This is a genomic window from Ruegeria sp. G12 (assembly GCF_056533565.1).
The window spans coordinates 1-55,986 of the sequence record NZ_JBQFOO010000003.1 but is presented as its reverse complement, the minus strand read 5'-3'; the positions used below and the strand labels follow the sequence as shown (position 1 = coordinate 55,986).

General features: G+C 59.9%; 52 protein-coding genes, 1 other RNA gene and 2 riboswitches (1 of these 55 only partly in view). Of the genes, 37 read left to right on the top strand and 16 right to left on the bottom strand.

The features are described from left to right. A protein-coding gene (locus ACR0JN_RS07980) for a hypothetical protein (RefSeq protein WP_480885057.1) crosses the window boundary here: on the bottom strand, positions 1-403 show its 5' portion. It extends 86 nt beyond the left edge of the window; 403 of the gene's 489 nt are visible here — the first part of the coding sequence; it begins with the start codon at positions 401-403; its stop codon lies off the left edge, out of view. A gap of 100 nt (positions 404-503) precedes the next feature. Between ACR0JN_RS07980 and ACR0JN_RS07975 the strand changes: the two genes are divergently transcribed. Continuing rightward, the gene (locus tag ACR0JN_RS07975) at positions 504-1,025 is read left to right on the top strand and encodes a hypothetical protein (protein WP_480885056.1); all 522 of its coding nucleotides are present in this window, start codon (positions 504-506) and stop codon (positions 1,023-1,025) included. 33 nt (positions 1,026-1,058) lie between these two features. Here ACR0JN_RS07975 and recR read toward each other — a convergent pair whose 3' ends face one another. The 3 genes from recR to ACR0JN_RS07960 all read right to left on the bottom strand — a co-directional run bounded on the left by recR (position 1,059) and on the right by ACR0JN_RS07960 (position 3,921). Further along, positions 1,059-1,652: a recombination mediator RecR gene (gene recR / locus ACR0JN_RS07970; RefSeq protein ID WP_480885055.1), complete on the bottom strand. Its 594-nt coding sequence runs from the start codon at positions 1,650-1,652 to the stop codon at positions 1,059-1,061. A 61-nt stretch (positions 1,653-1,713) separates the two neighbouring features. Continuing rightward, positions 1,714-2,058 (bottom strand): YbaB/EbfC family nucleoid-associated protein, encoded by a 345-nt coding sequence (locus ACR0JN_RS07965; RefSeq protein ID WP_480815898.1) that lies wholly within the window; start codon positions 2,056-2,058, stop codon positions 1,714-1,716. Between the two features lie 105 nt (positions 2,059-2,163). Beyond that, complete coding sequence (locus ACR0JN_RS07960) at positions 2,164-3,921, bottom strand: DNA polymerase III subunit gamma/tau (protein WP_480885054.1); 1,758 nt, start codon at positions 3,919-3,921, stop codon at positions 2,164-2,166. 170 nt (positions 3,922-4,091) lie between these two features. Between ACR0JN_RS07960 and ACR0JN_RS07955 the strand changes: the two genes are divergently transcribed. Beyond that, positions 4,092-4,595 carry a protein-tyrosine phosphatase family protein gene (locus ACR0JN_RS07955; RefSeq protein ID WP_480885053.1) on the top strand — a complete coding sequence of 168 codons (504 nt, stop codon included), beginning with the start codon at positions 4,092-4,094 and terminating at the stop codon, positions 4,593-4,595. A 1-nt stretch (position 4,596) separates the two neighbouring features. On the opposite strand, the gene ACR0JN_RS07950 is transcribed toward ACR0JN_RS07955, so the two are convergent. Next, a complete protein-coding gene (locus tag ACR0JN_RS07950; RefSeq protein ID WP_480885052.1) occupies positions 4,597-5,004 on the bottom strand; it encodes a hypothetical protein in 408 nt (135 codons plus the stop codon). Between the two features lie 90 nt (positions 5,005-5,094). Then, positions 5,095-5,315, bottom strand: a riboswitch (cobalamin riboswitch). Positions 5,316-5,437: 122 nt separating this feature from the next. Between ACR0JN_RS07950 and ACR0JN_RS07945 the strand changes: the two genes are divergently transcribed. Next, entirely contained in the window at positions 5,438-6,331 is an 894-nt protein-coding gene (locus tag ACR0JN_RS07945; protein WP_480885051.1) for an alpha/beta hydrolase family protein, read from the top strand. Positions 6,332-6,363: 32 nt separating this feature from the next. Here ACR0JN_RS07945 and rsgA read toward each other — a convergent pair whose 3' ends face one another. The 3 genes from rsgA to ACR0JN_RS07930 all read right to left on the bottom strand — a co-directional run bounded on the left by rsgA (position 6,364) and on the right by ACR0JN_RS07930 (position 9,559). After that, positions 6,364-7,389 (bottom strand): ribosome small subunit-dependent GTPase A, encoded by a 1,026-nt coding sequence (rsgA, locus tag ACR0JN_RS07940; RefSeq protein WP_480885050.1) that lies wholly within the window; start codon positions 7,387-7,389, stop codon positions 6,364-6,366. Between the two features lie 157 nt (positions 7,390-7,546). Further along, positions 7,547-7,645: signal recognition particle sRNA small type (gene ffs, locus ACR0JN_RS07935), an RNA gene on the bottom strand. Between the two features lie 39 nt (positions 7,646-7,684). Next, the gene (locus ACR0JN_RS07930) at positions 7,685-9,559 is read right to left on the bottom strand and encodes a bifunctional 2',3'-cyclic-nucleotide 2'-phosphodiesterase/3'-nucleotidase (protein WP_480885049.1); all 1,875 of its coding nucleotides are present in this window, start codon (positions 9,557-9,559) and stop codon (positions 7,685-7,687) included. Positions 9,560-9,736: 177 nt separating this feature from the next. Here ACR0JN_RS07930 and nudC point away from each other — a divergent pair, with 177 nt between their 5' ends. The 3 genes from nudC to ACR0JN_RS07915 are packed head-to-tail and all read left to right on the top strand — an operon-like array spanning position 9,737 to position 11,824. After that, complete coding sequence (gene nudC / locus ACR0JN_RS07925) at positions 9,737-10,720, top strand: NAD(+) diphosphatase (protein ID WP_480885047.1); 984 nt, start codon at positions 9,737-9,739, stop codon at positions 10,718-10,720. Positions 10,721-10,759: 39 nt separating this feature from the next. Then, positions 10,760-11,227 (top strand): SRPBCC family protein, encoded by a 468-nt coding sequence (locus ACR0JN_RS07920; protein WP_480885046.1) that lies wholly within the window; start codon positions 10,760-10,762, stop codon positions 11,225-11,227. Positions 11,228-11,281: 54 nt separating this feature from the next. Further along, complete coding sequence (locus tag ACR0JN_RS07915) at positions 11,282-11,824, top strand: chloramphenicol phosphotransferase CPT family protein (RefSeq protein WP_480885045.1); 543 nt, start codon at positions 11,282-11,284, stop codon at positions 11,822-11,824. Here ACR0JN_RS07915 and ACR0JN_RS07910 read toward each other — a convergent pair. Further along, on the bottom strand, positions 11,821-12,654 hold the full coding sequence (locus tag ACR0JN_RS07910) for a prephenate dehydratase (protein WP_480885044.1): 834 nt from the start codon (positions 12,652-12,654) through the stop codon (positions 11,821-11,823). The two genes, ACR0JN_RS07915 and ACR0JN_RS07910, sit on opposite strands and share 4 nt — an antisense overlap. 119 nt (positions 12,655-12,773) lie before the next feature. Between ACR0JN_RS07910 and ACR0JN_RS07905 the strand changes: the two genes are divergently transcribed. The 5 genes from ACR0JN_RS07905 (at position 12,774) to ACR0JN_RS07885 (ending at position 19,139) form a co-directional block, all read left to right on the top strand. Then, positions 12,774-13,286: a c-type cytochrome gene (locus ACR0JN_RS07905; RefSeq protein WP_480815941.1), complete on the top strand. Its 513-nt coding sequence runs from the start codon at positions 12,774-12,776 to the stop codon at positions 13,284-13,286. Positions 13,287-13,449: 163 nt separating this feature from the next. Continuing rightward, positions 13,450-15,363 (top strand): extracellular solute-binding protein, encoded by a 1,914-nt coding sequence (locus tag ACR0JN_RS07900; protein ID WP_480885043.1) that lies wholly within the window; start codon positions 13,450-13,452, stop codon positions 15,361-15,363. A gap of 9 nt (positions 15,364-15,372) precedes the next feature. After that, a complete protein-coding gene (locus tag ACR0JN_RS07895) occupies positions 15,373-16,458 on the top strand; it encodes a microcin C ABC transporter permease YejB (RefSeq protein WP_480815909.1) in 1,086 nt (361 codons plus the stop codon). Next, positions 16,459-17,565, top strand: coding sequence for an ABC transporter permease (locus tag ACR0JN_RS07890; RefSeq protein WP_480885042.1), 1,107 nt, complete (start codon positions 16,459-16,461; stop codon positions 17,563-17,565). Continuing rightward, the gene (locus tag ACR0JN_RS07885; RefSeq protein WP_480885041.1) at positions 17,562-19,139 is read left to right on the top strand and encodes an ABC transporter ATP-binding protein; all 1,578 of its coding nucleotides are present in this window, start codon (positions 17,562-17,564) and stop codon (positions 19,137-19,139) included. Before ACR0JN_RS07890 ends, ACR0JN_RS07885 begins: the two co-directional genes overlap by 4 nt. A 21-nt stretch (positions 19,140-19,160) precedes the next feature. Here ACR0JN_RS07885 and ACR0JN_RS07880 read toward each other — a convergent pair whose 3' ends face one another. Further along, on the bottom strand, positions 19,161-21,086 hold the full coding sequence (locus tag ACR0JN_RS07880) for an elongation factor G (protein ID WP_480885040.1): 1,926 nt from the start codon (positions 21,084-21,086) through the stop codon (positions 19,161-19,163). Between the two features lie 205 nt (positions 21,087-21,291). Beyond that, a complete protein-coding gene (hemN, locus tag ACR0JN_RS07875) occupies positions 21,292-22,647 on the bottom strand; it encodes an oxygen-independent coproporphyrinogen III oxidase (RefSeq protein ID WP_480885038.1) in 1,356 nt (451 codons plus the stop codon). 61 nt (positions 22,648-22,708) lie between these two features. On the opposite strand from hemN, the gene fnrL reads away from it, so the two are divergent. Together fnrL and ACR0JN_RS07865 are read left to right on the top strand one after the other, a co-directional pair. Then, complete coding sequence (gene fnrL / locus ACR0JN_RS07870; RefSeq protein WP_480885037.1) at positions 22,709-23,452, top strand: transcriptional regulator FnrL; 744 nt, start codon at positions 22,709-22,711, stop codon at positions 23,450-23,452. 73 nt (positions 23,453-23,525) lie between these two features. Beyond that, positions 23,526-23,780, top strand: a complete 255-nt coding sequence (locus tag ACR0JN_RS07865) for a GlsB/YeaQ/YmgE family stress response membrane protein (RefSeq protein ID WP_480815915.1) — start codon at positions 23,526-23,528, stop codon at positions 23,778-23,780. 49 nt (positions 23,781-23,829) lie between these two features. On the opposite strand, the gene ACR0JN_RS07860 is transcribed toward ACR0JN_RS07865, so the two are convergent. Further along, on the bottom strand, positions 23,830-24,669 hold the full coding sequence (locus ACR0JN_RS07860; RefSeq protein WP_480885036.1) for a universal stress protein: 840 nt from the start codon (positions 24,667-24,669) through the stop codon (positions 23,830-23,832). Between the two features lie 196 nt (positions 24,670-24,865). On the opposite strand from ACR0JN_RS07860, the gene ccoN reads away from it, so the two are divergent. From ccoN to ccoP, 4 genes are read left to right on the top strand one after another with little or no spacing between them, the layout of a single operon-like run. Beyond that, the gene (gene ccoN, locus ACR0JN_RS07855) at positions 24,866-26,473 is read left to right on the top strand and encodes a cytochrome-c oxidase, cbb3-type subunit I (protein WP_480815917.1); all 1,608 of its coding nucleotides are present in this window, start codon (positions 24,866-24,868) and stop codon (positions 26,471-26,473) included. Positions 26,474-26,489: 16 nt separating this feature from the next. Further along, the gene (gene ccoO, locus ACR0JN_RS07850; protein ID WP_480815918.1) at positions 26,490-27,218 is read left to right on the top strand and encodes a cytochrome-c oxidase, cbb3-type subunit II; all 729 of its coding nucleotides are present in this window, start codon (positions 26,490-26,492) and stop codon (positions 27,216-27,218) included. 10 nt (positions 27,219-27,228) lie between these two features. Further along, positions 27,229-27,441 carry a cbb3-type cytochrome c oxidase subunit 3 gene (locus ACR0JN_RS07845; protein ID WP_480815919.1) on the top strand — a complete coding sequence of 71 codons (213 nt, stop codon included), beginning with the start codon at positions 27,229-27,231 and terminating at the stop codon, positions 27,439-27,441. Further along, positions 27,438-28,301: a cytochrome-c oxidase, cbb3-type subunit III gene (ccoP, locus tag ACR0JN_RS07840; protein ID WP_480885034.1), complete on the top strand. Its 864-nt coding sequence runs from the start codon at positions 27,438-27,440 to the stop codon at positions 28,299-28,301. Before ACR0JN_RS07845 ends, ccoP begins: the two co-directional genes overlap by 4 nt. A 147-nt stretch (positions 28,302-28,448) precedes the next feature. Here ccoP and ACR0JN_RS07835 read toward each other — a convergent pair whose 3' ends face one another. Next, on the bottom strand, positions 28,449-28,607 hold the full coding sequence (locus ACR0JN_RS07835; protein ID WP_480885033.1) for a hypothetical protein: 159 nt from the start codon (positions 28,605-28,607) through the stop codon (positions 28,449-28,451). Positions 28,608-28,707: 100 nt separating this feature from the next. Between ACR0JN_RS07835 and ACR0JN_RS07830 the strand changes: the two genes are divergently transcribed. From ACR0JN_RS07830 to rplA, 10 genes are all read left to right on the top strand, one after another. Then, the gene (locus tag ACR0JN_RS07830; RefSeq protein WP_480885032.1) at positions 28,708-29,580 is read left to right on the top strand and encodes a LysR family transcriptional regulator; all 873 of its coding nucleotides are present in this window, start codon (positions 28,708-28,710) and stop codon (positions 29,578-29,580) included. Between the two features lie 102 nt (positions 29,581-29,682). Then, on the top strand, positions 29,683-31,110 hold the full coding sequence (gene ccoG, locus ACR0JN_RS07825) for a cytochrome c oxidase accessory protein CcoG (RefSeq protein ID WP_480885030.1): 1,428 nt from the start codon (positions 29,683-29,685) through the stop codon (positions 31,108-31,110). A 2-nt stretch (positions 31,111-31,112) separates the two neighbouring features. Beyond that, a complete protein-coding gene (locus ACR0JN_RS07820; RefSeq protein ID WP_480815924.1) occupies positions 31,113-31,571 on the top strand; it encodes a FixH family protein in 459 nt (152 codons plus the stop codon). Positions 31,572-31,575: 4 nt separating this feature from the next. Then, positions 31,576-33,753, top strand: a complete 2,178-nt coding sequence (locus tag ACR0JN_RS07815; protein ID WP_480885028.1) for a heavy metal translocating P-type ATPase — start codon at positions 31,576-31,578, stop codon at positions 33,751-33,753. Between the two features lie 3 nt (positions 33,754-33,756). Then, positions 33,757-33,915: a cbb3-type cytochrome oxidase assembly protein CcoS gene (gene ccoS, locus ACR0JN_RS07810; RefSeq protein ID WP_170417043.1), complete on the top strand. Its 159-nt coding sequence runs from the start codon at positions 33,757-33,759 to the stop codon at positions 33,913-33,915. A 100-nt stretch (positions 33,916-34,015) separates the two neighbouring features. Beyond that, positions 34,016-34,213: a preprotein translocase subunit SecE gene (gene secE / locus ACR0JN_RS07805; RefSeq protein WP_050605011.1), complete on the top strand. Its 198-nt coding sequence runs from the start codon at positions 34,016-34,018 to the stop codon at positions 34,211-34,213. A gap of 188 nt (positions 34,214-34,401) precedes the next feature. Further along, positions 34,402-34,935, top strand: coding sequence for a transcription termination/antitermination protein NusG (gene nusG / locus ACR0JN_RS07800; protein WP_480815942.1), 534 nt, complete (start codon positions 34,402-34,404; stop codon positions 34,933-34,935). A 170-nt stretch (positions 34,936-35,105) separates the two neighbouring features. Further along, a riboswitch (cobalamin riboswitch) is annotated at positions 35,106-35,247 on the top strand. A gap of 51 nt (positions 35,248-35,298) precedes the next feature. Next, positions 35,299-35,979: an energy-coupling factor ABC transporter permease gene (locus tag ACR0JN_RS07795; protein ID WP_480885027.1), complete on the top strand. Its 681-nt coding sequence runs from the start codon at positions 35,299-35,301 to the stop codon at positions 35,977-35,979. Positions 35,980-36,245: 266 nt separating this feature from the next. Next, positions 36,246-36,695 carry a 50S ribosomal protein L11 gene (rplK, locus tag ACR0JN_RS07790; RefSeq protein ID WP_113791694.1) on the top strand — a complete coding sequence of 150 codons (450 nt, stop codon included), beginning with the start codon at positions 36,246-36,248 and terminating at the stop codon, positions 36,693-36,695. A 1-nt stretch (position 36,696) separates the two neighbouring features. Further along, positions 36,697-37,395 carry a 50S ribosomal protein L1 gene (gene rplA, locus ACR0JN_RS07785; protein WP_480616733.1) on the top strand — a complete coding sequence of 233 codons (699 nt, stop codon included), beginning with the start codon at positions 36,697-36,699 and terminating at the stop codon, positions 37,393-37,395. A gap of 65 nt (positions 37,396-37,460) precedes the next feature. On the opposite strand, the gene ACR0JN_RS07780 is transcribed toward rplA, so the two are convergent. Then, the gene (locus tag ACR0JN_RS07780; RefSeq protein ID WP_480885026.1) at positions 37,461-38,432 is read right to left on the bottom strand and encodes a phosphotransferase; all 972 of its coding nucleotides are present in this window, start codon (positions 38,430-38,432) and stop codon (positions 37,461-37,463) included. Between the two features lie 467 nt (positions 38,433-38,899). Here ACR0JN_RS07780 and rplJ point away from each other — a divergent pair, with 467 nt between their 5' ends. From rplJ to ACR0JN_RS07755, 5 genes are all read left to right on the top strand, one after another. Beyond that, positions 38,900-39,418, top strand: coding sequence for a 50S ribosomal protein L10 (rplJ, locus tag ACR0JN_RS07775; protein WP_480815929.1), 519 nt, complete (start codon positions 38,900-38,902; stop codon positions 39,416-39,418). A 79-nt stretch (positions 39,419-39,497) separates the two neighbouring features. Beyond that, the gene (gene rplL / locus ACR0JN_RS07770; RefSeq protein WP_010441182.1) at positions 39,498-39,872 is read left to right on the top strand and encodes a 50S ribosomal protein L7/L12; all 375 of its coding nucleotides are present in this window, start codon (positions 39,498-39,500) and stop codon (positions 39,870-39,872) included. Positions 39,873-40,166: 294 nt separating this feature from the next. Then, positions 40,167-44,303, top strand: coding sequence for a DNA-directed RNA polymerase subunit beta (gene rpoB / locus ACR0JN_RS07765; protein WP_170611190.1), 4,137 nt, complete (start codon positions 40,167-40,169; stop codon positions 44,301-44,303). 81 nt (positions 44,304-44,384) lie between these two features. Further along, complete coding sequence (gene rpoC / locus ACR0JN_RS07760) at positions 44,385-48,626, top strand: DNA-directed RNA polymerase subunit beta' (protein ID WP_480885025.1); 4,242 nt, start codon at positions 44,385-44,387, stop codon at positions 48,624-48,626. 188 nt (positions 48,627-48,814) lie between these two features. Then, a complete protein-coding gene (locus tag ACR0JN_RS07755; protein ID WP_480885024.1) occupies positions 48,815-49,300 on the top strand; it encodes a RidA family protein in 486 nt (161 codons plus the stop codon). Positions 49,301-49,446: 146 nt separating this feature from the next. On the opposite strand, the gene ACR0JN_RS07750 is transcribed toward ACR0JN_RS07755, so the two are convergent. Next, positions 49,447-50,499, bottom strand: coding sequence for a TRAP transporter substrate-binding protein (locus ACR0JN_RS07750; RefSeq protein WP_480885023.1), 1,053 nt, complete (start codon positions 50,497-50,499; stop codon positions 49,447-49,449). Positions 50,500-50,784: 285 nt separating this feature from the next. Between ACR0JN_RS07750 and ACR0JN_RS07745 the strand changes: the two genes are divergently transcribed. Next, complete coding sequence (locus tag ACR0JN_RS07745; RefSeq protein WP_480885022.1) at positions 50,785-51,654, top strand: DMT family transporter; 870 nt, start codon at positions 50,785-50,787, stop codon at positions 51,652-51,654. Here ACR0JN_RS07745 and ACR0JN_RS07740 read toward each other — a convergent pair. Continuing rightward, on the bottom strand, positions 51,639-52,454 hold the full coding sequence (locus tag ACR0JN_RS07740) for a putative rhamnosyl transferase (protein ID WP_480885021.1): 816 nt from the start codon (positions 52,452-52,454) through the stop codon (positions 51,639-51,641). The two genes, ACR0JN_RS07745 and ACR0JN_RS07740, sit on opposite strands and share 16 nt — an antisense overlap. 387 nt (positions 52,455-52,841) lie before the next feature. On the opposite strand from ACR0JN_RS07740, the gene rpsL reads away from it, so the two are divergent. The 4 genes from rpsL to ACR0JN_RS07720 form a co-directional block, all read left to right on the top strand. Further along, positions 52,842-53,213, top strand: a complete 372-nt coding sequence (gene rpsL, locus ACR0JN_RS07735) for a 30S ribosomal protein S12 (RefSeq protein ID WP_005621086.1) — start codon at positions 52,842-52,844, stop codon at positions 53,211-53,213. A gap of 15 nt (positions 53,214-53,228) precedes the next feature. Beyond that, positions 53,229-53,699, top strand: a complete 471-nt coding sequence (gene rpsG, locus ACR0JN_RS07730) for a 30S ribosomal protein S7 (protein ID WP_039529242.1) — start codon at positions 53,229-53,231, stop codon at positions 53,697-53,699. A gap of 18 nt (positions 53,700-53,717) precedes the next feature. Next, positions 53,718-55,835, top strand: coding sequence for an elongation factor G (gene fusA, locus ACR0JN_RS07725; RefSeq protein WP_480885020.1), 2,118 nt, complete (start codon positions 53,718-53,720; stop codon positions 55,833-55,835). A 60-nt stretch (positions 55,836-55,895) separates the two neighbouring features. Further along, positions 55,896-55,986 (top strand): GTP-binding protein (locus tag ACR0JN_RS07720; protein ID WP_215675807.1); only part of this gene is annotated, 91 nt, incomplete at its 3' end.

The following is a 55,986-nucleotide window of genomic DNA, read 5'->3' as shown; positions in this document are numbered from 1 at the left end:
CCGGGTTGTAAACGGTCAGGGTCTTGTTTTGGGCAATCGCAGTGACGAAATTGCGGTCGGTGAAGAACACAGTCGCCCCCGGCACGTCGCGTTCATTGAACCCGATGGCGGTGGCGTCAAAGCTTTTCCCGTCCAGTTCGAACCGGATCGGATAGCTCTCGCCCTGCTTAATGTCGCCCCAGGCCTTGTTGTAGACGGCGAAATACCCGCGATTGTCCAGCGCGTCATAGCCTATGCGCACCACCGAGAGGTCCTGATATACCGTCTGGATCAGGCACCCGTTGCCAAGCGCAGGGTCCATCATGATGTTCCAGCCTTCGACAAAGCCTTTGTCGATGAGTTGTTGGGCGAGGGTGGCGGTGGCGGTTAAGGTGGCGATGGTTAGGGCGAGAAGGCGGTGCATTGAACTACTCTGAAACTAATATCGATCCATTGACGTTAGTGATCTTTTCTTGAATTACAAAGCTGTAATTTTATTGAAATATTAGGATGATAGGGAGCCAATGAAGCTACTATTCACCGCTCTGCTCGGCATTTTAGCTTACTCCGTAACTGCAATCATCCTTTTCGGAGGTGTGTTTCAGCCCATCGCTCTTCTTACGTTTTGGAACGGTCGATTGGGTGCCCCTTTTTGGCCAGTCTTCGTGTTACTTGGCGGTCTTCTTGGGTTTTTGGTCAGCGCGTTTTTGCAAAGGCTTGCATTCAAATCGCCAGTGATCTTGCCTGTGTTTGTTGTCTTGACCATGGGCCTGTCGGCTGTCTTTGTCGGCGCTTACGCAACCATCCTGCGCAACAGAGAAATCAGTGCATTTGGTGCGGAGGCAGAGTTTCGAAACTCGTTCTTTGATACACTAAGAAATGCTCCAAGGGAGTTTCAGTTCTTTTTGCATGCGGCGGCACTAAAAGAATGCGTTCCATACGCTTGGAGCTATCGCACCATGTCATTTTACAGACTACCGAACAACGTGGCCGTTAACGTTTTGCCTGGCGAATGGCTGCTACGCTGCAATATTACCAGAACCTAGATCGTGCATTAATGAAAGGAACCTCTGAAAGGTTCAGAGTTCTTTCCGCGCCCTGAGCGCCGCCGTAATCGTCCCGTCATCCAGATAGTCCAACTCGCCCCCAATCGGTACGCCTTGCGCCAGTGAGGTCAGTCGGACCTGACCTTCCAGTTGGTCGGCGATATAATGGGCGGTGGTCTGGCCATCGACGGTGGCGTTTAGGGCGAGGATGACCTCGGTGATGCCTTCGGCTGTGACCCGGTCCTTGAGGCGGGGAATGCGCAATTCGTCGGGGCCGACGCCGTCCAGCGCAGAGAGCGTGCCGCCGAGCACGTGGTAGCGGCCTTTGAATACGCCTGCGCGCTCCATCGCCCAGAGGTCGGCGACGTCTTCGACCACGCAGAGCTCGCCGGTCGCGCGGGCCTCGGCATCGCAGATGTCACATATGTCGGTGGTGCCCACATTACCGCAGTTCAGACATTCGCGGGCGGTGATGGCGACCTGCTGCATGGTGTCGGACAGGGGCGTCAGCAGCAGGGCACGTTTGCGGATCAGGTGCAGCACCGCCCGGCGGGCCGAGCGGGGGCCGAGGCCGGGCAGCTTGGCCATCAGGTCGATCAGATTGTCGATGTCGCTGTTCGAACTCACGGGCTGTCCTGTGTGACGCCGGAGGGAGCCTCCGGCGGGAGTATTTTTGAAAAGATAAAGATCAGAACGGCAGCTTGATGTCTGCAGGCAGGCCCATGCTTTCGGTCAGCTTGGCCATCTCGGCCTGCGCGCGCTCGGTGGCCTTAGTCTGGGCGTCCTTGATGGCGGCGAGGATCAGGTCTTCGACCACTTCCTTGTCGTCGCCGTTGAAGATCGATGGGTCGATGTCCAGACCCTTGAGCTCGCCCTTGGCGGTGGCGGTGGCTTTGACCAGGCCCGCACCGGATTCGCCGACAACCATCAGATTGTTCAGTTCCTCCTGCATCTCGGTCATCTTGGTTTGCAGGTCCTGCGCGGATTTCATCATCTTGGCCATATCGCCCAGACCGCCTAGTCCTTTGAGCATCGGTATTCTCCTGTAATCTCTGCTTGAGGCCTAAATACGGAGGCCAACCGTCCCGCACAAGAGGCCAGAGCCTTTACTGGGCGCGGGAGAGTTTTGGGGGTGTAGTCAATCCTCCTCGAACGGGTCCCATTCGTCTTCGACCTCGGGCAGGGCTTCGGTTTCGACCTTGGCCGCGCGTTCTTCGGGGGTTTCGATTCGGGCGATCTTTGCCTTGGGGAACTGGGCCAGCACTGCCTGCACCAGCGGATGCTGCTCGGCCTCGGCTTTCAAGGCAAGTTCGGCCTTATCTCGCACTTCGGCAATGGTTGGTGCGTCGCCGTCGGAGACGATGGAGACGGCCCAGCGGTTGCCGGTCCAGCGTTGCAGGGCAGAGCCAAGCCGAGGGGCGAGGTCCGTCGGGGCCTGCGAGGCAGGGGTGAATTCGATCCGGCCCGGCTGGTACGACACAAGACGCAGGCCGGTCTCGACCTCGACCAGCAATTTCACGTCTCGGTTGGCGCGGATCAGTTCGACCACGTGGTCAAAGGTCGGATAGCGGGCGAGGGCGGCCTGTGTCTCCTGCGCCAGCGCTGCCACTGGCGCGCTGCCCGATCCGCGCGGGGCGGGGGCGTAGGTGGCAGGCGCGGCGCTGGCCTGAACCGGCGGTGCGCCATTGTTCGACAGAGGGACACCGCCACCGGGGCCATTTGGCGGAGGCGGGGCGTCCTGCAGGCGTTTGATCAGCTCTTCGGGGCTGGGCAGGTCGGCCACATGGGTCAGGCGGATCACAGCCATCTCGGCGGCCATCATGGCGTTTGGGGCGGCCGAGACCTCGTCCAGCGCTTTCAGCAGCATCTGCCACATGCGGGTCAAGACGCGCATCGGCAGCGCCTCGGCCATTTGCTGGCCCCGGGCGCGTTCGTCGGGGGAGACCGTGGGGTCATCGGCGGCGTCGGGAGTGATTTTCACCACCGAGACCCAATGGGTGATCTCGGCCAGATCGCGCAGGACGGCCAGCGGGTCGGCCCCTTCGGCATACTGCGCGCTGAGTTCGGTCAGCGCGCCCGCCGCATCGCCGCGCAGGATCATGTCGATCAGGTCCAGCACGCGACCCCGGTCAGCCAGACCTAGCATCGCGCGCACCTGATCGGCGCTGGTCTCACCCGCGCCGTGGCTGATCGCCTGATCCAGCAGCGAGGTCGCGTCACGGGCCGAGCCCTCGGCGGCCCGGGTGATCAGCGCTAGCGCGTCCTCGGCGATCTGCGCGCCTTCGGCGTCGGCGATCTTGCGCAGCAGGCCGATCATGTCCTCGGGCTCGATCCGGCGCAGGTCGAAGCGCTGGCAGCGTGACAGGACTGTGACCGGCACCTTGCGAATCTCGGTGGTGGCGAAGATGAACTTCACATGCTCGGGCGGTTCTTCCAACGTCTTGAGCAGCGCGTTGAAGGCGCTGGTCGAGAGCATGTGGACCTCGTCGATGATGTAGATCTTGTAACGGGCCGAGGCCGCGCGATAGCGCACGCTGTCGATGATCTCGCGGATATCATTGACGCCGGTGCGGCTGGCGGCGTCCATCTCCATCACGTCGACATGGCGGCCTTCCATGATCGCTAGGCAATGCTCGCATTGGCCGCAGGGTTCGGTCGTGGGGCCGCCCTGACCATCCGGCCCGATGCAGTTCATACCCTTGGCGATGATCCGCGCGGTGGTGGTTTTGCCGGTGCCACGAATGCCTGTCATGACAAAGGCTTGGGCGATCCGATCCGCCTCGAACGCGTTTTTCAGCGTGCGCACCATGGCGTCCTGACCGACCAGATCGGCGAAGGTTTCCGGGCGGTATTTGCGGGCGAGAACCTGATAGGCAGGGCTGGGCGTGTCGGTCATGTCTGCTTTCGCGGATTCGAGGTCTGCCGCAGCGTAGAGGTCGCCGCCGCCCGCGTCCACAGCGTGTCGTCAGGATTTTTGTTTTGGAAAACGCCGGTCCTTGCGTAAACTGGTTCAGCCTATTTCAGAGACTGTATTTTTGGCGATTATTGTACGAGGGGGCTCGGTTTATGTCTCAGATGGCAATCTATGCGCTGCAGGTTGGGGGCGGTACGCTGGCGTTGACGCCGATTCCGGGCTGCAGCGGGGATTATTCCGGCGATCTGGACCTGATTTCGGATTGGAAGCCGGGGCTGGTGATTTCGATGACTACTGCGGTTGAGATGTTGCAGCACGGTGCGCAGGATTTCGGCAGCGATATTCAGGGTCGGGCCAGCCGTTGGGTGCATCTGCCGGTTGAAGATTTTGGTGCGCCGCCGCAGGCGGTCGTCGACGCGTGGCCCTCGGTCAGCGCGACGGTGCGGCAGGCGCTGTCCGGTGGCGGGCGGGTGCTAGTCCATTGCCGGGGTGGATGTGGCCGGTCGGGCATGGTTGTGCTGCGGCTTATGGTCGAAAGCGGAGAGGCCCCGGACAAGGCACTTTCACGGTTGCGGGCCATCCGGGCCTGCGCGGTCGAGACCGAGGGGCAGATGGCCTGGGCCGTCGGGACGGCGCAGGCTGTAAGTAGCGTCTAGTTCAGGGCGAAACCTGATGAACCTGCGCTGGCACTTCGCGCGAGGCAATTGCGGTGACTTCAAGCATGGCGCAGGGCGGGCTGGTGATTGCGCTTGAGGGCAATGTGTCCAAGCCTGTGCCAAAGATCATGTCGGCATAGCGGTCCAGCGCTTCCAGATCATCCTCGGCCTCCCTGCCACAAAACACACGGATCTGATCCGGGCGCGCCCGAAACCGGGCGGTGCAGCCGCCGGGGCAAAAGCTCAATTCGCTGCTGCCTTCGATTTCGAATTTATCGGTGGTTACGGGCCCGGCCTGCGCAACCGCTTGCGTCAGCGTCCGCGCCATTCGGGCCAGCGCCGGACAGGTTTTGCCGGTCCGCTGGCATACGGTTGCGGTGAATTGATGTGTCTTCGTCTTCCAGATCATCCTGCGCCCTCCGCGCGGCGGACGGGGGATGCGGATCAGGCGGGACTGCGCGAAGCTGTCAGGACCTGCCCGGACACCCCGCCCGAGTTTCGGTTTCAGTTTTTGATGGCAGGTCTCCTGACTTGCGGGTCAAAGCGTTGCCGACCTTCCCAGCCTTTCGGCCAGTGGTGTTCCGGCAGTGCTCACCGCTTACAGTTGCGGGGGCAGTCGCGGCCTTGGTTCGTTCCGGCATCGCCGGGCAGAACCGCACCGAGTTCCCTTTTCATCCCGACACCTTGTGGGGGCCGGAAACCATCACACAATCGCTAGCGGTTGGCCGGGGCCCGAGTCAAGCTGATCTTGATCCGAGTCTTGCGCTGATCGCCCGAAGCGGACGTTTGGTCATGCGGGTTAGCTGTTGACTTGCCCGCGCCGTTCAGTGCCTGATCAGAAAATGAACCGATTGGTTCAGATTGATCCCGAGGGTTCCATGTTGGACGCGCAGCAGACGGTGTTGACCGAAGATTTTCAGTTTCCCTCCGGCCCGGCGATGCTGTCGGCGCGGTTGTACCAGCCTGTGACCGAGCCGGAAACGGTTGTCGCGCTGAACAGCGCCACCGGCGTTCCGCGCGACTATTACCGGCATTTCGCGCAGTGGCTGGCATCTGAGCGGGGCATGGCCTGCCTGACCTATGACTATCGCGATTTCGGGACGTCCGCGTCGGGGTCACTGAAACACTCAAAGGTCACGATGGCGGATTGGGCTCTGACCGACATGCCCGCCGCCCGCGCCGAGATGCGGCGGCGTTTTCCCAACGCGCAGCACTGGACCATTGGCCATTCGGTCGGCGCGATGCTGGGGCCGGTGCAGCCGGATATCGACCGAATCGACCGCATGATCTGCGTGTGTTCCGGGCTGGTTACGCTGACGGATCACCCCTGGCCCTATCGGGCGCTGGCGGGGCTGTTCTGGTACGGCCACGCGCCGTTGGCGGTGCGGATGATGGGGTATCTGCCGGGCAAGGCGCTGGGATTTGGCTCGGATTTACCTGGGCCTGTGTATTGGCAGTGGCGTAGATGGTGCACGGCACCGCTGAACTACGTGCCCGAGATTGGCAAGGGGCTGCCAGAGGCCAAATGGGCAGGGTCAGGCGTACCGGTAAATCTGTTCACTTTTGAGGACGATCAGATGGTGCCGCCGCAAGCCGTTTGGCGGCTGGCCGATCTGTACGGACCCGAGGCGAAACGGCATCTGCTGTCCCCGCAGGATTTCGGACTGCGCGAGATCGGCCATATCGGCGTTTTTGCGCGGCGCAACGCAGCTGTCTGGCCGCGCCTGATTGGCTGAGAAAGGGCACCGGGTTCTCGGTGCCCCTGCACTCATAGCCCTTTGCGGGATTTCTTGTCCTGCATCACGGACCGCACCATTTTGCCAAACGCCTTGTCGCGCGCCCGCGATTGCGCCACGGTTTCCGAGTTCCTCTGATCCTCGCGCCGCAGCTTCCGCCAACGCTCCAGCCGGTCGGCATCCAGCGTGCCGCCCGCAATCGCCGCCTGTACGGCGCAACCGGGTTCACCCTGATGCTGGCAGTCCGAAAACCGGCATAAGGCGGCACGTTCGAGGATGTCCGAGAACACCTCATCCACGCCCTCATGCGCGTCCAGCAGTCGCAGGGCGCGCATGCCCGGCGTGTCGATCAGCCAACCGCCGTTTTGCATACGGTGCAGGGCCCGCGATGTCGTGGTGTGCCGCCCCCGCGCGTCGTCTTCGCGGATGCCTGCGGTGCCGTCCTGCCGCCCGGTCATTCCGTTTGCCAGCGTGGTCTTGCCGACGCCGGACGACCCGACCAGCGCGGCTGTCTGCCCCGTAGAACACCACGACAGGACTTGCTTTATGTCATCAGCCTCCCGCGCGTTCACGGTCAGAACCGTCAGGAATGGAGCCAGTGCCTGCGCCCGGACGGCGTAGTCCGACGGGTTGGCGCAGGTGTCCGCCTTGGTCAGAACAACGACCGGGTAGCAGCCGGATTGATGGGCCAGTGCCAGATACCGCTCCAGCCGGGGCAGGTTGAAATCGGCGTTGCACGAGCTGACGATGAACAGAACGTCCACATTGGCGGCGATCAGCTGTGCCTCGGCCCCGGTGCCTGCGGCGTGGCGTTGCAGTGTGCTGCGCCGGTCCAGCAAGTGGCGGATTCGGGTGTGGTTGTCGCTAAGCACCCAGTCGCCAACGGCAAATTCGCCGGTGGGACGATCAGGTGAAAGCGGCGTTTCGCCCTCCGCATTCACGCCGATCAGCCGGTCGCGGTGGACGGCGCTGATGCGATAGGGGGTGCACGACGGATTGGCCGCGTGCTGCGCGGCAAAGTAAGAGGACCATCCGAGGTCCTTAAGGGTAAAAGTCATTGGTCTGCCTGTGTTCAGGTACAGCAAAACCCACAGATGGCAGGCGCGCATCCGTCGGTCGTGGGGTCAGGCAGTCGCGTGGATTGGGTTCAGAACCGCTCTGCCCGAAGGGTCTTTGCTACATTCATAAAAGCCCTCCTGCGGCTGGGGTTTGACTAAGTGAGAGGTTGGACATCGACCCAAGCGGGGCTCGTTGTGGCTGCTTCCTTCCGGACCTGACCAGGTTGGCGAGGCGCTCGCCCGCGCCAACCTCTCAATCTCCGATATAGGCAGGTGCCGGGCAAAAGACAACCCGTCAGAGTGTCAGGCGTATCTGCTCGAACCCGTCCCCGTCGCGCCCCAGTTGTTCAGGGGCAAAGATGTCCAGCTCGTCCAAATACTTGATCGCGCCGGGACCGGTTCTGAGGATGGCAGAGGCCCCTGAAATAGGGAAAAACGAGAAAGGGTGCAGAGCATTTTCAAGCGGGTCCTGCGGCAGGTTATTGGACAGGTAAGCCCGCAGAATCTCCTTTATGTCCAACTTGGGCAGGTCAAGGAGTCGCGCATTTAACAGCGCCCGGACATTCCCGCCTCCGCTGGCGCGGTAATTGTTCAGCGCGACGACAAATTTCTGGTCCGGATCGACTGGCTTGCCTTGGAACTCAACCTCTCTGACCCGTTGGTGGGTGAGGTCCGTCAAGGCCCCCTCGGCATCGAACCGCGCGGGTTGGGACAGGTCGATCCGATAGTTGAGGCCGAATAGAACGTCAAAATTGTATCCCACGCGCCGGGAATCGATCAGATCACGGGTTTGGCCGGGGGCCTGTTGGTTGAAGACGCTCGCCGACATCTCAAGCCAGTCCTGCACCTGAGCGCCCGTCGCGATGATCCCTCGCAATTCGTTGGGAAACAAATGCAGATCCGCGATGTGGCGCAGACAGATTTCCCCGGCGGGGACGTCGCTGTACCAACGCGGGCCGGATCGCCCACCGCTTTTGCAGGGCGCTACCGCCGACAGGACCGGCAGACCGGCCAGATCAGGGCCCATCAGATGCGGGCGCAACGCTGCAGCCTGCGCCGCCGCCAGTAACGCCAGCCCCCGATCCGGTGCGCAGAGGCTGAAATTGCTGTGCAGATCATCGGCAATCCGGGCGACCGGTTCGGCGACCATGGCCCGCGTCCCCTCATGCGCTGGTGCAAAAAGCCGGACCAGATCGGGGTGTTCGGGAACGGGGTCGGTGTCGGGCAAGACCGGGTGCAAGTCCGCGTGGCTTTCTTCAACCCGCCAGATGCCCCGGTGGTCCTGAGACAGCGACAAATCGATCACTCCCAGATAAGAGCCCGCCGATCCGGCCATGACGGCGGGTTTACCATGGATGCGCCCGGCCAGAGGTTCCACATGCGCAAGCCCGTCATGCGCCGGGCCGGGCAGGGTGAGATGCGTGTGCCCTGCGATGACGGCATCGATACCGTCAATCGCGGCCAGAGGGATGGTGGCGTTTTCCAACCCGGGCGTGGCCTCTGACCCGCCGAGGCCGGAATGCGACAGGGCGATGACCAGATCGCAACCCTCAGCACGCAGCAGTTGCACCTGCTTCCGCGCTGCTTCCAGAATGTCCTCGGCGACAACCTCGTCCAGCAATAAGTGAGAGGCCCAGCGGGTGGTTTGCGGCGGCAGAACGGACACCACTCCGATCCGGATGGTTGCAGGCTTTCCGTTCAGGGATACCGTGCGCTCAAGACTTGTGCTGCCTGCCCAACCTTGCCGCGCGCCACGGCGGTGCATGTTGCTGCAGACCACCGGGCAGGGGGCCTGCGCGAGAATGTGGTCGAGTACCGGCAACCCAAACTCAAAGTCGTGGTTTCCAAGCCCGATTGCATCATAGCCTAGCACCGCGAATGCCTGCATCAACGGATGGCGTTCCGCCTCGGTCACGGCCCATTCACCCAGCGGTGTTCCTTGCAGGGAATCGCCATTGTCAAACAGCAGGGTTAGGGCATCGCCCGCTTGCGCCCGAGCCTGCTGGATCAGCGTGGCCGTTCGCGTGAAACCAATCGCCGGATCGGGCCGATCGGCGTAGTAATCAAAGCCGGTCAGGTTCATATGCAGGTCGGTGGTCGCAAGAATGCGAATTTTGGCCCGAGGTTTTCTCTCGGGCTCTCGCCCAGTTAAAGATTTGTCTAATATCAATTTTCTACTTTTGGATGCTGTTTCTTAATCAAATTCACTAAGAAGTATAATAGATGAATTTTCCGGGGCTGCCCTGCGACCTTTCCGTGGCAATACCGAGGCTTCGGGGCTGTGAATTGCCATTGCAACGCCGGATGAGACGTGGCAGCCCTGTGCGCAAGACCCAAAGGACGTTCAATGAAAAACGCGGAACTGGTGACATTTGGCGGCTCGGGCCTGAACCGGGCGGCACATCTTCGTGGCGACGGTGACAAGATGGATGCAGCGCGTCGTGATCCGATGGCCAGATGCATGTTGGTCTGGCGCGGAAAGCTTTTGGTGCAGGGGGAAGGGCTAGACCAGCTTGCGCTGATCCCGATGAGCCATGATCTGATTTGCAATGGTCCGGGCGGGGTGGTGGAAGCGCCGATCCTTCTGGGATGCACCGAGGCGGGCGCGCCGGTTTTTGCCGCCGATATTTCGGATTGGGCGGCGGAAGGGCTTGATCTGACTGGGTTGGGCGAATTTGTCGATAAATCCGAACAGCAGCACCCCGATCTGCCCAAAGGGTATGTGTTTGCCGAGTTGCGCCGGATCATGACTCGCCTGTCCGCGCGCGACGCGGAACTGGCGGCGACCGCCAAAGCCGTGATCGGCTGGCATCAGACGCATCGCTTTTGCGCCCGCTGCGGTGCGCCAAGCGAGTTGTCTCAGGCCGGATGGCAGCGCGGTTGCCCCTCCTGCGGCGGCCAGCATTTCCCCCGCACAGACCCGGTTGTGATCATGCTGATCACCCATGGCGATTGTGTCCTGATGGGGCGGTCCCCGGGCTGGCCCGAGGGGATGTTCTCGCTGCTGGCGGGGTTTGTGGAACCGGGCGAAACGCTGGAAGCCGCCGTGCGCCGCGAAGTGATGGAAGAGGCGGGCGTGCCCGTTGGGGCGGTTTCGTACCTGTCCAGCCAGCCCTGGCCGTTCCCGGCCTCGCTGATGTTCGGCTGCGCGGGTGAAGCGCTGTCGCGCGAGATCGAGATTGATCCGGTCGAGATCGAACAGGCGATGTGGGTCAGCAAAACCGAGATGATGCAGGCCTTCGCGGGCGAGCATCCCAGCCTGCTGCCCGCGCGCAAAGGCGCGATTGCGCATTTCCTTTTGCAAAACTGGCTTGCAGATACGCTGGACTAAGGAAAAACTGGCCCAAATGCACGGGCAGCAAAGGACAATATGCAGTTTTCAGCGCGCGAAGATATCGAGGCCCCGATCAATTCGGTGTTCGAGATGGTTTCTGATTTCGAACGGTTCGAACGCCTGGCCATGCGCCGGGGGATCGAGGTGCGGCGGACGGCAGGCGGCGCGCCGTTCGACGCCGGAACCGCCTGGCATACCGAGTTCAAACTGCGCGGCAAACCCCGGCAAATGTCGGTGCTGATGACCGATTGCGACCGACCCACCCAGATGCGGTTTGAGGCCAACAGCAAAGGCATGGCCGGGGTCACGACCGTGGATTTCCTTGCCCTGTCGCAGCGCAGAACACGGCTGAATGTCGAGATGTCCCTGGCCGCCAAATCCCTGCCCGCGCGGCTGTTGCTGCAGTCGCTGAAACTGGGGCAGGCGCGCTTTCGCAAGCAGTTTCAGGTGCGGCTCAGCGAGTTTGCGAGGGAGCTGGAACAGCGGCATCTTTATGGGTCTTGAGGCTGAACGGCGGTCTGATCTTCACCGAGCTTAAGAACGAGGTGTCTGAAACGGATGTCGCAAATCATCTTTCTTCATGGCGCATCCAGCAGTGGCAAAACCACGATCGCACGGGCGCTGCAGCAGCAAATCGATCTGCCCTTCTGGCATATCTCGATCGATCATCTTCGCGACGCGGGCGTCTTACCGTTGCGCCGATACGACAGCGGCGAGTTTGATTGGCAAGCCGACCGGCACGCCTTTTTCGACGGGTTCCACAGGTCGCTGGCTGCCTATGCCGCGGCCGGAAACAACCTGATTGTCGAACATATTCTGGACACTCCGGGCTGGGAGGAGGATTTGCGGACCCACTTTCTGCCCCACGACGTTCTGTTCGTGGCGGTCCAGTGCCCAATCCCTGTTCTGAACGAGCGCGAGCGAGCGCGGCAGGATCGCCCACTGGGCAGTGCAGAGCGAGATCAGAGAACGATCCATCGAAACAGGGTCTATGATCTACAGGTTCAATCGACGGATGGGTTGGACGCAAACGTTGCCGCCATTTTAAAGGCGTGGCGAAGTGGTGTCCGTTGCTCTGGGTTCAGTCGATTGTCCGGTTAACCGCGCGGTTGTGCCGCCGGGTAAACCCCCAGAATCTCAACATTTGTCGTGAAGTGCGCCAGCTCATCCATCGCCAGTTGCACATTGCGATCATCCGGGTGGCCGACGATGTCAGCATAGAACTGGGTCGCGGTAAATGAGCCATCCAGCATGTAGCTTTCCAGCTTGGTCATGTTCACACCGTTGGTCGCAAATCCGCCCATCGCCTTGTATAGCGCCGCCGGGATGTTGCGGACCTGAAACACGAAGCTGGTGATCATACCATGATCGCCCCGGCGCGTCAGATTCGCCTGCCGCGACATCACCAGAAAGCGGGTCGTGTTATCGTCATGGTCCTCGATATGGCGGGCCAGAACGTTCAGCCCGTAGATCTCACCCGCCAATTCGCTGGCCAATGCGCCCGAGTGGATGTCACCCGCCTCGGACACCTCGCGCGCGGCGCGGGCGTTGTCGGGGCTGACCCGGCCGCGAATGCCGTGTTCGGTCAGGAACCCGGCGCATTGCGGCAGCAGGACGAGGTGAGAATGCGCCTCGGAAATATCCGACAGTTTTGCGCCCGGCACGGCCAGGAGGTTGATGTGAACCCGCACAAAAGCCTCGTCGATAATATGCAGCCCGCTATGGGGCAGCAGCCGATGGATATCGGCCACCCGGCCATAGGTCGTGTTCTCGACCGGCAGCATCGCCAGATCGGCCTGACCCGAGCGGACCGATTCGATCACATCCTCGAACGTACGGCAGGGCAGGGCCTCCATGTCGGGGCGTGCGTTGCGGCAGGCCTCGTGACTATAGGCGCCGGGTTCCCCCTGAAAGGCTATACGTTTGGTCATTTGGTCGATTCCGTGCAACAAGTTCTTGAATTGGGCGTTTAGTCGCGGTGTCTATACCTTGCCTCTTGTCAGGGGAAGCCTTAGACACCCCGCAGACAGCTGAAATGGACTCGCGATCAATGTTCGACACGATGACAGTTACCAAGGCCGCCGCAGGCCTGTTTGGCACCTTCCTGGTGTTGCTTCTGGCTAAATGGGGGGCAGACATCCTCTATCATGGCGGTGGTCATGGCGATGCCGAAGCCGCTTACATTATCGAAACCGAAAGCGCGGGTGAAAGCGCCGACGGCGAAGAAGTGGTGTTCGAAGACATGCTGGCCGCAGCGGACCCGGAAAAAGGCGCGCGCGTGTTCCGCAAATGCACCGCTTGCCACAAGCTGGAAGACGGCGCCAACGGCACCGGCCCCTACCTGTTCGGCATCGTGGACCGCCCGGTTGCGTCTGCCAAAGGCTTCACCGGCTATTCGGCAGCGATGCAGGCGCATGGCGGCAACTGGACACCCGAAGCACTGGACGCCTTCCTGGAACGCCCAAGCGCCTATATCTCGGGCACATCCATGAGCTTTGCCGGTCTGAGAAAGCCGGAAGAGCGCGCCGATCTGATTGCTTATCTGCAAACAATCGGCAACTGATTGCGCGATCGAGCTTGAAAGTTTTTAAGCCGCTGCCTTGTGCAGCGGCTTTTTTTGTCTGTTACACATCTTCACAAAGCGTTCACGCATTCTAAACTTGAACCTGACAGTGCTGGTCATTTAGCTGGCGCTTATAAGATTAAAGGCAAAGGCGAAGCAGGGGATGAGCACCATGAGATCCGACAGAGTTTCCGTACAGGCGCGCGTATTGGATTTCAGAAGGATGGCTCATGCATCGGTGATTGGGCTGATACTGGTCTTGCTGGCGGCAGCGCAGGTTCTTGCCGAAGAAAAGATCATAAAAAGTCACGGTTTCTCGGAATTTGGCGATCTGAAATACCCCGAGGGTTTCGCCCATTTCGACTATGTGAACCCTGACGCCCCTCGGGGAGGCGAACTGTCTTATGCCGCACAGGGCACGTTTGACAGCTTCAACCCTTTCACACGGCAGGGCCGGGCCGGGGCGCGGTCGGCTGATCAGTACGAATCCCTTCTGGTTCCGTCTTATGACGAACCGGCATCCTATTACGGGCTGTTGGCGGAAAGCCTGGAATATCCGGAAAGTCAGGATTGGGTGATCTTCAACATGCGCCCCGAGGCGCGGTTTTCCGACGGCACACCGGTGACTGCCGAGGATGTTGTGTTCTCGCATGACCTTTTGCTTGATCAGGGGCTGAAATCTTACGCGGATGCCGTGCGCAAGCGCATTCCCCGCGCCGAAGCGTTGGATGAGCATCGGGTGAAGTTCTACTTTGCCCCGGACATTCCGCGCCGGGCGCTGATCTCGCAGGTGGGCGGTACACCGGTGTTTTCCAAAGCGTGGTTCGAAGCCGACCCGGAAAACCGCCGTCTGGATAAATCCCGTCTGTTGCCGGGGATCGGATCGGCCCCGTATCTTCTGGACAGATATGACATAAACCGACGCATCGTGTACAAGCGCAACCCCGACTATTGGGGCGATGACATCAATGTAAATGTCGGGCGCAACAACTATGACACCATCCGCATCGAGTATTTCAGCGACTCGATCGCTGCGATGGAAGGGTTCAAGGCCGGTACATTCACTCTGCGTCAGGAAAACAACTCGAAAAGCTGGGCCACCGCTTATGACTTTCCGGCGCTGTCGGATGGCTTTGTGATCCGCGCCGAGCTTGAGGATGGAAGCGTCCCGACGGCGTCCGGCTTTGTCATGAACCTGGATCGCCCGCAGTTTCAGGACCCCCGCGTGCGCGAAGCGGTTCAGCTTGCCTATAATTTCGAATGGACCAACGAAAGCCTGCAATACGGGCTGTTCCAGCAGCGCAGCTCGTTTTGGGAAGGCACGCATCTCGAGGCGACCGGCCTGCCCGAAGGGCGCGAGCTTGAGGTGCTGCAGGCCCTCGGCGATGCGGTGGACCCGGCAGTTTTGACCGAAGAGCCGGTCAAGGCCCATGAATCGCGACCGGCCCGGCAAAACGACCGCCGCAACCTGCGGGCCGCCATGAAACTTTTGGATGAGGCTGGCTGGTTGGTTGGCGATGATGGCATACGCCGCAACGCAAACGGCGAGGTGCTGTCGATTGAGTTCCTGTCGGATCAGCCGACTCTGGACCGGATCATTCAGCCCTTCGTCGACAATCTGCGCGCCATGGGCATCGACGCAAAATACAACCGGGTGGATAATGCCCAGTTCACCCTGCGCCGTCGCGACCGCGATTTTGACATGATCGTCGGCGGATACCCGACCTCGCTGCAGCCTTCGACCGGCCTGTATCAGCAGTTCGGGACCGAGGCGGCCTCGTATTCGGTGTTCAACCCCTCGGGCGCGCATGGTCCCGATATCGAACCGCTGATCGACAACATCGTTGCCGCAACCGAAAGCGAGGAACTTTATGCCAATGTCCGCGCCCTTGATCGCGTGCTGCGCGCCAAGCGGATTATGGTGCCGACATGGTATCTGGGCAAATACTGGGTCGCCTATTGGGACATGTACGAACATCCCGAAAACCTGCCGCCCTATGCGCTGGGTGTCGAAGACCTGTGGTGGATCAATGCCGAGAAAGAAGCCGAGTTGAAGTCCTCGGGTGCGTTGAGGTAATCCGCCCTCATGGGAGCCTATATTCTAAGACGTCTGTTGCTGATCATTCCAACGTTGCTTGGGATCATGATCGTCAACTTCACGCTGGTTCAATTCGTCCCCGGCGGCCCGATTGAGCAGATCATCGCCCAGATGGAAGGCGGCGGCGACGTGTTCGAAGGTATCGCCGGAGGCGGCAGTGATATCGAACAGCAAACCGGCGGCGTCACTGACCGCTATATCGGTGCCCGGGGTCTGCCGCCTGAATTCATTGAAGAACTTGAAAAGGAATTCGGCTTCGACAAACCTCCGGTCCAGCGGTTCTTTGAGATGATGGGCAACTACCTGACGCTGGATTTCGGTGAGAGCTATTTCCGCTCGATCAGCGTGATTGATCTGGTGCTTGAGAAGATGCCCGTGTCGATCTCATTGGGCCTCTGGTCGACCCTGATCGCCTATCTGGTCTCGATCCCGCTTGGTATTCGCAAGGCGGTCAAGGACGGGTCGACCTTTGACACCTGGACCAGCGGCACGATCATCGTGGCCTATGCCATCCCCGGTTTCCTGTTCGCGATCCTGCTGCTGGTGTTGTTCGCGGGTGGATCCTACTGGCAGATCTTCCCGCTGCGGGGGCTGACCTCGGACAATTGGGACAGCCTGAGCCTGTTTGGTAAAGTCGCCGACTATTTCTGGCACATCGCGCTGCCGATTATTGCGCTGACGATCTCGGCCTTTGCGACGCTGACGCTGCTGACCAAGAACTCGTTTCTGGACGAGATCAAGAAGCAATACGTGATGACCGCCCGCGCCAAGGGGCTGAGCGAAGGCAAGGTGCTGTATGGCCATGTCTTCCGCAACGCCATGTTGATCGTGATCGCAGGTTTTCCTGCGGTGTTCATCGGCGTGTTCTTTGGCGGTTCGATCATCATCGAGACCATCTTCTCGCTTGATGGTCTGGGCCGTCTCGGGTTCGAGGCCGCCGTGGCGCGCGATTATCCGGTGATCTTCGGTACGCTCTTCATCTTTGGCCTGATGGGTCTGGTCGTCGGCATCATCAGCGACCTGATGTATGTGCTGGTCGACCCCCGCATCGACTTCGAAAAGCGGGAGGGGTAAATGGCGCTTTCCCCCCTCAACCAGCGCCGCTGGCGCAATTTCCGGCGCAATAGCCGGGCGTTCTGGTCGCTGATCATCTTCTCGGTTCTGTTTGGTCTGTCGCTTTTCGCCGAGTTCATCGCCAATGACAAACCGATCCTCGTCAAATACCGGGGTGAGTTCTATACGCCGATCTTCAATTTCTATGCCGAGACCGAGTTCGGCGGTGATTTCCAGACCGAAGCGATCTATCGTGACCCCGAGGTGATGTGCCTGATCGACAGCGGAGGCCTGGAGGACTGTTTCGACGACCCCGAAGGCATCATCGACGAGATCAAGGCAGGCACGTTCGAGGCCGAAGGATACGAACGCGGCTGGGCGATCTGGCCGTTGATCCCCTATTCCTTCAATACCAGCGTGGACCGTCCCGGCGCAGCGCCTCTGCCGCCAAACGGGCAGAACCTGCTGGGCACCGATGACACTAAGCGGGATGTGCTGGCGCGGGTGATCTATGGCTTCCGCCTGTCGATCCTGTTCACGCTGATCGTCACCGGGGCCGCCAGCCTGATCGGCATCTTCGCCGGGGCCATTCAAGGCTTTTTTGGCGGCTGGCTGGATCTGATCTTCCAACGCATCATCGAAATCTGGTCAGCGACGCCTTCGCTGTACGTGATCATCATCATGTTCGCCATTCTGGGGCGAAGTTTCTGGCTGCTGGTGGCGCTTATGATCCTGTTCAGTTGGACCGGGTTGGTAGGCGTCGTGCGGGCCGAATTCCTGCGGGCGCGGAACCTTGAATATGTCCGCGCCGCGCGGGCGCTGGGTGTGGGCAACATGACCATCATGTTCCGCCATATGCTGCCCAACGCCATGGTCGCGACGCTGACCTTCATGCCCTTCATCGTGACCGGCACCATTGGCGGGCTGGCCTCGCTGGATTTCCTTGGCTTTGGCCTGCCGTCCTCGGCCCCGTCTTTGGGAGAGTTGACCTTGCAGGCGAAACAAAACCTGCAGGCTCCGTGGCTGGCCTTCACCGCGTTCTTCACCTTTGCCATCATGCTGTCGCTTCTGGTCTTCATTTTTGAGGGCGTGCGCGATGCATTTGATCCCAGAAAGACTTTCTCATGAGCCTGTTGGATGTGAATAACCTCAGGGTCTCGTTCCGGCAGGATGGGCAGGTGTCGGCGGCGGTCAAGGGCGTGTCCTTCACCGTGGATCGGGGGGAAACGGTGGCGTTGGTGGGCGAGTCCGGGTCGGGTAAGTCCGTCACCGCGCTTTCCACCGTGTCGCTGCTGGGCGACAGCGCGATTGTCGAAGGTTCGGTCACCTATGACGGGCAAGAGATGATCGGCGCGTCCGAGCAGCGTCTGATGGATGTGCGGGGCAACGATATCAGCTTTATCTTTCAGGAGCCGATGACCTCGCTCAACCCGCTGCACACGATACAGAAACAGATGGCGGAATCGCTGGCGCTGCACCAAGGGCTGACCGGGGATGCGGCGCGGGACCGGATTGTGGAACTGTTGACCAAGGTCGGTATTCGTGACCCCGAAGAACGTCTGGACAGCTATCCGCACCAATTGTCGGGTGGACAACGGCAGCGGGTGATGATCGCCATGGCGCTGGCGAACAAGCCCGATATCCTGATCGCGGATGAGCCGACAACAGCGCTGGACGTGACCATTCAGGCGCAGATTCTCGAACTGCTGGCTGAACTGCAGAAATCCGAGAATATGGGGATGCTGTTCATCACCCACGACCTTGGTATCGTGCGCCGCATTGCCGACCGGGTCTGTGTGATGAAGGATGGCGAGATTGTCGAAACCGGTGTGACCACCGAGATTTTCGACAACCCGAAGCACCCTTATACGCGCAAGCTGCTGGCGGCTGAGCCTTCAGGGCATCCCGATCCGGTCGCCCAAGATGCCGAAGAGGTCGCCCGCACTGATCACCTGAAAGTCTGGTTCCCAATCCAGCGCGGGTTCCTGAAACGCACCGTCGGGTACGTAAAGGCGGTCAACGACGCGACGCTCAGCGTGCGCGCGGGTGAAACGCTGGGGATTGTGGGCGAAAGCGGGTCAGGCAAGACGACTCTGGCGCTGGCGATCATGCGGCTGATTGCGTCCGAGGGCGGCATCACCTTCCGCGACAAGGACGTGCGCCGCTGGTCGACGCGTGAACTCAGGCGGTTGCGAAAGGATATGCAGATCGTGTTTCAGGACCCGTTCGGCAGCCTCAGCCCGCGCATGACTTGTATGCAGATCATCGCCGAAGGGTTGGCGATCCACAAGGTCGACCCCCACCGCGCGCCCCGAGAACTGGTGGCCGAGGTGATGACCGAAGTGGGCCTCGACCCCGCATCAATGGACCGGTACCCGCATGAGTTTTCCGGCGGTCAGCGGCAACGCATCGCCATCGCGCGCGCCATGGTGCTGCGGCCCAAACTGCTGGTGCTGGACGAACCCACCAGCGCGCTGGATATGACGGTCCAGGTGCAGATCGTCGATCTGCTGCGTGAACTGCAGCGGAAATACGGGCTGGCCTATCTGTTCATCAGCCATGATCTGAAGGTCGTGCGGGCGATGTCGCACAACGTCATCGTCATGCGGAACGGCGACGTGATTGAAATGGGGGCCGCTGAAGACCTGTTCGAGAATGCCCAGACGGATTACACCCGCGAACTGATTGCGGCAGCGGGCTGAGAACAGCCCGCGCCTTGGAACTTAGGCCATTTCCTTGTTTCTGGCCGATGTGGGAACCGGTCCGCGCAATTCCTCATAATGATCGAAGGTCAGCTTGACCCAGCCGGTGCCGCGCGTGGCGCTGGCCAGCGTTCGGTGCAGCTCATCCTCGGCCACAGCGGGAAGCTGGGCGTTGAAGATTTCCCAGCCCGAGGCGTTGGGGTTGCCCTCGAACCCAAGAACTTGACCCTGCAGCGAACTGATCGTGGGCACCAGATCGCCCACGAAATCCGAGGGCAGGTGAATCTCGGCGTTCAGAACTGGTTGCAACACAACCGGCTTGGCCTGCGGCAGCGCCTCGCGCACGGCGTTTTTGCCTGCGGTTCGGAAGGCATAGTCCGAACTGTCGACATTGTGGTGCTTGCCGTCGCTCAGCGTGACTTTGACATCGACCACCGGAAAGCCCTCGGGGCCTTCGACCAGCGCGTCCTTTGCGCCATGTTCGACAGAGGGGATGTAGTTTCTGGGAACGGCACCGCCCTTGACCACTTCGTCGAACTGGAACCCCGACCCGCGCGGCATCGGCGCGATTGAGATCACGACATCGGCGAACTGGCCCGCACCGCCGGATTGCTTGCGGTGCCGGTGGCGGTGTTCAATGGTCGCGCGGATGGTTTCGCGATAGGCGGTTTCGACCGGGGTGGCCTCGATCTCGATACCGAAATCCTCGTCCAGCTTGGCGGTCACGCGGCGCATATGCTGGGGCCCTTGAGAGCCCAGCACCGCATGGCCGCTGAGTTCGTCCTGTTCCAGATGCAAGCCCGGGTCGATCTCGACCAGCCGGGACAGCGCATTGGACAGGCGCACATCGTCGCGTTCATGGGCCGGGGACACCACCTGCCGATGAGCAACCGGGTGCGAGGCCGCCCATTCCGGCAGCGGCGTTGCCGAACTGCTGTCATAGAGAAAACCGGGGTTCAGGTGATCCGACTTCACTGCCAGCCCGATCTGGCCCGCCTCCAGCGCGCCTATCTGGGTTTTAGCGTCCAGCGTGGTCAGGTTGCCGACGGTTTCTCCGCCGAGGCTTTCATGCGCTTTCACCCCGTCGCCCAATCCGCGCAGGACGATGATCTTGCCGATGTGCTTTTTGACATCCGCAAATCCGGCAATGGCACGGGCGTTTTCGGCGGCCTCGTCGCGATCTGCGGCGATCTTGAACTCGGGTGCTTCGTGCCGCAGGGCTTTCATCAGTCGGGTCAGGCCGTTGCCGTGGCTGGCCGCACCCAGACAGGCCGGGATCAACTGATGGTTCTGCAGCACCTGTGCGGCAAGGTCATAGACCTCGGCACTGGGGGGCTGTTTGTCTTCGATCAGTTGCTCCAGCAGGTTATCGTCGAAATCCGACAGCGTCTCCAACAACTCGGTGCGCGCTTCCTGTTCACGATCCTCAACCGATTGCGGCAGTTCGATCAGGGCCGAAGGTTGCCCTTCCTGATACTTCCATGCCCGCTCCGAGATCAGATCGACCGCGCCGATGATGGTGTCGCCGTCGCGGATCGGAACCTGACGCAGGGCGATGTGATGGGTGCAATAGGTCTGCAGCGCGGCGATGATATCGCGGATGCGCCCGTTGGGGCTGTCCATCCGGTTGATGAACAGGAAACACGGAATGCCTGCTTCTTCGACCAGCCTCAGGTAAGGCGCACACAGAACGGCGGCGTCTGGGTCGGGCGGAACAACGACCACAGCGGCGTCCGAGATCGCCATGGCCGGGCCGACATAGGCCAGCGCATCGCCGCCGCCATCCACGTCAATCGCGCACCATGGCTCGTCCAAGTAAGAAAAACCGTGCAAATGCACGGTTCCGGAAACATCGAAGGTGGTGGGCCGCCCGTCGAGGCGGCTGATAGCCTCGACCAGAGTGGTTTTGCCCGATTGGCTGGGGCCGAGGACGGTGAAAACGCGCATGAGTGCTGTCCCTCTTTCAGGTTGCAGATATACCTGCACGAAAAGGGCTGCCGCGCACGGATGCGCTGGCAAGAACTGTCTGCGAATTCGCCTGCCTCAGGGTGCGAATGGCACGTCCCGAGTGTGGAGAAAACCAGAGGCCTGCGTCAAGCCCCTGTGCCGGTATGAGAAGGGCGGGCCGGAAAACAGGCCCGCCGATAAGAGGTCAAATTGCCGAACTGTGCCCGGCCTTGCTGAGGTCATAGGCATCGAAACGGCGTGCGATCATGCGGGTCAGCGGGCGCGCTTCGTGCGGAATGAACAAACCGTCATCGGTGACGCGCAGCAGCCCGTCAAATGCGTTGTTTACGCTCTGGTACATCGCGTTCAGCTCTGCCGCAGTCACATCATAGTCGCGCAGGATTTCAACCGAGTTGATCTGAAAATCACACATCAACGCCTCGATCAGGCGCGCGCGCAGGATGTCCTGACCTTTGAACAGATGCCCGCGCGAGGTTGAGAAGCCGCCCTCGCGGATTGCCTTGGTATGCGCCGAGGTTGCAGGCGCGTTCTGCGCATAACCCTGCGGGAACCGCGAAATCGAACTGGCGCCTATGCCGATCAGAACCTGGGCCTGATCGTCGGTGTAGCCTTGGAAGTTCCGTTTCAGCCGACCTTCACGCAGCGCGCGGGTCAGGCCGTCATCCTGCGTGGCAAAGTGGTCGATGCCGATCTCGGCGTAGTTGTCCCACATGAACAGACGGCGGGCGGTATCGAACAGGTCAAGCCGCTGTTCGGGCGTGGGCAGCGCCTCAGATGGGATCAATTGCTGGCGTTTCGCCATCCATGGCACATGCGCATAGCCATAAAGCGCCACCCGGTCGGGGCTGAGCGACAGCAGCTTTTGCACGCTTTCGGTCATCCGGGTCTTGGTCTGGTGCGGCAGGCCATAGAGGATATCGGCGTTCAAGCTGGTGATGCCACGTGCCCGAATCATATCCACCGCATCGCGGGTCGTATCGTAGCTCTGGATGCGCCCGATGGTTTTTTGAATCTCGTCGTCGAAATCCTGTACCCCGATCGAGGCCCGGTTCATCCCGGCCTCGGCCAGCGCGTCCAGACGGGCCTCGTCAATCTCGTTCGGGTCAATCTCGACCGAAAACTCGGCATCCGGTCCCAAGGGCACAATCCCAAGGATATGGCCCGCCAGATCCCGCATCAGGTCCGGTTGCAGCAGGGTCGGGGTGCCGCCGCCCCAATGCAGGCGGGACAGAACCACGCCCTCGGGCAGGCGCGCGGCCAGCAGGTCCAGCTCGGCCTTCAGCACGTCCACATAGGCGATCACCGGGTTGTCGGTTTGCGTGCCTTGCGTCCGGCAGGCGCAGAACCAGCACAGCCTGCGGCAGAACGGAACGTGGATATACAGCGAGATGGCGCTGCCGGGTTTGATTCCCGAAATCCAGTCGCCAAACAAATCGGCCCCCACGTCATTGCTGAAGTGGGGGGCGGTGGGATAGCTTGTATAACGCGGTACTTTCGCGTCAAATAGTCCAAGCCGTGCCAATTGAGGTTTCACTATCATACAGAAACCTTTAGGCATTAGGTAACTTGGCTGCATTGACAGAGATCAAGTGGAAACGCGCATGAGTGTTAAAGCACATTTCGATCATTCCAACTGCGAAGACTGTCCGATACGCCATCGGGCGGTCTGTGCCCGTTGTGATGCGGATGAGCTCGAAGCCCTTGAAGAGATTAAGTATTATCGCAGCTTCGAGGCGGGGCAGACGATCATCTGGTCAGGCGATCAGATGAATTTTGTGGGCTCGGTCGTTTCCGGCATCGCGTCACTGACCCAGACGATGGAGGACGGACGGACCCAGATGGTCGGCCTGCTGCTGCCCAGCGACTTTGTCGGACGCCCCGGCCGCGAATCGGCCCCCTATGACGTGCAGGCGACCACTGACGTGGTGATGTGCTGCTTCCGCAAGAAGCCGTTCGAAGAGATGATGAGTTCGACCCCCCACATCGCGCATCGCCTACTGCAGATGACGCTGGACGAGCTGGACGCGGCGCGGGAATGGATGCTGGTGCTGGGTCGCAAGACCGCGCGCGAGAAGATTGCCAGCCTGTTGTCCATTATCGCGCGTCGGGATGCCACGATCGGGCAGAAAGGCCTGTCCGGCCCCATCGTGTTCGACCTGCCGCTGACGCGCGAGGCGATGGCGGACTACCTAGGCCTGACGCTGGAAACCGTCAGCCGTCAGATTTCGGCCCTGAAGAAAGAGGGCGTGATCGCGCTTGAGGGCAAGCGCCACGTCACGATCCCGGATATGCGACGGCTGATGGAAGAGGCAGGCGACGACTCGGATGGTGGTTTCCTGGTCTGATCACCTTCCTGCGTGACCCCAAGCTGCAATCGTGATCTACTGCTACTGAGACACCGAGCTGCAGGAGCAAGCCATGGAATTCAGTAGCCTTTTGGCGATGTTGTTTATCGGCGCGATTGCCGGTTGGCTGTCGGGCAAGATCATGGAAGGCCGTGGTTTTGGCCTGTTTGGCAATATCATCGTCGGCATTGTCGGAGCATTTCTGGCCGGGCTGATATTTCCAGCCCTCGGGTTTGCAGTGGGCGGCGGTTTGTTGTCCTCGATCTTCTTCGCAACTGTTGGGGCGATCATCCTGTTGTTCGTGATCGGATTGATCCGAAAAGGCTGAGTGCAAAAAGCCGCCCGAGCGGGGCGGCTTTTCCGTCGTACCTGACCGATTAGTGGGTCAGGAAAACCGGAACTGCGGATTGTTCCAGCATATTGCGGGTCGCGCCGCCCAGTATGGCTTCGCGAAAGCGCGAGTGCCCATAGGCTCCCATCACGATCAGGTCCGATTCCGTGTCAGTGGCGTGACGGTTCAGAATGTCCGAAACACGGCTCATGGTCTTGCTCAGAACATCAATCTCGCATTTCACCCCGTGCCGGGCCAGCATCTGCGACAGCATCCCGCCGGGGTCCGAGCGGTCGGGGCCGTGGCGCGGCGGATCGATCACCACGATACGCACCAGATCGGCCTGTTGCAGGAACGGAAGGGCGCGGCGCACGGCCCGCATGGCCTCGACGCTTTCGTTCCAGGCAACGATGACATTCTGCGGCACCGAAAACGGTCGGTTGTCGTTGGGAACAACCAGTACCGGCGCGTGACCTTCGAACATGGCGGCCTCGAGGATGGGTTCGGCCTCGGCCCCGCGATCCTCGCCATAGGGATGCGGCAGGATCACCAGATCCGAAAACCGTGCGCGATGGGCGACATGGCGGCCAAGATCCGCGATCTGAGCTACCCCGTTTTCGGCCGACCAGCGGATGCCGGTCTTGCCCAGATAGTCCTTGGCAAAGCCCAAAAGCTCATCCGCTTCGGCATTGGCCCGGCTCAGCGTTTCCTGAAGGATCAGGGCATTGGCCCCGGCATAATAATAGCCGGTCTGGCTTCGGTCGACGCCCAGGCACAGCACCTCGGCATGGGCATCCTGCGCGTTAGCCAGCGCCGCCATCTGGCCAAGCGCCGCCTGGGTGCCCTGACTTTCGGTCATGATCGAGAGAAGAGATTTGTACGCCATTTCGACCTCGTGGTTCGGGCCTCTGGTTCGCGATGTCCGTTTGGCCTCTGTCTTCATTCTATGCGTGTCATAGAAAACGGATTGTCGTCTTGACTCAGATCAAAGCAGGGTTCCGTGCTCTTCTTCATTACAGCACACAGGCAAAAAGGTTTCGCGCGACATTGAAATTGCGCGGAGCACGGCAAAGGGACGCAATATGTCGAATTATATCAAGCTGATCGTGCTTGGTCTCGTTGTGCTGTTCGCAGCGATCGGGACCAATTATGCACGCGATTTGGCGTATCAGGTGCATGCTCTGCTGGTGATGCTTATCGCCGGTGGTTTGTTCATCTGGACGCTGCGAAACACAGATGAGCCAGATATCCTTGTTGATCGCTCTGGCGAGTATATGGATAGCGTGATCCGGTATGGCGTGATCGCAACCGCCTTTTGGGGTGTGGTCGGGTTCCTGGCGGGAACCTTCATTGCGTTCCAGTTGGCCTTTCCGGTGCTGAACTTCGAATGGGCACAGGGGTACATGAATTTCGGGCGTTTGCGTCCGCTACACACCTCGGCGGTGATTTTTGCCTTTGGGGGCAACGCCTTGATCGCGACATCCTTCTACGTTGTCCAGCGCACCAGCGCGGCGCGCCTGTGGGGTGGAAACCTCGCATGGTTCGTGTTCTGGGGCTATCAGTTGTTCATCGTGCTGGCAGCAACCGGTTACATTCTGGGCGGAACGCAGTCCAAAGAATACGCCGAGCCGGAATGGTATGTTGACCTTTGGTTGACCGTTGTCTGGGTAGCTTACCTAGCCGTCTATCTGGGCACGATCATCAAGCGGAAAGAACCCCACATCTACGTGGCAAACTGGTTCTATCTGGCCTTTATCGTCACCGTCGCCATGCTGCACCTGGTCAACAACATGACCATCCCGGTCAGCATCTGGGGTTCGAAATCAGTCATCGTCTGGTCGGGCGTGCAAGACGCCATGATCCAGTGGTGGTACGGTCACAACGCTGTGGGCTTCTTCCTAACCGCGGGCTTCCTGGGCATGATGTACTATTTCATCCCGAAACAGGCCGAGCGTCCTGTCTTCAGCTACAAGCTGTCGATCATCCACTTCTGGGCGCTGATCTTCCTGTATATCTGGGCCGGTCCGCACCACCTGCACTATACCGCGCTGCCTGACTGGGCCTCGACGCTGGGCATGGTGTTCTCGGTCATCCTGTGGATGCCGTCCTGGGGTGGTATGATCAACGGTCTGATGACCCTGTCGGGCGCATGGGACAAGCTGCGCACCGACCCGGTGATCCGGATGATGGTGATCTCGGTCGGCTTCTACGGTATGTCGACCTTTGAAGGTCCGATGATGTCGATCCGCGCGGTGAACTCGCTGAGCCACTACACCGACTGGACCATTGGCCACGTGCACTCGGGCGCGCTGGGCTGGAACGGTATGATCACCTTTGGTGCGCTGTACTTCCTGGTGCCGGTCCTGTGGAAGCGGGAACGCCTGTATTCGCTGCAACTGGTCAGCTGGCACTTCTGGCTCGCCACTATCGGCATCGTGCTCTACGCCGCGTCGATGTGGGTCACCGGTATCATGGAGGGCCTGATGTGGCGTGAAGTGGATGCCAACGGCTTCCTGGTGAACTCGTTCGCCGACACCGTGGCCGCCAAGTTCCCGATGTACGTGGTACGTGCGCTGGGCGGTGTCCTGTTCGTCGCAGGCTCGGTGATCATGTGCTACAACCTGTGGATGACTGTGCGGAAGGCACCGGCCAAAGAGGCCAGCCTGTCCGTCGCGGTCCCGGCTGAATAGAGGGAGGGCCGGAGCAATGGCAATTCTCGACAAACATAAGATCCTCGAGACCAACGCGACCCTCCTGCTGATCTTCAGCTTTCTGGTCGTAACCATCGGTGGCCTCGTGCAGATCACCCCGCTGTTCTATCTTGAGAACACCATCGAAAAGGTGGAGGGGATGCGCCCCTACACCCCCTTGGAGATGGCTGGGCGCGAGATCTATCTGCGCGAAGGCTGCTATGTCTGCCACAGCCAGATGATCCGCCCGATGCGGGATGAGGTCGAACGGTACGGCCACTACTCGCTGGCGGCTGAATCGATGTATGATCACCCGTTCCAGTGGGGGTCCAAACGCACGGGGCCTGATCTGGCCCGCGTCGGTGGCCGCTATTCGGATGACTGGCATGTGCGCCACCTGCGCGATGCTCAATCCGTGGTGCCTGAATCGGTGATGCCTAAATATGGCTTCCTCGAACACCGCAAGCTGGACGGCAAGTATATCGGCGACATCATGGCGGCAAACGCGGTTGTGGGCACGCCCTATACCGAAGAGATGCTGGCCAATGCCGAAGCCGACTTCCGGGCGCAGGCCGATCCGGACAGCGACTATGACGGGCTGTTGGAACGCTATGGCGACAAGGTCAACATACGCAACTTCGATGGACAGTCTGATCTGACCGAAGCTGACGCGCTGATCGCCTATCTGCAGATGCTGGGCACGCTGGTCGATTTCTCGACCTTCACCCCGGACGCAAGCCGCTAAGGAGGGTGTGATGGAAGAATATACACTCCTAAGGCAGTTCGCGGATAGCTGGATGCTGCTTCTGCTCTTTGCCTTCTTCGTTGGTATCGTGATCTGGGTGTTCCGCCCCGGTGCCAGCAAGGAATACAAGGACACCGCCAACATCCCGTTTCGGCACGTTGATGCCCCAGCGCCCCTCGGGGGCGACGACAAACCCGCCACATCCAAGGAGGCGCGGCAATGAGCAATACACCTGAAAAACTGCCGGGCGATCCTGAGACAACCGGACACAGCTGGGACGGTCTGGAAGAGTTCGACAACCCGATGCCGCGCTGGTGGCTTTGGACCTTCTACGTCACGATCTTCTGGGGCGTGATCTATACGATCATGTATCCTGCGTGGCCGCTGGTTCAATCCGCAACGGCAGGTGTCACCGGATGGTCCTCGCGCGGGGAAGTGCAACAGGAACTGGTGGCCTTCGAAGAAGCCAACGCGCCCTGGAATGCCAAGCTGGTGGAAACTCCGCTGGAGGATGTCTCTGCCGACGCCGAACTGCAGCAATATGCGGTGAACGCAGGCAGCGCCGTGTTCCGCACCTGGTGTGCGCAGTGCCATGGTTCTGGCGCGCAGGGTGCGCCGGGCTTCCCCAACCTGCTGGACGACGCATGGCTGTGGGGCGGTTCGCTTGAAGATATCGAATATACAATTGCCCACGGTATTCGGAACGAAGAAAGCGACGACGCGCGTTATTCCGAAATGCCGGCCTTTGGTGAAATCCTTGAGCATGATGAGATCACGCAAGTGGTTCAGTATGTCATGTCGCTGACCAATGCGCAGACTGACGATGCGGCAGCCCAGGCGGGCAAGGTCGTGTTCGAAGACAACTGTGCGGCCTGTCACGGCGAAGATGGCAAGGGTGATCTGGCCCAGGGCGCACCGAACCTGACCGACGCGATCTGGCTTTACGGTGGCAGCGAAGAGACTCTGACCGAGACCATCACCTACAGCCGCTTTGGCGTGATGCCCGCATGGGAAAACCGTCTGACCGACGCACAGATCCGTGCTGTCACGGCCTATGTCCACCAGTTGGGTGGCGGTCAGTAAGGGTCAAAGAAAACCTCCGGGCGGTTCGCCGCCCGAAGGCCCAGGCACCGGCTGTTCCATCTGTTCGCGCGTTTCCTGAACAGCCGGTGCTGATTTTGCCAAACTAGAGTTGCGGCACCGATCGGTCCAGAACCGGTTTGCGACGCGTCACAGATTGTTCAGATCGACATCGCGGCGCGGCTGTCTCCACCAATGGCTTTCGGGCAACCAGCGTGTTTTGCGGGGTTTTGCCTTGGGCATGTCCCGGATGTGCGGGGCGTCGATCCGGGTTGCGGTCATGAAGGATCGTGCAAAAACGGTCAGCATCGTCAGTCTCCAATACGCTGAAATCACTGACATCAGGATTGACCTTTGCGGCGCTGAATGCGACTCAATTGGAATTCTGTCATGTAATTTGAGGTTACATATGAATTGGCTGACACTGCCCCCGTTGGCATCCCTCCGGGCGTTTGCCGCCTTTGCCGAGCATCGCAATGTGGTCGAGGCGGGCGCGGCGCTGAATGTCAGCCACGCTGCGATCAGCCAGCAATTGCGGGCGCTGGAAAAGCACCTTGGCGTGGCGCTTCTGGATCGGTCGGGCAAGGCCCTGACCATGACAGCGGATGGCGAACATCTGGCCCGCGCCCTGCATCTGGGGTTTGGCGCGATCGACACGGCAGTTCGGGACATCGCGCGCTCGGGGACCGAGCGGCCGGTTCACGTATCCCTGACACCGTCCTTTGCGGCCTCGTGGCTGATGCCACGCCTGCCGATGTTCCGGGCAGCGCACCCGGACATCGATCTGGTGTTGGACCCGTCACCGGACATGGTGGAGTTGCGCCCCGGCGGCGTCGATGTCGCGATCCGGTATGGCGCCGGCGGCTGGCCGGGGGTTGAGGCCGATATGCTGTTGCAAACGCCCATGGTGATTGTCGCCGCCCCTCAGTTGCTGGGCGGCAAAACCACATGGACGCCAGCCGAACTGGCCCAATTGCCCTGGCTGGAAGAGATCGGTACCACCGAAGGCACCACCTGGCTGGCGCAACATGACGCAGGGCCTGCGCGTGGGGCCGGGCGCACGGAATTGCCGGGCAATCTGGTGCTGGACGGGTTGCGGGCGGGGCAGGGCGTCACCGTCACCGTGCGACATTTCGTCGAGGCGGACATCAAAGCCGGGCGCATTGTCGAGCTGTATGCCGAGCCAGACACACGCGGCTATCATATTGTAACTGCTAAAACTCCGCTCAGACCGGCGATTAAAGCCTTTGTCGGATGGCTCAGGCAATTGGCGCGCAATTGACAAAAGATGTTTGCTCGATGCGCGTTTTGACCCATGTCAAAGTTCGAACGGGCGTGATCTGGAACAACTCGCTTTCAGAAGACCCTGTATTGGAGCCAGCCAGTGAGCGATTCCGACCCCGCCCCCAGCTTATATGCCGCCCGCGAACCGATCTTCCCCAGGCGCGTATCAGGCCCGTTTCGTAACCTGAAATGGATCATCCTCGTGGTGACGCTGGGCATCTACTACGTAACCCCGTGGTTCAGATGGGATCGCGGCCCCAGCCTGCCGGATCAAGCGGTACTGCTGGATATGGCAAACCGTCGGTTCTACTTTCTCTGGATCGAAATCTGGCCGCACGAGTTCTACTTTGTCGCCGGTCTTCTGATCATGGCGGGTCTGGGGCTGTTCCTGTTCACCTCGGCTTTGGGCCGGGTGTGGTGTGGCTATGCCTGCCCGCAGACCGTCTGGACCGATCTGTTCATTCTGGTCGAGCGCTGGATTGAAGGCGACAGAAACGCCCGTCTGCGGCTGCACCGGCAAAAGAAACTGGACTTCCGCAAAGTTCGGCTACGCGTCACCAAATGGACCGCCTGGTTTCTGATCGGCCTCGCCACCGGCGGGGCCTGGGTATTTTACTTTGCGGACGCGCCCACGCTGGCGCGCGATCTGGTGACAGGCAACGCGCATCCGGTGGCTTACACCACGATGCTGATCCTGACGGGCACAACGTTCCTTTTCGGCGGCTTCGCCCGCGAGCAGATCTGTATCTACGCCTGTCCATGGCCCCGTATTCAGGCGGCGATGATGGACGAGGACACTCTGGTCGTCGGTTATCGCGAGTGGCGTGGGGAACCGCGCGGCAAGGGCAAGCGCACGGCTGACTCCGAGCTTGGGGACTGCATCGACTGTATGGCCTGTGTGAATGTCTGCCCGGTGGGGATCGACATTCGGGATGGCCAACAACTGGAATGCATCACCTGTGCCCTGTGTATCGACGCCTGCGACGACATGATGGCCAAGATCGGCAAGCCCCGTGGCCTGATCGACTATATGGCGCTGAGCGATGAGGCCAACGAACGCGCAGGCAAATCACCCAAAAACGTGTGGACGCATATCCTGCGTCCGCGCACGATCATGTACACGGCCCTGTGGTCGCTGGTAGGGTTTGCCCTGCTGTTTGCCCTGTTCATCCGCTCGGACATTGATCTGACGGTCGCGCCGGTGCGCAACCCGACTTTCGTGACCCTGTCCGACGGTACGATCCGCAACACTTACGATGTGCGTCTGCGCAACAAACATGGTGAAGACCGGCTGTTCAAGCTGTCTCTGGCCGGTGATCCGGCGCTGCGGATCGAGATTGAGGGTACCGATATTGATACTGTGAATGTCACTGCAGATACGGCACAATTGACCCGCGTTTACATCGTGGCCTCCGGAGACACGGTACCTGCCGGGGCGGATACGACCCCGGTACGCATCTGGGTCGAGGACCTCAGCAGTGGTGAGCGCGCGTCGAAGGACACCACGTTCAACGGGCGGGGGAACTGATCATGGCGGAACGGAAATTCACGGGAAAACACGCCTTGGCGGTGTTTGTGGGCGCTTTCGGCGTGATCATCGCGGTGAATCTGGTGCTGGCTTACAGCGCGGTCAAAACCTTTCCGGGACTCGAGGTCAAGAACTCGTACGTCGCCAGTCAGGAGTTCAATGAACGCCTGCAGGAACATCAGGCCCTGGGATGGGAGGTGCGCGCCGAATCCAAAGGCGGATTGCTGATCCTGCACATCACTGATGCCAGCGGGGATCCGGTTCGGGTCGCTGACCTGCAGGCCGTGGTGGGTCGTGCAACCCATGTGCGCGAAGATTTCTCGCCTGATTTCACTTTTGACGGAACCGCTTATGCGACACCCGCCACGCTGGGCAAGGGCAACTGGAACATCCGCCTTGTGGCCCGCGACAGCGAAGGGGCCGAATTTGCGCAGCGTGTGCCCCTGTTTGTGAAAGGCTAGGGGTGTGACGGCGCAGATTTCCTCTGGCACGGCGGCCTGTCCGGGGTGCATCGCGGCCCCGGCAGAACCGGCGCGGCCTATCCCGCAGGACGTCCAGATTGCGCTGTCTTTACCGGGCATCCATTGCTCGGCCTGTATCGCGACTGTCGAGCGCGAGTTGAACGCCCATCCCGGTGTCGAGGATGCGCGGGTCAACCTGACCCTGAAACGCGCCATGATCAAAGCCGCGCCCGAGACGCGCGCCGCTGACCTGATCCCGATTCTGGAACGCGCAGGCTTTGAGGCGCACGAGCTTGACCCCGGTGCCCTGTCCGCCACCAGCGCCGACAAGGCGGGGCGCGATCTGCTGATGCGGCTGGCTGTGGCCGGATTCGCCTCGATGAATGTGATGCTGCTGTCGGTGTCGGTCTGGTCCGGCGCGTCGGATGCGACGCGGGACATGTTCCACTGGATCTCTGCAGCCATCGCCTTGCCGGCGATTGCGTTTTCTGCCCAGCCCTTTTTCGCCAACGCCTGGAGTGCCCTGCGCGTTCGCCGTCTGAACATGGACGTGCCGATTGTGCTGGCGATCCTGCTGGCGCTGGCCACATCGCTTTGGGAAACCGCGCTGAGCGGCGAGCACGCCTATTTCGACGCCGCCCTGACGCTTACCTTCTTCCTGTTGGCGGGCCGTTATCTGGACTACCGCACCCGCGCTGCGGCCCGATCCGCGGCTGAGGAACTGACCGCATTGGAAGTGCCCCGCGCCATTCGCGTCACTCAAGGCCATGAAGAAGAGGTCGCGGTGTCGGCGCTGTCTGTCGGCGACCTGATCCTTGTGCGCCCCGGCGGGCGGATGCCTGTGGATGGTGAAGTGGTCCAAGGCCAATCCGAACTGGACCGGTCGCTGCTGACCGGGGAAACCCTGCCGGTCTTCGTTGAAACCGGTCAGGCGGTCAGCGCCGGTGAGGTGAACCTGACCGGGCCCCTGACCATTCGCGCCACAGCGGTGGGTGAAGATACCTCGCTGCACCGCATGGCCGATCTGGTGGCGATCGCGGAATCCGGGCGCTCGCGCTATACCTCGCTGGCGGATAAGGCGGCCAAGCTTTACGCGCCCGGGGTGCATATCCTGTCGGCGCTTAGTTTTGTGGGTTGGTACATCTATTCCGGCGATCTCCGCACCGCCCTGAACATCGCGGCGGCGGTGCTGATCATCACCTGCCCCTGCGCGCTGGGTCTGGCCGTGCCAGCGGTGACCACAGCAGCCTCGGGCCGGTTGTTCCGCAAGGGGATGTTGATCAAACACTCCACCGCGCTTGAACGTCTGGCCGAGGTGGATACGGTCGTGTTCGACAAGACAGGCACGCTTACCTCTGGCACGCCGGAACTGACCAACCTGAGCGACCATTCCCGCGCCGATCTGGAAATCGCGCTGGCCTTGGCCGAGGCCTCTGCGCACCCGCTGTCGGTCTCGCTGGCCTCTGCCGCGCGGGCCGCCGGGATCAAACCAGCCAACCTGCGTGACATCGTCGAAGTGCCAGGATATGGCACCGAAGGCACCTATCGCGGCCAAAGCGTACGTCTGGGTCGCGCGGCTTGGGTGGGCGGTGAGCAGGGGGCTGAAACCTCTGCCTGGCTAGCCGTGGGGCAAAACGCGCCTGTCGCGTTCAGCTTCACCGATGCCTTGCGCCCCGGCGCAGCGGAGGCGGTCGCCGCATTTGCCAAGTCCGGCAAGCAGGTGATCCTGATCTCAGGTGACACACGCGGAGCCGTCGGGGCGCTGGCGGACAAGTTGGGCATCACCAACTGGATTGCCGAGGCGCTGCCGCAGGACAAGGCCGGGCACATCCAAAACCTCAGCCAACAGGGCCACCGGGTTCTGATGGCCGGCGATGGCCTGAACGACACAGCGGCGCTGGCGGCGGCGCATGTCTCGATCTCTCCGGCCTCGGCGCTGGATGCGGCGCGGGTGGCCTCGGACATCGTGCTTCTGGGCAATGACCTGTCCCCTATTGCAGAGGCCTGCGATACGGCAGTCAAGGCCACCAAACGGATTCGCGAGAACTTTCAGATCGCCACCGTCTATAACGTGATTGCTGTGCCTTTGGCGGTGATCGGGCTGGCGACCCCGCTGATTGCGGCATTGGCGATGTCGACCTCGTCTATTACCGTATCCCTGAACGCATTGCGGCTGAGGTAAACGATGGAAGTGCTGGCCTACCTGATCCCGATTTCCCTGTTTCTGGGCGGTGTTGGACTGGTTGCGTTCATCTACACAGTGCGCTCGAACCAGTACGAAGACCCCGAGGGCGATGCCCGCCGGATTCTGAGCGATGAATGGGACGACAAGCCCAAGCCGTAACCGGGCCATGCCCGAACTTCACAGTTGTCCCGACTGCCCTTGAAATTGCCGCAATGCCCGGTTATGTCCGGCCCATCCGCTAGCAGAGAGAATACGCCAAATGGCTACCACCAACCCGATCCAGTTCATTCAGCAGGTCCGTGCCGAAGTTTCCAAGGTCGTCTGGCCGACCCGGCGCGAGGTGCTGTTGACCACGGTTATGGTGTTCATCATGGCCGCGCTGACGGCTGTGTTCTTCGCTCTGGTCGATCTGGGCATTCGCGGCGGTCTGCAGCTTATTCTGGGCGCATTCAGCTAAGCGCCCAAACACCACTGCCCCCTTGCGCCCCGCGCAATGTGCTAGTAGGTGACGCGGGACTATTCGGAATGGGCGTGCGGCGATTCGGACCGCGCGCCGCTTTTTATTCCGGGTCACGCGATAGGATTTCAATTCCGGTGCATCCGGCCAACAGGATGCGACCGAAGGCAAACAAGGACGACAGGTTCATGGCGAAACGGTGGTACTCGGTCAGCGTTCTTTCGAATTTCGAAAAGAAGATCGCAGAGCAGATCCGCACGTCGGTGGCCGAGCAGGGCCTTGAGGACGATATCGACGAGGTTCTGGTGCCCACCGAAGAGGTGATCGAAGTGCGCCGGGGTAAGAAGGTCACCACCGAGCGCCGCTTCATGCCGGGCTATGTGCTGGTGCATATGGAAATGTCGGATCAGGGCTACCACCTGATCAACTCGATCAACCGCGTCACCGGTTTCCTGGGCCCGCAGGGTCGCCCGATGCCGATGCGCGATGCCGAGGTGAACCAGATCCTGAACCGCGTTCAGGAAGGCGAAGAAGCGCCCAAGCTTATGATCACCTTCGAGGTGGGCGAAAAGGTCAAGGTCAACGACGGCCCGTTCGAGGATTTCGACGGCATGGTCGAAGGCGTGGACGACGAGGCGCAGAAGCTGAAAGTCTCGGTTTCGATCTTTGGTCGGGAAACGCCAGTTGAGCTGGACTTTACGCAGGTTACCAAGCAGGGCTGAGGCGCCCCGCAAGGAATTGCTTTCGGCCGCGATGTTTAGGGCATCGCGGCTTTTTTTGTCGGCGGCGTCACGGAATTACGTAGACCGAGACGTTCACGCCAAATGTTTTTTGAAGATTCGCGGGCGTACGCTTACATGTCGCAGACAGAGCTTGCCCGCGGCCTGTGGTCATGTAGTGTCGCGTTGATGGTGGCCTTCGAGAGGAGGTCTTAATTGGGAACCGGGTGAGATGCCCGGACTGCCCCCGCAACTGTAAGTAGCCGAACTATCAGAGCTACGAGTCAGGATACCTGCCATCTTAATGCAACCGCCGGAAATCCGGCCCTTCTATATGCGTCGGGTGGACGCGAAAGGAACTCTCTAATGCACATCGAACCTGGCGTCGTCGACGGCGCGAAAATGGTCCTCGCCTATGGTACGGCTGCAGCCGCTGCTGGCTATTCTTTGAAGTTGATTGGCGATGATTTGAAAACTCATTCCATGGCGTCATTTTGCGTGCGCTCGGTTGTGGCTGCTATCGGCGTTTTTGTATTCTTCGAAGTCTTTCCGCACTTCGCTGTCGGCATCTCAGAGGTGCATTTCATACTTGGTACAACCCTGTTTCTGCTGCTCGGGGCCGGTCCGGCAGCCCTTGGTCTAGCTGGCGGTCTGGCAATTCAGGGTTTCTTGTTTGCACCGTCTGATGTACCAATGTACTTCGTCAACATCTCGACCCTGCTTTTTCCGCTTTTTGCAGTGGACGCGCTGGCCAGAAAAATCATCCCGCAAACCATCAGCTATGTCGATTTGCGCTATTCGGACGTGCTGAAACTGTCCGCTGTGTATCAGGGTGGCGTCGTTGCCTGGGTAGCCTTCTGGGCAATCTACGGGCAAGGCGTTGGGGCCGAGAACATCTCGGCGGTGACAAGCTTTGGCATGGCGTACTTGCTGGTGATCCTGATCGAGCCGCTGGCCGATCTGGCCGTTCTGGCTGGCGCGAAAGGCCTGCGGACCTTGACCGACCGGGGCATCTTTACGCACCGTTTGCACAACGCGGCAGCATAAGCGCGAAACCAACGGTCTGTGGTGCCCGCCGCGCCGCAGACCTATCTGGACGGTTTTGTGACTCAAGCTGTCAGGCGTGCGCATAACTCAGCTTTCGAAACCGCAAGCCGCCCCCTTGCCAACCCTCGCATTCCCCTATAAACGCCGCCTCTATCGTCTTCGGGCGAGATTCTCTCGTGGGAGGTTGCTGGGATCGCGATCCCGGGCCGGACCACGCAACATAGTCTGGGCGAAACGCGTTTCGCCCGAGTTGAAAGGAAAACCAAATGGCTAAGAAGCTTGCTGGTACGATGAAGCTGCAGGTTCCTGCAGGTCAGGCGAACCCGTCGCCGCCAGTTGGTCCGGCGCTGGGTCAGCGCGGCATCAACATCATGGAATTCTGCAAGGCGTTCAACGCCAAGACCGCAGACATGGAGCAAGGTGCCCCTTGTCCGACCGTGATCACCTATTATCAGGACAAGTCCTTCACCATGGACATCAAGACGCCGCCCGCGTCTTATTACCTGAAAAAAGCCGCTGGCCTGAAGCCGGTTGGCAAGCGGAACCGCCCCCGTGGTGCCGAGAACCCCGGTCGTGAGACTGTGGCCACCGTGACCACCAAGCAGGTTCGCGAAATCGCCGAAGCCAAAATGAAAGATCTCAACGCCAACGACGTCGAAGGCGCAATGCAGATCATCCTGGGCTCGGCCCGCTCTATGGGCATCGAGGTGAAGTAAGATGGCAAAACTCGGTAAACGTACCCGCGCTGCGCGCGAAGCTATCGCCGGCAAGGAAAACCTGTCGGTCGAAGAAGCGGTTGCTTTGGTAAAAGGCAACGCGACCTCGAAATTCGACGAGACCATCGAAATCGCTCTGAACCTGGGCGTTGACACCCGTCATGCGGACCAGATGGTGCGCGGCGTTGTCGGCCTGCCCAACGGCACCGGCAAAGCGATGCGCGTTGCTGTTTTCGCGCGTGGCCCCAAGGCGGACGAAGCGAAAGAAGCAGGCGCGGATATCGTTGGCGCAGAGGACCTAATGGAAACCATTCAGGGCGGCACCATCGAATTCGATCGCTGCATCGCGACCCCGGACATGATGCCGATCGTCGGCCGTCTGGGTAAGGTTCTGGGCCCCCGCAACCTGATGCCGAACCCCAAGGTCGGCACCGTGACCATGGACGTGAAAGCAGCCGTGGAAGCAGCCAAGGGCGGTGAAGTTCAGTTCAAGGCGGAAAAAGGCGGCGTTGTGCATGCCGGTGTTGGCAAAGCGTCGTTCGACGAAGCCAAGCTGGTCGAAAACGTCCGTGCCTTTGTCTCGGCCGTGGCCAAGGCGAAACCGTCGGGTGCCAAGGGTACCTACATGAAAAAAATCGCGCTGAGCTCGACCATGGGCCCGGGCGTGACGCTGGATGTGGCGGCTGCTTCGGGCGAATAAGCTCCGAGCTGTCAGAAAGATCAGACCCGGGCGGTGCGAACTGCCCGGGTTTTTCTTTTTTGGCACTAGTCGAGTGTCTGCCGGAACGCCTGTTGCAGCCTCAGCTCAAGCCGCGCGCGGCGGTGGTCTTCCTGCGGGCTGCAGGCATAATCGCTGCGGCTGAGAAACAGCCAGTCTTTCAGCAACCGCCCCCGGATGCAGAAATCCAGAATGTCGGTATTGATCGGATGGCGGTAGCGGCGAAAGAACATCTCTTTGTGTCTTTTCAGAATGCCGCTGCGGTCGACCTCGGAGGCCGGGCCATCGCGGAAGATATCCGCCTTCAGGAAGTCGACGATGTCATAGGCCGCGAGTTTCTCGCGCGTTTCGGTGAAATCCAGGCCGATGGTTTTGCCCTGGCCTACGATCAGATTCAGACCGTGGAAATCGCCATGGGCAAAGACCCGCAGGTCGGGTTGGCCTTTCAACCGGACCGCCTCGGACCGCATGACGTTGATCATGACCTCGCTTTTGCGGGCGAGGGGGTGGGGCAGGGACGCGGCAAGGTCCTGAAAGCTGGCGGTCATCCATCTTGGGCGGAAACCGTATTGCGTTGGCGGGCGGAAGCTGTGGAAATCGTGCAGCCAGGCCCCGGCGCGGCGATAGATCTGCGCGACCTGATCCGCGTCGATGCTGTTGTAGATCAGATCAATCGCTGTCGGGCGGTCGATGAATTCCGAGGCAAAGAAGGTCCCGTCCTGTGACAGGTAAACAGGTCGAATGACCCGCGAGGTCTGGTTGCGCTCGAAATAGGTGCTCAGTTCCTGCAGAAGCGCGAATTCCTTTTGCAGCCTGCCGGTCTCGGCGGACTCCGTGTCGATCTTGATTGCATAGTGCTGCGACCCCGTCGTCACCCGCAGCAGGAAGCGGGTTTCCGGAAAATCGTGAGACCGGTAGACGCATTCGAACCCGGAAACGGCCCCACGGATGCCGTTTTGCGCGAATTCTCTCACGCAGGCCGCGGCCAGGGCGTGATCGTCTTTGGTCAGGGCCTGCATCTTGGGAAAATACGCTTGTCTGTGTTGTGGATCCTGTGGCCCTGAATGGACTGTACGACGATGTCCAAGTCAATTGCGGCTGCATCCGATACGGCCGTTCTGAGCAATTTTTTCTATTGGCACCAAGGCGAACGTGTTATGGTGACAGGACATTCAAATTCGGGGGTAGAAACATCGGCGCGACCGGTGATTTTACCCCTTGGAAACCCCTGCCATCTGCCCTAATAAGACCTGCGGAATAAAGCGTGCGATTCGTCGTGCGCTTTATTTTGTTTCGTCCAAGACGGTGGGTGGTGCCATCCGGCCCCTTAATTCCCTGCCTGAGACGGGTAAGACCAAAGAATTCTGAGGGTCACGATCCTCGGGCGCATTTTGGCTAATCCCGTAACAACGGACCTGAACGCCGGGGTTAACCCCTCGGCAAATATGAGCCGGGGTGAGATATCGCCCCTAACTTGGAGAGAACTGTGGATAGAGCCCAGAAAGAGAAAGTGGTCGAGGAACTCGGCCAAATCTTCGAAAGCTCTGGCGTCGTAGTGGTATCGCACTACGCCGGTCTGACAGTTGCCGAGATGCAGGACCTTCGCGCACGTGCTCGTGACGCGGGTGGCGCCGTGCGTGTTGCCAAGAACAGGCTCGCCAAAATCGCCCTCGACGGAAAGCCATGTGCAAGCATCGCTGACCTGCTGACGGGTATGACCGTTCTGACCTATTCCGAGGACCCCGTGGCAGCAGCCAAGGTGGCCGAGGACTTCGCCAAGGAGAACAAGAAGTTCGAAATCCTTGGCGGTGCAATGGGCGAGAACGCTCTGGACCGCAAAGGCGTTGAAGCCGTTTCGAAAATGCCGTCTCGTGAAGAGCTTATTGCTTCGATCGTGGGCTGCATTGGCGCACCTGCTTCGAACATCGCCGGCGCGATTGGCGCACCTGCAAGCAACATCGCAAGCATCCTTTCCACCATCGAAGAGAAGGCGGAAGCTGCGTAAGCGGTTGGCACTGAATGATCTGCGTAGGGGAATGCCCCTGACGTTGGAACACACACTGTAAACGGAAAGAGCTGATAAAATGGCTGATCTGAAAGCACTCGCAGAAAGCATCGTGGGTCTGACCCTGCTGGAAGCACAAGAACTGAAAACCATCCTCAAAGACGAGTACGGCATCGAGCCCGCAGCTGGCGGCGCCGTCATGGTTGCAGCCGGTGGCGACGCCGGTGGCGCAGCTGAGGAAGAGAAAACCGAATTCGACGTCGTTCTGAAGAACGCCGGCGCTTCGAAAATCAACGTGATCAAAGAAGTTCGCGGCATCACCGGTCTGGGCCTGAAAGAAGCCAAGGAACTGGTCGAAGCTGGCGGCAAGATCAAAGAAGGCGTGTCGAAAGACGAAGCCGAAGAAGTCAAAGGCAAGCTGGAAGCAGCTGGCGCCGAGGTCGAACTGGCCTAAGCGCTTTTGCTCAGGGACCCGCTTTCTTTCAAAGAAAGCGGTCCGGAGTTCGTATCGAACTCCGGTTGGTGCCCAAAAGTTCAGGCTGGGTCCGGAGAAATCCGGGTCCAGCCGAACCTGTCTTAGAAAGGGCCTCATTTTCAGGGGCGTTTTCTAAGACACGGTTTTCGGATCGGGAGGCCGCCTTCGGGACGGTGGCCACGAATTGATCCGGACGTGTTGTCTCGATTGTGCAAGATGCCGGGGCCCGACGGTGTCTTTGCCCGCTGAGAACATCGAAAGGTGACATCTGACATGGCTCAAACGTTCCTTGGCCAGAAACGTCTTCGTAAATATTACGGCAAAATCCGCGAAGTTTTGGAAATGCCTAACCTCATTGAGGTGCAGAAATCTTCTTATGATCTTTTCCTGCGCTCCGGCGATGCAGAGCAGCCCACAGACGGCGAAGGCATCAAAGGCGTGTTCCAGTCGGTTTTCCCGATCAAGGATTTCAACGAAACCTCCGTTCTGGAGTTCGTGAAATACGATCTGGAAAAACCCAAATACGACGTCGAAGAGTGTATGCAGCGCGACATGACCTACAGCGCGCCGCTCAAGGTCACTCTGCGTCTGATCGTGTTTGATGTCGATGAGGACACCGGCGCGAAATCGGTCAAGGACATCAAGGAACAGGACGTGTTCATGGGCGACATGCCCCTGATGACGCCGAACGGCACCTTTATCGTGAACGGCACCGAGCGTGTGATCGTCAGCCAGATGCACCGCTCGCCCGGTGTGTTCTTTGACCACGACAAAGGCAAGACCCATTCCTCGGGTAAGCTGCTGTTTGCCTGCCGCATCATCCCGTATCGCGGCAGCTGGCTGGACTTTGAGTTCGACGCCAAGGACATCGTTTTTGCCCGTATCGACCGTCGCCGTAAACTGCCTGTGACAACCCTGCTCTATGCGCTGGGTCTGGATCAGGAAGCGATCATGGACGCGTATTACAACACCGTGTCCTACAAGCTGGACAAGAAGAAAGGCTGGGTCACGCCCTTCTTCCCCGAGCGTGTGCGCGGCACCCGTCCGACTTACGATTTGATCGACGCGAAATCCGGTGAAGTGATTGCCGAAGCCGGCAAGAAGGTCACGCCGCGCGCGGTCAAAAAGCTGATCGACGAAGGTGCCGTCACCGACCTGCTGGTGCCCTTCGATAACATCGTGGGCAAGTATGTCGCCAAGGACATCATCAACGAAGAAAACGGCGCGATCTATGTCGAAGCCGGTGATGAGTTGACCCTTGAATATGACAAAGACGGCGACCTGATCGGCGGCACCGTCAAGGATCTGATGGATGCGGGCATCACCGACATCCCGGTTCTGGACATCGACAACGTCAACGTTGGCCCCTACATGCGCAACACCATGGCGCAGGACAAGAACCTGAACCGTGAAAGCGCGCTGATGGACATCTACCGCGTCATGCGTCCGGGTGAGCCGCCCACCGTCGAAGCGGCCTCGGCTCTGTTCGACACGCTGTTCTTCGACAGCGAGCGCTATGACTTGTCCGCTGTTGGGCGGGTAAAGATGAACATGCGTCTGGCTCTGGATGCGCCGGACACCCTGCGCACCCTGCGCCGCGAAGACATCGTGGCCTGCATCAAGGCGCTGGTGGAACTGCGTGACGGCAAAGGTGACGTGGACGATATCGACCACCTCGGCAACCGTCGTGTGCGTTCGGTCGGCGAACTGATGGAAAACCAGTACCGCGTTGGCCTGCTGCGCATGGAGCGCGCGATCAAAGAGCGTATGTCGTCGGTCGAGATCGACACCGTCATGCCGCAGGACCTGATCAACGCGAAACCGGCTGCGGCTGCTGTTCGCGAATTCTTCGGCTCATCGCAGCTGTCGCAGTTCATGGACCAGACCAACCCGCTGTCGGAAGTGACCCACAAACGCCGCCTCTCGGCGCTTGGCCCCGGCGGTCTGACGCGCGAGCGTGCGGGCTTTGAGGTGCGCGACGTGCACCCGACCCACTATGGCCGGATGTGCCCGATTGAAACGCCCGAAGGTCCGAACATTGGTCTGATCAACTCGCTGGCCACCTTCGCCCGCGTGAACAAGTATGGCTTCATCGAAACACCCTACCGCGTTGTTAAAGACGCCGAGGTGACGGACGAAGTGCATTATATGTCCGCGACCGAAGAAATGCGTCACACCGTGGCGCAGGCGAACGCGACTCTGGACGCCGATGGCAAGTTCATCAACGATCTGGTCTCGACCCGTCAGGCCGGTGACTACACACTTGCCCCGCGCGAGAATGTTGACCTGATCGACGTGTCGCCGAAACAGCTGGTCTCAGTCGCTGCATCGCTGATCCCGTTCCTTGAAAATGACGATGCCAACCGCGCTCTTATGGGCTCGAACATGCAACGTCAGGCGGTTCCGCTGCTGCGCGCCGAAGCGCCGCTGGTCGGCACCGGGATCGAGGAAAAGGTTGCGATCGACTCGGGTGCTGCGATCCAGGCGAAACGCGCCGGTATCATCGACCAGGTCGATGCCCAGCGTATCGTTATCCGCGCCACCGAAGATCTGGAACTGGGCGACGCTGGCGTTGACATCTATCGTCTGCGCAAGTTCCAGCGTTCGAACCAAAACACCTGCATCAACCAGCGTCCGCTGATCAAGGTGGGTGACACTGTCCAGAAGGGCGAGGTCATTGCCGATGGTCCGTCGACCGATATGGGTGAACTGGCCCTTGGTAAGAACGTGGTCGTCGCGTTCATGCCGTGGAACGGTTACAACTACGAAGACTCGATCCTGATCTCGGAACGTATCGCGCGTGACGACGTCTTTACCTCGGTTCATATCGAGGAGTTTGAAGTCGCCGCCCGTGACACCAAGCTGGGTCCGGAAGAGATCACCCGCGACATCCCCAACGTCGGTGAAGAAGCGCTGCGCAACCTCGACGAGGCGGGCATCGTTTACATCGGCGCGGATGTTGAGCCGGGCGATATTCTGGTCGGTAAGATCACCCCGAAGGGCGAAAGCCCGATGACCCCGGAAGAAAAGCTGCTGCGCGCCATCTTTGGCGAAAAAGCATCTGACGTGCGCGACACCTCGCTGCGCGTGAAGCCGGGCGATTACGGTACGGTCGTTGAGGTTCGTGTCTTCAACCGTCACGGCGTTGAGAAAGACGAGCGTGCGCTGCAGATCGAGCGTGAGGAAGTCGAACGTCTGGCCCGTGACCGGGACGACGAGCTGGCGATCCTTGACCGCAACATCTATGCGCGTCTGCAAGGCCTGATCCTGGGTAAAACCGCTGTCAAAGGCCCGAAAGGCGTCAAGGCAGGGTCGGTGATCACTGAGGATCTGCTGGAAACTCTGACCCGTGGTCAGTGGTGGCAGCTGGCGCTGGAAGGCGAGCAGGACGCACAGATCGTCGAGGCTCTGAACGAGCAGTACGAAGTGCAAAAGCGCGCTCTGGACGCCCGTTTCGAAGACAAGGTCGAGAAGGTCCGCCGTGGCGACGACCTGCCGCCGGGTGTGATGAAGATGGTCAAAGTCTTCATCGCTGTGAAGCGCAAGCTGCAGCCGGGCGACAAGATGGCCGGTCGTCACGGGAACAAAGGTGTGATTTCCAAGGTTGTTCCGATGGAAGACATGCCGTTCCTGGCCGATGGTACGCCGGTTGACTTCTGTCTGAACCCGCTGGGTGTGCCTTCGCGTATGAACGTTGGTCAGATTCTGGAAACCCACATGGGTTGGGCCGCACGCGGTCTGGGTCTGAACATCGACGACGCTCTGGGTGAATACCGCCGGTCCGGCGACCTGACCCCGGTGCGCGAAGCGATGAAGCTGGCCTATGGCGAGAATGTCTACGAAGAAGGCATCACAGGTCTGGACGAGGATGGCCTGATCGAGGCTGCGGGCAACGTGACCCGCGGTGTTCCCATCGCAACTCCGGTCTTTGACGGTGCCAAAGAGGCTGACGTCAACGACGCGCTGGTGCGTGCGGGCTTCTCGGAAAGCGGTCAGTCGGTTCTGTTCGACGGTCGTACGGGTGAGCAATTTGCGCGTCCGGTGACCGTGGGCATCAAGTACCTGCTGAAACTGCACCACCTTGTGGACGACAAGATCCACGCGCGTTCGACCGGGCCGTACAGCCTGGTCACTCAGCAGCCGCTGGGTGGTAAGGCGCAGTTCGGTGGTCAGCGCTTTGGTGAGATGGAGGTTTGGGCACTAGAAGCTTACGGTGCCGCCTACACCCTGCAGGAGATGCTGACGGTGAAATCGGATGACGTCGCCGGCCGGACCAAAGTGTACGAGTCGATCGTCAAGGGCGAGGATAACTTTGAAGCGGGCGTACCGGAATCGTTCAACGTTCTGGTGAAAGAAGTCCGTGGCCTCGGCCTGAATATGGAACTCCTGGATGCGGAGGTTGAGGAATAAGAATTTTGAAAAAATTCTTGGGCGGAAACTTTTGAAGTTTCCGCTCCCCTCTCCCCCCTTCCGCAAGATTTGAGGTAACAAATGAACCAGGAAATCACCAACAACCCGTTCAACCCACTGACGCCCCCGAAGGTCTTCGACGAGATCAAGGTCTCGCTGGCGAGCCCCGAACGGATCCTGTCTTGGTCCTATGGCGAGATCAAGAAACCCGAAACCATCAACTACCGGACGTTCAAGCCCGAACGTGACGGTCTGTTCTGCGCGCGTATCTTTGGCCCGATCAAAGACTACGAATGTCTGTGCGGCAAATATAAGCGGATGAAATATCGCGGCGTTGTCTGCGAGAAATGCGGTGTTGAAGTCACCCTGCAGAAAGTCCGCCGTGAACGTATGGGCCACATCGAACTGGCCGCGCCTGTTGCGCATATCTGGTTCCTGAAGTCGTTGCCGTCCCGCATCGGCCTGATGCTGGACATGACGCTGCGCGATCTGGAACGCGTTCTGTACTTTGAAAACTACGTCGTCATCGAGCCCGGTCTGACCGACCTGACCTACGGCCAGATGCTGACCGAAGAAGAGTATATGGACGCTCAGGATGCCTACGGCATGGACGCGTTCACCGCCAATATCGGTGCCGAAGCCATCCGCGAGATGCTGGCCCAGATCGATCTGGAAGCCGAAGCCGAGCAGCTGCGCGCGGATCTGGCCGAAGCAACCGGTGAACTGAAGCCCAAGAAGATCATCAAGCGTCTGAAGGTTGTTGAATCCTTCCTCGAGTCAGGCAACCGGCCCGAGTGGATGGTGATGACCGTGATCCCGGTCATTCCGCCGGAACTGCGTCCGCTGGTTCCCCTGGATGGTGGTCGTTTTGCGACTTCGGATCTGAACGATCTGTATCGCCGCGTCATCAACCGGAACAACCGTCTGAAGCGCCTGATCGAACTGCGCGCGCCTGACATCATCGTCCGTAACGAAAAGCGGATGCTGCAGGAATCCGTTGATGCTCTGTTCGACAATGGCCGCCGTGGCCGCGTGATCACCGGTGCCAACAAGCGTCCGTTGAAATCGCTGTCGGACATGCTGAAAGGCAAGCAGGGTCGCTTCCGTCAGAACCTTCTGGGTAAGCGGGTCGACTTCTCGGGCCGTTCGGTCATCGTGACCGGCCCCGAGCTGAAGCTGCACCAATGTGGTCTGCCCAAGAAGATGGCGCTGGAGCTGTTCAAGCCGTTCATCTACTCGCGCCTTGAAGCCAAGGGTCTGTCTTCGACCGTGAAACAGGCGAAGAAACTGGTCGAGAAAGAGCGTCCCGAAGTGTGGGATATCCTCGACGAGGTGATCCGCGAACACCCTGTCATGCTGAACCGTGCGCCGACGCTGCACCGTCTCGGCATTCAGGCGTTCGAGCCGGTCCTGATCGAAGGTAAAGCCATCCAGCTGCACCCGCTGGTCTGTTCGGCCTTTAACGCCGACTTCGACGGCGACCAGATGGCCGTTCACGTGCCGCTGAGCCTTGAGGCCCAGCTGGAAGCCCGTGTTCTGATGATGTCGACGAACAACGTTCTGTCGCCTGCAAACGGCGCGCCGATCATCGTTCCGTCGCAGGACATGATCCTGGGTCTCTACTATGTGACCCTGGAACGCGAAGGTATGCCGGGCGAAGGCAAGGTCTTTGGGTCTATCGAAGAAGTTCAGCACGCGCTGGACGCCGGTGAAGTGCACCTGCACTCCAAGATCACCGCGCGGATCACGCAGATCGACGACGAAGGCAACGAAGTTCAGAAGCGTTTCGAGACCACTCCGGGCCGTCTGCGTCTGGGTGCCTTGCTGCCGATGAACAACAAAGCTCCGTTCGAGCTGGTCAACCGCCTGCTGCGGAAGAAAGAAGTGCAGCAGGTGATCGATACCGTCTACCGTTACTGCGGTCAGAAAGAGTCGGTTATTTTCTGTGACCAGATCATGTCGATGGGCTTCAAAGAAGCGTTCAAGGCGGGCATCTCGTTCGGTAAGGACGACATGGTCATTCCGGACGACAAGTGGGGCATCGTTGATGACACCCGCGGTCAGGTGAAGGACTTTGAACAGCAGTACATGGACGGCCTGATCACTCAGGGCGAAAAGTACAACAAAGTTGTCGATGCCTGGTCGAAGTGTAACGACCGCGTCACCGAAGCCATGATGTCGACGATTTCGTCGTCGGATCGGGCAGAGGACGGCTCCGAGCAGGAACCAAACTCGGTCTACATGATGGCCCACTCCGGTGCGCGTGGCTCGGTCACTCAGATGAAACAGCTGGGCGGTATGCGCGGCCTGATGGCCAAACCGAACGGTGACATCATCGAGACGCCGATCATCTCGAACTTTAAAGAAGGTCTGACCGTTCTCGAGTACTTCAACTCGACCCACGGTGCCCGTAAGGGTCTGTCGGACACCGCTCTGAAGACGGCGAACTCGGGTTACCTGACCCGTCGTCTGGTGGACGTGGCGCAGGACTGCATCGTTCGTGAAATCGACTGTGGCACCGAGCGTGCGATCACCGCCGAAGCCGCCGTTAACGACGGTGAGGTTGTCGCCTCGCTGGCCGAACGTGTGCTGGGCCGCGTGGCGGCTGACGATGTTCTGCGTCCGGGCACCGATGAGGTGATCGTCGCAGCAGGTCAGCTGATCGACGAACGTATGGCCGACACCATTGATGAGGCCGGTGTTGCCTCGATGCGCATCCGTTCGCCTCTGACATGTGAGTCCGAGGAAGGCGTCTGTGCAACCTGCTACGGTCGTGACCTTGCGCGCGGTACCATGGTGAACACAGGCGAGGCTGTCGGTATCATCGCCGCGCAGTCCATTGGTGAACCCGGTACGCAGCTGACGATGCGTACTTTCCACATCGGTGGTGTTGCGCAAGGTGGTCAGCAGTCGTTCCAGGAAGCCAACCAGGAAGGTGTTGTCGCGTTCGAGAACCCGCAGATCCTGGTCAATGCCGCAGGTGAAAGCCTGGTCATGGGCCGGAACATGAAGCTGGTGATCAACGACGAACACGGCGAGGAACGCGCCAGCTTCAAGCTGGGCTACGGCTCCAAGCTGTTCGTCAAGGACGGCACCAAAGTGGCCCGTGGCGACAAGCTGTTCGAATGGGATCCCTACACCCTGCCGATCATCGCCGAAAAAGCCGGTACCGCGAAATACGTTGACCTTGTTTCGGGCCTTGCTGTCCGCGACGAGACCGACGATGCAACCGGTATGACCCAGAAGATCGTGATCGACTGGCGCGCCGCCCCCAAAGGCAGCGACCTCAAGCCCGAGATCATTCTGGTCGGCGAAGATGGCGAGCCGGTCCGCAACGATGCGGGCAACCCGGTTCACTATCCGATGTCGGTGGATGCGATCCTGTCGGTTGAAGATGGCCAAACCATCGAAGCCGGTGACGTTGTCGCGCGTATCCCGCGTGAAGGCGCCAAGACCAAGGACATCACCGGTGGTCTGCCGCGTGTGGCCGAACTGTTCGAAGCCCGTCGCCCGAAAGATCACGCGATCATCGCAGAAGCCGATGGTTACGTGCGCTTTGGCCGCGACTACAAGAACAAGCGTCGCATCAGCATCGAACCGGCGGACGAGTCCATGGAGACCATCGAGTACATGGTGCCCAAGGGCAAGCACATCCCGGTCGCCGAAGGGGACTTCATCCAGAAGGGTGAATACCTGATGGACGGTAACCCGGCTCCGCATGACATCCTGTCCATCATGGGTGTCGAAGCGCTGGCGGATTACATGATCGACGAGGTGCAGGACGTGTATCGTCTGCAGGGTGTGAAGATCAACGACAAGCACATCGAGGTCATCGTGCGCCAGATGCTGCAGAAGTGGGAGATCCTGGATTCAGGCGACACCACCCTGCTGAAAGGCGAACACGTCGACAAGCAAGAGTTCGACGCGGCCAACGAGAAGACCCTCGACCGTGGCGGTCGCCCGGCACAGGGTGAGCCGATCCTGTTGGGGATCACCAAGGCCTCGCTGCAGACGCGTTCGTTCATCTCGGCGGCGTCGTTCCAGGAAACCACCCGCGTGCTGACCGAAGCGTCAGTACAGGGCAAGAAAGACAAGCTGGTTGGCCTGAAAGAGAACGTCATCGTTGGTCGCCTGATCCCCGCCGGCACCGGTGGAGCAACTCAGGCCGTCCGCCACATCGCGCAGTCGCGTGACAATGTGGTCATCGAAGCCCGTCGGGAAGAGGCCGAAGCGGCCGCTGCTCTGGCTGCGCCGGTCATGGACGACGATATGGTCGGGGATGAGCTGGACGTTCTGGTGGAAACCCCGGAAAGCCGCGAATAATCGCAGCGACACAAACGGATCAAAGGGCCCCGCAGTTTTGCGGGGCCTTTTCTTATTTGGAAGATTGTCGGCGGGGAATTTGCTGCGGGCTATGGATTCAATTTGATTAACGACTTTGAGCCCGAAGCAGACAGGTGCTCCGGTGTCTGATATGGTGCTTCCGAGATGCTGACCTCATGAGGATTGGGATGGCAGCGCCAGAAGAAAGACTGCGTGAACTCGGGTTGAGCTTGCCCGCCGCTGCAAAGCCGCCTGTCGGCGTGCACCTACCGTTCGCATTCGTTAACATTTGGGGTGACCGCCTCCTGTTTTCAGGAAGCCCCAAGACCGCAATGGACGGCAGTATTGCAGGTCCATATGGCATGGTTGGTGCTGAGCTAACAACTGAACAAGCCTATGATGCAGCTCGCGAAATTGCACTTTCGGTGTTGGCAAACATTAAAGCTGAAATTGGTGAACTGTCCCGGATTGTCGGCTGGACACGAGTTTTCGGAATGGTCAGCTCGAGTCCCGGCTACACCGAGCAACATTTGGTGGTAAATGGTTTCAGCGATCTCGTAGTGGAAGTGTTTGGACCAGAGGTGGGCCGACATGCGCGATCGGCAATCGGTGTTTCGGGGCTGCCGTTGGGTTTCGCGATGGAAATCGAGGGCGAAGTGCAGATTTGTCCGTAAGCGCGAGCGACTGCTTCGCTCGCATTGCGACCGTTCACGCCAGGCAGAGCAAATGACTGTACTAAGCCCTTTGTGGCCCGGCTCATGTTGTGCAAGAGGCCAAACCCCCGGGCGCAGACGCCCAAGAATCGCGCTAAGACGGCAGATCATGGGCGCTGCATAGGTGTTTCGGTTAACGCGTCCCAGGCGTCTTCTTGCGTTCGAGCGGCCTGTAAGCTGTCCCAGACCTCTGCCACAAAGGGGTCGGCCGCGGCCATCTCGGAGACAAGCGCGTCCCAGGCAACCCGGAGGCTGTCCAGGGTCTCGGGGCTGTAAAGGCGGACCTCCACGCCCTGTTCCGCCATTTGCGCGACGGCGGAGGCTTGTGAGTATTCCATCTGCAAGACCGAACGCATTGCATTGGTTCTGGCCGCCATATCGATGATCGTGCGTTGACTGTCTGTCAGGCCGTCCCAAACGTCGCGGTTGATGACCAACTCAATCATGGTCGAGGGTTGGTGCCAGCCGGGGAAATAATAGTAGGAAGCCACTTGTGGAAAATTCAGCGCAAGATCCACCTGGGGAAAGCTGAACTCGGTCCCGTCGATGTCGCCACTTTCAAGCGATGGAAAGATCTCTCCGCCAGCGATCAGCACGGTATCCGCCCCAAGGCTCGCCAGCACTTCCGAGGCGAGCCCCGTCCAGCGAAGCTTGAGCCCGGCAAAATCGTTGGCCCCTTCGATGGGTGTGTTGAACCAGCCGCCCGACTCCATGCCGGTGAAGGTGACTGGCATAGTCACAAGGTCAAATCCCGCATCGTCATACATGCGCTGATTGAGCTCGATCCCGCCGCCTTCGTAGAACCATGCCATATAATCGAGCGCTTGCGGCCCGAACGGCATCGACGTGAAAAACGACGCGACGGGCAAGGACCCATGAAGGTAGGCCGCAGCGGTATAGCCCGCTTCGATCTCGCCGTCAGAGACCGCCTGTTGAATGTCGAACGGTGGGACAATCGCGCCAGGTTCCGCCAGCTCGATCTGGATCGTCCCACCGGAGGCTGCCTCGACATCTGCTTCAAACTGCCGGATCGTGTTGACGACCGGAAGGCTGGTGGGAAAAGCCGATTGCAGGGTGATTGTGACATCCTGCGCAAGGCTCGGCCCGCTGATGGCCACAAATGGTAAGGCAGCTAGGGCCAGTTTGGTCATCTTTGTCATGTCGTCCTCCGGGGCTTTGGCGTTAGTTTTTTGGGGGCGTGATTGTCGACGCGGCGGATGTTTTCGAGATGTGGATCAAAACTGCCTCCATTATCCTTGAATTTACACGCATTCGTTCAAGATCAAACTGCAGCTTTAACCCGTAAAGCTGACCTGGCTTTGATGTCCGAGCGCGGCACCCTCTGCTTGCAAAGGCTGTGTCGGGCGCGCGATTATTAATAAGTTGACATTAGGCCCACCCGACAGGCCAATGGTCCTGTTCACTTGCGATCGGACCAAACCGGAATGACCCCCAACGTCAAAGGTGCCCTGTTGATGATGGGCAGCATGGCCGCGTTTACCGTGAACGATACGTTCGTGAAGGTGGCGCTGCAGGAATTGCCGCTGTTCCAACTGGTTGCGATGCGTGGGGTTCTGGCCACCGGGTTGATCTTTTTCCTCGCCCGGTACCTTGGTGCGCTGCATCTGAATTTTCCGAGTCATGACAAGTGGTTGATCGCCATCCGCTGTGTTGCCGAACTGGCGGCCACCTTCTTTTTCCTGACCGCTCTGAAGAACATGCCGCTGGCAAATGTGACGGCGGTTTTGCAGGCCCTGCCGCTGACGGTCACGCTGGGGGCGGCGCTGTTTTTCTCGGAACAGATCGGCTGGCGGCGGATACTGGCCATTGGCATCGGCTTTGCCGGGATGCTGTTGATCGTACGCCCGGGGCCGGACGGGTTCAGCCTTTATGCCGCCTACGCGCTGGCGGCGGTGATTTCGGTGACAGTGCGCGATCTGATCACGCGTCGGATGTCGGCGCAGGTGCCTTCGATGGTCGTTACGCTTGCAGCATCGCTGTCGATCACGTTGACCGCCGGGTTCGTCTCGGTCTTCGAGGGGTGGTCATCTGTATCGCCCGGCGGCGGCGTGCTTGTGGCCTCGGCGGCGGTGTTTGTTTTGGTGGCTTATCTGTGCAGCGTCATGGTCATGCGCGAAGGCGACGTTGGGTTTATTGCCCCTTTCCGGTATTCCAGCCTGCTTTGGGCGCTGGGGCTGGGTTGGGCCGTTTTCGGCGAGTGGCCGGATGTGATCACTATGCTCGGGGCCGCCTTGGTCGTGGCGGCCGGGGTGTTCACCCTGTTCCGCGAACGGTCGCATCAGGCGGCAGAGTGAACCTGTCGGACCACGTTCTGATCAATGGCGAAGCGAGCGATAAACTCGCCCTCCTGCTCGGGGGTCAGGGGGAGCAATTCCTTGGTGTTGTTCCGCGCGCCTCTGGAGTCGTTGAAGCCGTTCAGGGATCGTACCCACATCGGCGCATCCGGGTAGCTGACAACGGGCATGAAGCGACCGACCCTGTGGTGGGTGAAGCTCATGATCGTCTGTTTGCAGCCCCCCCGGACATGCATACCGAGGCCGACCCCGAGTAGCGGTTTGAACGTCTCGGTCGCCAAAATCCCCTCGGCGTTCAGGCGGGCGAAAAACCCTTTGTTGAAGTCTATTCCGACCAGTCGATGCCGATCCATCAGTGCCTTGCTGTCCCGCGCTGCCTCGCGCAGGCGTTCCACAAAATCGACGGACACGGCATCATCGTCATCATGCCGGAATTGTAGGCAGGGCTGGTCGGGATGGGTGCGGGCCTCGTTCAGGATGTCTTTCATTACGTGCCGGTGGCGTTTTTCGGTATCCGACGATCTTTGCACGATCCGCACCTGTTTCACGTCTGCGGTCAGGTCTTGCAGCCGGTCAAAGGCCGGTTTGGGCAGGCAGTGGCCGACGACGACCAGCAGCTGAAAATCCTCGTCCGTATGTTCGCGAAAGCAGGGCAGGGTCGAGGATTCGAACAGGCGGAATCGCTCTTCCAGCCGCTCGGGGCTATATAGAAACCGCCGCCGGTCCTGCAGCGTTTCATGTTCGGTCTGAAAGCTGCCAAGGGCCGGAAAGGAAAACCGGCAGAGCCCTATCACTTGCATGCGTCATCCAATGTCCGAAGTCTGCGCGCACTATGCCGGGGCGGCCCGGAACCCGCAACGGTGGAAGGGGCCTGCAGGCTTTGATAAATCAGCGCAATCCGGCCCAGGGGGCACACGGTGCCAAGTGCTGTTGACACGCGCGCCGACTCCCCCTATTACGCGCGACATCTCGGTACCGGGGGCCGCCCCATAACCGATTTCAGTAATGAACTGGTCAAGGCCCGGACAATTTTGCAGTTCGCGCCCTCTGATAACAAACCGCGACGTTCACCTCGGAATGGGAACGCTCGCGGGTTTTGCGCTTGTGGACGCATGAGTGCAGCGAAGTTTAACCGCACGCAGCCCGCGTGCATGTCATGTGTGTTGCAAAACGGGGAAGAAACCGGAATGCCAACTATTCAACAGCTGATCCGCAAACCGCGGCAGCCCAAAGTAAAACGCTCGAAGTCCATGCACCTGGAGCAGTGCCCGCAGAAACGCGGCGTCTGCACCCGTGTATATACCACCACACCGAAAAAGCCGAACTCGGCGATGCGTAAGGTTGCCAAGGTGCGCCTGACCAACGGGTTCGAGGTCATCTCGTACATCCCCGGTGAAAGCCACAACCTGCAGGAACACTCGGTTGTTCTGATCCGTGGCGGCCGTGTGAAAGACCTTCCCGGTGTGCGTTACCACATCCTGCGCGGTGTTCTGGATACTCAGGGCGTCAAAGATCGTAAGCAACGCCGTTCGAAATACGGCGCGAAGCGTCCCAAGTAAGAAGGAGAGGCTGATATGTCACGTCGTCACGCCGCCGAAAAACGCGAAGTCCTGCCTGACGCCAAATTTGGCGACAAGGTTCTGACCAAATTCATGAACAACCTGATGATCGACGGCAAGAAGTCGGTCGCAGAGCGCATCGTTTACAACGCGTTTGACCGCGTTGAGAACAAAATCAAGCGCGCACCTGTTGAAGTGTTCCACGAAGCGCTCGACAACATCAAACCGTCGGTAGAGGTTCGCTCGCGCCGGGTTGGTGGTGCAACCTATCAGGTTCCGGTCGAAGTCCGCCCCGAGCGCCGCGAAGCACTGGCCATCCGCTGGCTGATCACTGCTGCGCGCGGCCGCAACGAAAACACCATGGAAGAACGCCTCGCCGGTGAACTGCTGGACGCTGTACAGTCCCGCGGTACCGCCGTGAAGAAGCGCGAAGACACCCACAAGATGGCCGAGGCGAACAAAGCCTTCAGCCACTACCGCTGGTAATTCAGAGGCTTATCAAAAATGGCACGCGAATATCCGCTCGAACTATACCGTAACTTCGGTATCATGGCGCACATCGACGCAGGTAAGACCACCTGCTCGGAGCGTATCCTGTATTACACTGGTAAATCCCACAACATCGGTGAGGTGCACGATGGTGCAGCCACCATGGACTGGATGGAGCAGGAGCAGGAACGCGGCATCACCATCACCTCGGCTGCGACCACCACTTTCTGGGAGCGCACCGAGGACGGTCAGACCGCCGATACCCCCAAGCACCGCCTGAACATCATCGACACCCCTGGCCACGTTGACTTCACCATCGAAGTCGAACGCTCGCTGGCGGTTCTCGACGGTGCCGTCTGCGTTCTGGACGCAAACGCCGGTGTTGAGCCCCAGACCGAAACCGTGTGGCGTCAGGCTGACCGCTACAAGGTTCCGCGCATGGTTTTCGTCAACAAGATGGACAAGATCGGCGCAGACTTCTTCAACTGCGTTCGCATGATCGAAGACCGCACCGGCGCACGTGCTGTTCCGGTTGGTATTCCGATCGGCGCCGAGTCCGAGCTGGAAGGCCTGGTTGACCTGGTCACCATGGAAGAATGGCTGTGGCAGGGCGAAGATCTGGGCGCAAGCTGGATCAAAGCTCCGATCCGCGACAGCCTGAAAGACATGGCTGACGAATGGCGCGGCAAGATGATCGAAGCGGCCGTCGAAATGGACGACGACGCGATGATGGAATACCTGGAAGGCAATGAGCCCGACGTTCCGACCCTGCGCGCCCTGCTGCGGAAAGGTACTCTGGACATCGCGTTCGTTCCGGTTCTGGGTGGTTCGGCGTTCAAGAACAAAGGCGTTCAGCCTCTGCTCAACGCTGTGATCGACTATCTGCCCAGCCCGCTGGACGTTGTTGATTACATGGGCTTCAAACCCGGTGACGAGGAAGAAGTTCGTGACATCGCACGTCGTGCAGACGACGAAATGGCCTTCTCGGGTCTGGCGTTCAAAATCATGAACGACCCCTTCGTTGGCTCGCTGACCTTCACCCGGATCTACTCGGGCACCATGAACAAGGGTGACTCGATCCTGAACTCGACCAAAGGTAAGAAAGAGCGCATCGGTCGTATGATGATGATGCACTCGAACAACCGGGAAGAGATCGAAGAAGCGTTTGCAGGCGACATCATCGCGCTGGCGGGTCTGAAAGACACCACCACCGGTGACACTCTGTGTGACGCGAAGGATCCGGTGGTTCTTGAAACCATGACCTTCCCCGATCCGGTGATCGAGATCGCGGTCGAGCCCAAAACCAAGGGCGACCAAGAGAAGATGTCGCAAGGTCTGGCCCGTCTGGCCGCCGAAGACCCGTCCTTCCGGGTGGAAACTGATCTGGAATCCGGTCAGACCATCATGAAAGGCATGGGCGAACTTCACCTGGACATCCTGGTTGACCGTCTCAAGCGCGAGTTCAAGGTGGAAGCGAACATTGGTGCACCGCAGGTGGCCTATCGCGAAACCATCTCGATGCCGGTTGAGCACACCTACACCCACAAGAAACAGTCGGGTGGTTCGGGTCAGTTCGCGGAAGTCAAGCTTGAGATTCAGCCGACCGAGCCGGGCGAAGGTTACTCGTTCGAAAGCCGCATCGTTGGTGGTGCCGTTCCGAAGGAATACATCCCGGGTGTTGAAAAGGGCATCAACTCGGTCATGGATAGCGGCCCGCTGGCTGGCTTCCCCGTGATCGACTTCAAGGTTGCTCTGCTGGACGGTAAGTTCCACGACGTTGACTCGAGCGTTCTGGCGTTCGAAATCGCATCGCGGATGTGTATGCGTGAAGGCATGCGCAAAGCGGGCGCAAAGCTGCTGGAACCGATCATGAAGGTCGAAGTGATCACCCCGGAAGAATATACCGGCGGTATCATCGGCGACCTGACCTCGCGTCGTGGCCAGGTCTCTGGTCAGGAACCGCGCGGCAACGCGATCGCCATTGATGCGTTCGTTCCGCTGGCGAATATGTTCGGCTACATCAACACCCTGCGTTCGATGTCATCGGGCCGTGCCCAGTTCACCATGCAGTTCGACCACTACGATCCGGTTCCGCAGAACATCTCGGACGAGATCCAGGCGAAATACGCATAAGCGAAGATTTGAGGGAGCCCGGTTAGCGGGCTCCCGTCATTACCGACAAAGGAGGCCATCATGGCAAAGGAAAAGTTTGAGCGTACAAAACCGCACGTCAACATCGGCACGATTGGCCACGTTGACCATGGTAAAACGACGCTGACCGCAG

Excerpts from the sequence above, each read along its gene's own strand:
- ACR0JN_RS07885 (WP_480885041.1), top strand. The coding sequence starts at position 17,562 with ATGAGCCTGTTGGATGTGAATAACCTCAGGGTCTCGTTCCGGCAGGAT.
- hemN (WP_480885038.1), bottom strand. The coding sequence starts at position 22,647 with ATGATAGTGAAACCTCAATTGGCACGGCTTGGACTATTTGACGCGAAA.
- secE (WP_050605011.1), top strand. The coding sequence starts at position 34,016 with ATGGCTACCACCAACCCGATCCAGTTCATTCAGCAGGTCCGTGCCGAA.
- ACR0JN_RS07780 (WP_480885026.1), bottom strand. The coding sequence starts at position 38,432 with ATGCAGGCCCTGACCAAAGACGATCACGCCCTGGCCGCGGCCTGCGTG.
- ACR0JN_RS07955 (WP_480885053.1), top strand. The coding sequence starts at position 4,092 with ATGTCTCAGATGGCAATCTATGCGCTGCAGGTTGGGGGCGGTACGCTG.
- ccoO (WP_480815918.1), top strand. The coding sequence starts at position 26,490 with ATGGCAATTCTCGACAAACATAAGATCCTCGAGACCAACGCGACCCTC.
- ACR0JN_RS07750 (WP_480885023.1), bottom strand. The coding sequence starts at position 50,499 with ATGACAAAGATGACCAAACTGGCCCTAGCTGCCTTACCATTTGTGGCC.
- ACR0JN_RS07795 (WP_480885027.1), top strand. The coding sequence starts at position 35,299 with ATGCACATCGAACCTGGCGTCGTCGACGGCGCGAAAATGGTCCTCGCC.
- ACR0JN_RS07945 (WP_480885051.1), top strand. The coding sequence starts at position 5,438 with ATGAACCGATTGGTTCAGATTGATCCCGAGGGTTCCATGTTGGACGCG.
- ACR0JN_RS07865 (WP_480815915.1), top strand. The coding sequence starts at position 23,526 with ATGGAATTCAGTAGCCTTTTGGCGATGTTGTTTATCGGCGCGATTGCC.
- rplL (WP_010441182.1), top strand. The coding sequence starts at position 39,498 with ATGGCTGATCTGAAAGCACTCGCAGAAAGCATCGTGGGTCTGACCCTG.
- ACR0JN_RS07965 (WP_480815898.1), bottom strand. The coding sequence starts at position 2,058 with ATGCTCAAAGGACTAGGCGGTCTGGGCGATATGGCCAAGATGATGAAA.
- ccoP (WP_480885034.1), top strand. The coding sequence starts at position 27,438 with ATGAGCAATACACCTGAAAAACTGCCGGGCGATCCTGAGACAACCGGA.
- ACR0JN_RS07740 (WP_480885021.1), bottom strand. The coding sequence starts at position 52,454 with ATGCAAGTGATAGGGCTCTGCCGGTTTTCCTTTCCGGCCCTTGGCAGC.
- ACR0JN_RS07745 (WP_480885022.1), top strand. The coding sequence starts at position 50,785 with ATGACCCCCAACGTCAAAGGTGCCCTGTTGATGATGGGCAGCATGGCC.
- ACR0JN_RS07845 (WP_480815919.1), top strand. The coding sequence starts at position 27,229 with ATGGAAGAATATACACTCCTAAGGCAGTTCGCGGATAGCTGGATGCTG.
- rpoB (WP_170611190.1), top strand. The coding sequence starts at position 40,167 with ATGGCTCAAACGTTCCTTGGCCAGAAACGTCTTCGTAAATATTACGGC.
- ACR0JN_RS07960 (WP_480885054.1), bottom strand. The coding sequence starts at position 3,921 with ATGACCGACACGCCCAGCCCTGCCTATCAGGTTCTCGCCCGCAAATAC.
- fnrL (WP_480885037.1), top strand. The coding sequence starts at position 22,709 with ATGAGTGTTAAAGCACATTTCGATCATTCCAACTGCGAAGACTGTCCG.
- ACR0JN_RS07830 (WP_480885032.1), top strand. The coding sequence starts at position 28,708 with ATGAATTGGCTGACACTGCCCCCGTTGGCATCCCTCCGGGCGTTTGCC.
- ACR0JN_RS07920 (WP_480885046.1), top strand. The coding sequence starts at position 10,760 with ATGCAGTTTTCAGCGCGCGAAGATATCGAGGCCCCGATCAATTCGGTG.
- ccoN (WP_480815917.1), top strand. The coding sequence starts at position 24,866 with ATGTCGAATTATATCAAGCTGATCGTGCTTGGTCTCGTTGTGCTGTTC.
- ACR0JN_RS07905 (WP_480815941.1), top strand. The coding sequence starts at position 12,774 with ATGTTCGACACGATGACAGTTACCAAGGCCGCCGCAGGCCTGTTTGGC.
- ACR0JN_RS07890 (WP_480885042.1), top strand. The coding sequence starts at position 16,459 with ATGGCGCTTTCCCCCCTCAACCAGCGCCGCTGGCGCAATTTCCGGCGC.
- ACR0JN_RS07900 (WP_480885043.1), top strand. The coding sequence starts at position 13,450 with ATGAGCACCATGAGATCCGACAGAGTTTCCGTACAGGCGCGCGTATTG.
- nusG (WP_480815942.1), top strand. The coding sequence starts at position 34,402 with ATGGCGAAACGGTGGTACTCGGTCAGCGTTCTTTCGAATTTCGAAAAG.
- rplA (WP_480616733.1), top strand. The coding sequence starts at position 36,697 with ATGGCAAAACTCGGTAAACGTACCCGCGCTGCGCGCGAAGCTATCGCC.
- rpoC (WP_480885025.1), top strand. The coding sequence starts at position 44,385 with ATGAACCAGGAAATCACCAACAACCCGTTCAACCCACTGACGCCCCCG.
- ccoS (WP_170417043.1), top strand. The coding sequence starts at position 33,757 with ATGGAAGTGCTGGCCTACCTGATCCCGATTTCCCTGTTTCTGGGCGGT.
- ACR0JN_RS07915 (WP_480885045.1), top strand. The coding sequence starts at position 11,282 with ATGTCGCAAATCATCTTTCTTCATGGCGCATCCAGCAGTGGCAAAACC.
- rpsG (WP_039529242.1), top strand. The coding sequence starts at position 53,229 with ATGTCACGTCGTCACGCCGCCGAAAAACGCGAAGTCCTGCCTGACGCC.
- fusA (WP_480885020.1), top strand. The coding sequence starts at position 53,718 with ATGGCACGCGAATATCCGCTCGAACTATACCGTAACTTCGGTATCATG.
- ACR0JN_RS07895 (WP_480815909.1), top strand. The coding sequence starts at position 15,373 with ATGGGAGCCTATATTCTAAGACGTCTGTTGCTGATCATTCCAACGTTG.
- ACR0JN_RS07950 (WP_480885052.1), bottom strand. The coding sequence starts at position 5,004 with ATGATCTGGAAGACGAAGACACATCAATTCACCGCAACCGTATGCCAG.
- ACR0JN_RS07880 (WP_480885040.1), bottom strand. The coding sequence starts at position 21,086 with ATGCGCGTTTTCACCGTCCTCGGCCCCAGCCAATCGGGCAAAACCACT.
- ACR0JN_RS07910 (WP_480885044.1), bottom strand. The coding sequence starts at position 12,654 with ATGACCAAACGTATAGCCTTTCAGGGGGAACCCGGCGCCTATAGTCAC.
- ACR0JN_RS07975 (WP_480885056.1), top strand. The coding sequence starts at position 504 with ATGAAGCTACTATTCACCGCTCTGCTCGGCATTTTAGCTTACTCCGTA.
- rplK (WP_113791694.1), top strand. The coding sequence starts at position 36,246 with ATGGCTAAGAAGCTTGCTGGTACGATGAAGCTGCAGGTTCCTGCAGGT.
- nudC (WP_480885047.1), top strand. The coding sequence starts at position 9,737 with ATGAAAAACGCGGAACTGGTGACATTTGGCGGCTCGGGCCTGAACCGG.
- rsgA (WP_480885050.1), bottom strand. The coding sequence starts at position 7,389 with ATGACTTTTACCCTTAAGGACCTCGGATGGTCCTCTTACTTTGCCGCG.
- ACR0JN_RS07755 (WP_480885024.1), top strand. The coding sequence starts at position 48,815 with ATGGCAGCGCCAGAAGAAAGACTGCGTGAACTCGGGTTGAGCTTGCCC.
- ACR0JN_RS07835 (WP_480885033.1), bottom strand. The coding sequence starts at position 28,607 with ATGCTGACCGTTTTTGCACGATCCTTCATGACCGCAACCCGGATCGAC.
- ACR0JN_RS07860 (WP_480885036.1), bottom strand. The coding sequence starts at position 24,669 with ATGGCGTACAAATCTCTTCTCTCGATCATGACCGAAAGTCAGGGCACC.
- rpsL (WP_005621086.1), top strand. The coding sequence starts at position 52,842 with ATGCCAACTATTCAACAGCTGATCCGCAAACCGCGGCAGCCCAAAGTA.
- ACR0JN_RS07820 (WP_480815924.1), top strand. The coding sequence starts at position 31,113 with ATGGCGGAACGGAAATTCACGGGAAAACACGCCTTGGCGGTGTTTGTG.